The sequence below is a fragment of the Rothia sp. 27098_8_161 genome (assembly GCF_041432905.1).
GTDB lineage: Bacteria > Actinomycetota > Actinomycetes > Actinomycetales > Micrococcaceae > Rothia.
The window spans coordinates 115,344-170,492 of the sequence record NZ_JAPWAL010000005.1; the positions used below are offsets into that span (position 1 = coordinate 115,344).

41 protein-coding genes and 3 tRNA genes (1 of these 44 cut by a window edge) are annotated in these 55,149 nt (G+C 58.7%); 21 read left to right on the forward strand and 23 right to left on the reverse strand.

What is annotated here, in order from left to right:
* The 4 genes from O3648_RS03390 to O3648_RS03405 all read right to left on the reverse strand — a co-directional run.
* A protein-coding gene (locus O3648_RS03390) for a branched-chain amino acid aminotransferase (protein WP_279790114.1) crosses the window boundary here: on the reverse strand, positions 1-551 show its 5' portion. It extends 547 nt beyond the left edge of the window; only the first 551 of its 1,098 coding nucleotides appear in the window; it begins with the start codon at positions 549-551; its stop codon lies off the left edge, out of view.
* 360 nt (positions 552-911) lie between these two features.
* On the reverse strand, positions 912-1,967 hold the full coding sequence (locus tag O3648_RS03395) for a 3-isopropylmalate dehydrogenase (protein ID WP_279788868.1): 1,056 nt from the start codon (positions 1,965-1,967) through the stop codon (positions 912-914).
* Positions 1,968-2,196: 229 nt separating this feature from the next.
* On the reverse strand, positions 2,197-2,355 hold the full coding sequence (locus O3648_RS03400; protein WP_279754190.1) for a hypothetical protein: 159 nt from the start codon (positions 2,353-2,355) through the stop codon (positions 2,197-2,199).
* A gap of 73 nt (positions 2,356-2,428) precedes the next feature.
* Positions 2,429-2,575 carry a hypothetical protein gene (locus O3648_RS03405; protein ID WP_279740275.1) on the reverse strand — a complete coding sequence of 49 codons (147 nt, stop codon included), beginning with the start codon at positions 2,573-2,575 and terminating at the stop codon, positions 2,429-2,431.
* 7 nt (positions 2,576-2,582) lie between these two features.
* Between O3648_RS03405 and O3648_RS03410 the strand changes: the two genes are divergently transcribed.
* Positions 2,583-4,025, forward strand: a complete 1,443-nt coding sequence (locus O3648_RS03410; protein WP_371568438.1) for a histidine kinase — start codon at positions 2,583-2,585, stop codon at positions 4,023-4,025.
* Between the two features lie 64 nt (positions 4,026-4,089).
* On the forward strand, positions 4,090-4,944 hold the full coding sequence (locus O3648_RS03415; RefSeq protein WP_371568441.1) for a response regulator: 855 nt from the start codon (positions 4,090-4,092) through the stop codon (positions 4,942-4,944).
* A gap of 112 nt (positions 4,945-5,056) precedes the next feature.
* Here O3648_RS03415 and O3648_RS03420 read toward each other — a convergent pair whose 3' ends face one another.
* The 9 genes from O3648_RS03420 to O3648_RS03460 all read right to left on the reverse strand — a co-directional run bounded on the left by O3648_RS03420 (position 5,057) and on the right by O3648_RS03460 (position 15,631).
* Positions 5,057-5,416, reverse strand: coding sequence for a DUF86 domain-containing protein (locus O3648_RS03420; RefSeq protein WP_371568443.1), 360 nt, complete (start codon positions 5,414-5,416; stop codon positions 5,057-5,059).
* Positions 5,413-5,730 (reverse strand): nucleotidyltransferase domain-containing protein, encoded by a 318-nt coding sequence (locus O3648_RS03425; protein ID WP_279740281.1) that lies wholly within the window; start codon positions 5,728-5,730, stop codon positions 5,413-5,415. Before O3648_RS03425 ends, O3648_RS03420 begins: the two co-directional genes overlap by 4 nt.
* 157 nt (positions 5,731-5,887) lie before the next feature.
* Positions 5,888-8,644 (reverse strand): FtsX-like permease family protein, encoded by a 2,757-nt coding sequence (locus O3648_RS03430; protein WP_371568445.1) that lies wholly within the window; start codon positions 8,642-8,644, stop codon positions 5,888-5,890.
* 3 nt (positions 8,645-8,647) lie between these two features.
* Positions 8,648-9,415: an ABC transporter ATP-binding protein gene (locus O3648_RS03435; RefSeq protein ID WP_279740285.1), complete on the reverse strand. Its 768-nt coding sequence runs from the start codon at positions 9,413-9,415 to the stop codon at positions 8,648-8,650.
* Between the two features lie 388 nt (positions 9,416-9,803).
* Positions 9,804-11,348, reverse strand: coding sequence for a methionine--tRNA ligase (gene metG / locus O3648_RS03440; protein ID WP_371568447.1), 1,545 nt, complete (start codon positions 11,346-11,348; stop codon positions 9,804-9,806).
* Between the two features lie 383 nt (positions 11,349-11,731).
* Positions 11,732-11,804, reverse strand: a tRNA-Lys gene (locus O3648_RS03445).
* Between the two features lie 212 nt (positions 11,805-12,016).
* On the reverse strand, positions 12,017-13,045 hold the full coding sequence (gene ilvC / locus O3648_RS03450; RefSeq protein WP_005508646.1) for a ketol-acid reductoisomerase: 1,029 nt from the start codon (positions 13,043-13,045) through the stop codon (positions 12,017-12,019).
* Positions 13,046-13,328: 283 nt separating this feature from the next.
* The gene (gene ilvN / locus O3648_RS03455; protein ID WP_279740290.1) at positions 13,329-13,829 is read right to left on the reverse strand and encodes an acetolactate synthase small subunit; all 501 of its coding nucleotides are present in this window, start codon (positions 13,827-13,829) and stop codon (positions 13,329-13,331) included.
* Positions 13,829-15,631 (reverse strand): acetolactate synthase large subunit, encoded by a 1,803-nt coding sequence (locus O3648_RS03460; RefSeq protein ID WP_279790103.1) that lies wholly within the window; start codon positions 15,629-15,631, stop codon positions 13,829-13,831. Before O3648_RS03460 ends, ilvN begins: the two co-directional genes overlap by 1 nt.
* A gap of 463 nt (positions 15,632-16,094) precedes the next feature.
* Between O3648_RS03460 and O3648_RS03465 the strand changes: the two genes are divergently transcribed.
* On the forward strand, positions 16,095-16,634 hold the full coding sequence (locus tag O3648_RS03465) for a hypothetical protein (RefSeq protein WP_279740292.1): 540 nt from the start codon (positions 16,095-16,097) through the stop codon (positions 16,632-16,634).
* Positions 16,635-17,073: 439 nt separating this feature from the next.
* On the opposite strand, the gene O3648_RS03470 is transcribed toward O3648_RS03465, so the two are convergent.
* Positions 17,074-17,146: transfer RNA gene (locus O3648_RS03470), tRNA-Lys, on the reverse strand.
* A gap of 180 nt (positions 17,147-17,326) precedes the next feature.
* Between O3648_RS03470 and bcp the strand changes: the two genes are divergently transcribed.
* From bcp to O3648_RS03510, 8 genes are all read left to right on the forward strand, one after another.
* Entirely contained in the window at positions 17,327-17,803 is a 477-nt protein-coding gene (gene bcp / locus O3648_RS03475) for a thioredoxin-dependent thiol peroxidase (RefSeq protein WP_314077695.1), read from the forward strand.
* 184 nt (positions 17,804-17,987) lie between these two features.
* Positions 17,988-18,069: transfer RNA gene (locus tag O3648_RS03480), tRNA-Leu, on the forward strand.
* A gap of 152 nt (positions 18,070-18,221) precedes the next feature.
* Positions 18,222-20,369 (forward strand): ABC transporter substrate-binding protein, encoded by a 2,148-nt coding sequence (locus O3648_RS03485; protein ID WP_279754201.1) that lies wholly within the window; start codon positions 18,222-18,224, stop codon positions 20,367-20,369.
* 209 nt (positions 20,370-20,578) lie between these two features.
* Positions 20,579-22,060 (forward strand): malate:quinone oxidoreductase, encoded by a 1,482-nt coding sequence (locus O3648_RS03490; RefSeq protein WP_279754202.1) that lies wholly within the window; start codon positions 20,579-20,581, stop codon positions 22,058-22,060.
* A 250-nt stretch (positions 22,061-22,310) separates the two neighbouring features.
* Complete coding sequence (locus O3648_RS03495) at positions 22,311-23,594, forward strand: YihY/virulence factor BrkB family protein (protein WP_279740298.1); 1,284 nt, start codon at positions 22,311-22,313, stop codon at positions 23,592-23,594.
* 141 nt (positions 23,595-23,735) lie between these two features.
* The gene (locus O3648_RS03500; RefSeq protein WP_279754203.1) at positions 23,736-24,800 is read left to right on the forward strand and encodes an alpha/beta hydrolase; all 1,065 of its coding nucleotides are present in this window, start codon (positions 23,736-23,738) and stop codon (positions 24,798-24,800) included.
* Between the two features lie 189 nt (positions 24,801-24,989).
* Positions 24,990-26,081 carry an S-(hydroxymethyl)mycothiol dehydrogenase gene (locus O3648_RS03505; RefSeq protein WP_279740301.1) on the forward strand — a complete coding sequence of 364 codons (1,092 nt, stop codon included), beginning with the start codon at positions 24,990-24,992 and terminating at the stop codon, positions 26,079-26,081.
* 9 nt (positions 26,082-26,090) lie between these two features.
* Entirely contained in the window at positions 26,091-26,738 is a 648-nt protein-coding gene (locus O3648_RS03510; RefSeq protein ID WP_279754204.1) for an MBL fold metallo-hydrolase, read from the forward strand.
* A gap of 137 nt (positions 26,739-26,875) precedes the next feature.
* On the opposite strand, the gene O3648_RS03515 is transcribed toward O3648_RS03510, so the two are convergent.
* The 3 genes from O3648_RS03515 to O3648_RS03525 form a co-directional block, all read right to left on the reverse strand.
* Positions 26,876-28,465 (reverse strand): MFS transporter, encoded by a 1,590-nt coding sequence (locus tag O3648_RS03515; protein ID WP_371568455.1) that lies wholly within the window; start codon positions 28,463-28,465, stop codon positions 26,876-26,878.
* Positions 28,466-28,527: 62 nt separating this feature from the next.
* A complete protein-coding gene (locus O3648_RS03520; protein ID WP_279754206.1) occupies positions 28,528-31,809 on the reverse strand; it encodes an SMC family ATPase in 3,282 nt (1,093 codons plus the stop codon).
* Positions 31,806-33,011, reverse strand: coding sequence for an exonuclease SbcCD subunit D (locus O3648_RS03525; RefSeq protein ID WP_279740308.1), 1,206 nt, complete (start codon positions 33,009-33,011; stop codon positions 31,806-31,808). The genes O3648_RS03520 and O3648_RS03525 overlap by 4 nt, the downstream gene beginning before the upstream one ends.
* Positions 33,012-33,218: 207 nt before the next feature.
* Between O3648_RS03525 and O3648_RS03530 the strand changes: the two genes are divergently transcribed.
* Entirely contained in the window at positions 33,219-34,364 is a 1,146-nt protein-coding gene (locus O3648_RS03530) for an ADP-ribosylglycohydrolase family protein (protein WP_371568458.1), read from the forward strand.
* A 361-nt stretch (positions 34,365-34,725) separates the two neighbouring features.
* Here O3648_RS03530 and O3648_RS03535 read toward each other — a convergent pair whose 3' ends face one another.
* The 3 genes from O3648_RS03535 to O3648_RS03545 form a co-directional block, all read right to left on the reverse strand.
* Positions 34,726-36,072, reverse strand: a complete 1,347-nt coding sequence (locus O3648_RS03535) for an RNA polymerase sigma factor (protein WP_279740312.1) — start codon at positions 36,070-36,072, stop codon at positions 34,726-34,728.
* 392 nt (positions 36,073-36,464) lie between these two features.
* On the reverse strand, positions 36,465-38,330 hold the full coding sequence (locus tag O3648_RS03540) for a metal-dependent hydrolase (protein ID WP_279740314.1): 1,866 nt from the start codon (positions 38,328-38,330) through the stop codon (positions 36,465-36,467).
* A gap of 281 nt (positions 38,331-38,611) precedes the next feature.
* Positions 38,612-39,517, reverse strand: coding sequence for a PAC2 family protein (locus O3648_RS03545; RefSeq protein WP_279740316.1), 906 nt, complete (start codon positions 39,515-39,517; stop codon positions 38,612-38,614).
* 448 nt (positions 39,518-39,965) lie between these two features.
* Between O3648_RS03545 and O3648_RS03550 the strand changes: the two genes are divergently transcribed.
* From O3648_RS03550 to sucB, 3 genes are all read left to right on the forward strand, one after another.
* Positions 39,966-41,462 (forward strand): leucyl aminopeptidase, encoded by a 1,497-nt coding sequence (locus tag O3648_RS03550; protein ID WP_279788845.1) that lies wholly within the window; start codon positions 39,966-39,968, stop codon positions 41,460-41,462.
* A gap of 432 nt (positions 41,463-41,894) precedes the next feature.
* A complete protein-coding gene (gene lpdA, locus O3648_RS03555) occupies positions 41,895-43,280 on the forward strand; it encodes a dihydrolipoyl dehydrogenase (RefSeq protein ID WP_279740318.1) in 1,386 nt (461 codons plus the stop codon).
* A 191-nt stretch (positions 43,281-43,471) separates the two neighbouring features.
* A complete protein-coding gene (gene sucB, locus O3648_RS03560) occupies positions 43,472-45,124 on the forward strand; it encodes a 2-oxoglutarate dehydrogenase, E2 component, dihydrolipoamide succinyltransferase (RefSeq protein ID WP_279788843.1) in 1,653 nt (550 codons plus the stop codon).
* A gap of 177 nt (positions 45,125-45,301) precedes the next feature.
* Here sucB and O3648_RS03565 read toward each other — a convergent pair whose 3' ends face one another.
* Positions 45,302-46,963, reverse strand: a complete 1,662-nt coding sequence (locus O3648_RS03565) for a peptidase (protein ID WP_371568463.1) — start codon at positions 46,961-46,963, stop codon at positions 45,302-45,304.
* A gap of 142 nt (positions 46,964-47,105) precedes the next feature.
* On the opposite strand from O3648_RS03565, the gene lipB reads away from it, so the two are divergent.
* The 5 genes from lipB (at position 47,106) to budA (ending at position 53,107) form a co-directional block, all read left to right on the forward strand.
* Positions 47,106-47,861: a lipoyl(octanoyl) transferase LipB gene (lipB, locus tag O3648_RS03570; RefSeq protein WP_279740324.1), complete on the forward strand. Its 756-nt coding sequence runs from the start codon at positions 47,106-47,108 to the stop codon at positions 47,859-47,861.
* A 164-nt stretch (positions 47,862-48,025) separates the two neighbouring features.
* A complete protein-coding gene (gene lipA / locus O3648_RS03575; RefSeq protein WP_049354315.1) occupies positions 48,026-49,033 on the forward strand; it encodes a lipoyl synthase in 1,008 nt (335 codons plus the stop codon).
* A 208-nt stretch (positions 49,034-49,241) separates the two neighbouring features.
* Positions 49,242-49,958 (forward strand): DUF4191 domain-containing protein, encoded by a 717-nt coding sequence (locus tag O3648_RS03580; protein ID WP_279740327.1) that lies wholly within the window; start codon positions 49,242-49,244, stop codon positions 49,956-49,958.
* A gap of 314 nt (positions 49,959-50,272) precedes the next feature.
* Positions 50,273-51,697, forward strand: coding sequence for a type I glutamate--ammonia ligase (gene glnA, locus O3648_RS03585; RefSeq protein WP_371568467.1), 1,425 nt, complete (start codon positions 50,273-50,275; stop codon positions 51,695-51,697).
* Positions 51,698-52,357: 660 nt separating this feature from the next.
* Positions 52,358-53,107, forward strand: coding sequence for an acetolactate decarboxylase (gene budA / locus O3648_RS03590; protein WP_371568469.1), 750 nt, complete (start codon positions 52,358-52,360; stop codon positions 53,105-53,107).
* 92 nt (positions 53,108-53,199) lie between these two features.
* On the opposite strand, the gene O3648_RS03595 is transcribed toward budA, so the two are convergent.
* Positions 53,200-53,628: an HIT family protein gene (locus tag O3648_RS03595; protein WP_279740332.1), complete on the reverse strand. Its 429-nt coding sequence runs from the start codon at positions 53,626-53,628 to the stop codon at positions 53,200-53,202.
* A 54-nt stretch (positions 53,629-53,682) separates the two neighbouring features.
* The gene (locus O3648_RS03600) at positions 53,683-54,360 is read right to left on the reverse strand and encodes an MBL fold metallo-hydrolase (protein WP_371568471.1); all 678 of its coding nucleotides are present in this window, start codon (positions 54,358-54,360) and stop codon (positions 53,683-53,685) included.
* A gap of 157 nt (positions 54,361-54,517) precedes the next feature.
* Between O3648_RS03600 and O3648_RS03605 the strand changes: the two genes are divergently transcribed.
* Positions 54,518-54,982 carry a Fur family transcriptional regulator gene (locus O3648_RS03605; protein WP_371568474.1) on the forward strand — a complete coding sequence of 155 codons (465 nt, stop codon included), beginning with the start codon at positions 54,518-54,520 and terminating at the stop codon, positions 54,980-54,982.
* Positions 54,983-55,149 lie beyond the last annotated feature (167 nt).

Below are 55,149 nucleotides of genomic sequence, written 5' to 3' on the forward strand. Positions count from 1 at the left end.
TCTACGGGTTCGGGGGTGCCAAAGTAGTTACCTGCGGGCGAGCCGATGACGTGGTACTGCACGTGCTTTGCAGGGCGCACGCCGAGGTACGCTTCGGTTGCGATCATGAAGGGTCGGAAGTAGAAGGCTTCACCGTCGCCGGTGGGTACCCAGTTTTCGTCGACCTTCACGAGTTCACGCAGGGATTTGATGAACAGTTCTTCGGGCAGTTCGGGCAGGGAGAGGCGGCGTGCGGAGTTCGCGAAACGTGCCGCATTCTTCTCGGGACGGAAGGTCCATACGGAGCCGTCAGCGTGGCGGTAGCCCTTAATGCCTTCGAAGATTTCCTGACCGTAGTGGAAGACGGATGCTGCGGGGTCAAGGGCGAGCGGGCCGTAGGGATGAACTCGTGCGTCGTACCAGGTACCGCCGGTCTTGTAGTCGCCTTCCCAGTCGATGGTGACCATGTGGTCGCTGAAGTAGTCGCCGAAGCCGGGGTTTGCAAGGATTTCAGTGCGGCGTTCGGCGGTGGCTGGTGACTGGTTTGCTTCGTGGCTGAATTCGATGGCCATCGTTCTGCGTTCCTCTTCGTCTAGTTGCCTCTGTGGGCGTTCTTTGAGTGGCGGTTCTCGCGGCGGGGCGAGGGACCAGTGTGTGCCGCCGGGCGCGTTGTCGTACGGGGCAGATGGTGCATCTAGCGGTCTGTGCTAGTCGGATGCATCAAAGCTAGTGGTGGATGGTGTCCACCGCCGAGGTGCCGGGCGGGTGTGCCTGACCTGTTTTAGAGTACCGGAAAGATGCGTTTGCCGCATGTGCGCCTTTTCTCCCATTCAGGATATGAACAGGTGAAGCCCGGAAGGTATGTTCCTTCCGGGCTTCACGGGTGTTTCGCATTCAGCTGCTACGGCTGATAAGTTTTAGCCGCGTGGATTTTAACCGAGGCGTGCGAGCACGTCTGCACCGACCTGATCGGTTCCGCGCATGCTCGCGCCGTTTTCGCGCATATCTGCTTCGACAGCGTCCTCAATGCGGGCTGCGGCAGCATCGTGACCAAGGTGACGCAGCAGCATCGCGCCGGCGAGGATTGCGGCGGTGGGGTTTGCTTTGTTCTGGCGGGCGATATCCGGTGCGGAGCCGTGTACGGGCTCGAACATGGAGGGAAACTCGCCGACGGCGTTAATATTGCCGCTTGCCGCGTAGCCGATACCACCGGTCACTGCACCGGCGAGGTCAGTTATGATGTCGCCGAAGAGGTTATCGGTGACAATCACGTCGAATCGGGCAGGGTCGGTGACCATGAAGATGGTGGTGGCGTCAATATGCAGGTAGTCGGTCTCAACCTCGGGGAATTCAGCCGCGATTTCGGTGAAGTAGCGGTTGTAGAGGCGGCCTGCGTGGGTGAGCACGTTGGTCTTGTGCACGAGGGTGACCTTCTTGCGGCGGGTGGAAGCCAGCTCGAAGGCGTAGCGCACTAGGCGCTCCACACCGTGTGCGGTGTTAAGGGAGACTTCGGTGGCGATTTCGTGGGGGGTGCCGCCGCGGATAACGCCGCCGTTGCCGATGTAGGGCCCTTCAGTGCCTTCACGCACGACGACGAAGTCGATGTTTCCGGGGTTGTCAAGCGGAGAAACTGCACCGGGGTACAGGCGGGAGGGGCGCAGGTTGATGTAGTGGTCAAAGGCGAAGCGCAGCTTCAGGAGCATTTCGCGTTCGATGAGACCGGAGGGAATCTTGCCGCTGCGCGGGTCTGCACCGATGGCACCAAAGAGGATCGCGTCGTGCTGCTTGAGGGCGTCCATGGTGGAGTCGGGCAGAGTTTCACCAGTTTCCAGCCAGTGCTCAGCACCGAGCTTGTAGTGGGTGGGGGTCACGGTGATATTTTCGAGCTCGCAGGCGCGGGCGAGGATGCGCTGGGCTTCGGTAATGATTTCGGGGCCGATGCCGTCACCGGGGATAACGGCGAGGTCGATGCTACGTGCTTCAGTCATGCCTCTACCGTAATACGCGCCGCGGGTGGGCGGTAGAGTGTACGGGCGGGGTCTCAGACTCTGGGCTAATCCCTATCCCTGCCCGGCAACACCTCCTGAATTCTGGGGGTTCTGGATTTTGTGGCGTTCAGATCCCACCGGTTAAAACGATATTCCTCGACTGAATAATCAGCCGGGGAATATCGTTATGATTTCTCACTCAGTGTGAGAGCCCTAAGGGTCTATGCAATTACGCGGTGCGCTTGCAGAGGGAGACCTTGACGTAGCCGTTACCACGTGCGCCACGAGCGGTCGGAGCGTTGCCTGCGGACTCGATAGTACCGCCGGAAAACACCGGGAGCCACGTAGGAGCCACCAGCACCACCGAACTGTGCGAAGCCGGAGCCACCCTTATCGCCAGCGGTGGAGGAGCTGAAGGGCTCCTGCTTGTTCTGCTGGTAAAGCTCAGAACACCGTAGATGTTAGCCCTTGCTGTACAGCAGGGGCTGCTCGCCACCGACGCCGCCGTTGCCGTAGTCCATACCGCCGGTTGCGGGGCGAGTCTGCCAAATCGCTGTGCTATCAATGCAGGGCTCGGACGCCAGGTAAGCTACACCACCTCGATACACTGGAAATATGCCCCTCAAGTACACCGAATCCCAGCAGAACCCACAACACAGCACAGCAACAGCCGAACCCGGCTACGCCGTAACGCATACCCGCGGCATCTCAGAAAGCAACGACCTGCCCGCTGACGCAATCACTGCCTCCAGCCGCGTGCAAAGCTACCTCAGAGACAAACGTGGCTGGATGAACGTCATCGTCGTCGCACACATGCAGTTATTCTGCTGCGTGCTCTCCACTGCCTTCATCAACAGCTACGGCTGGATCCCGGTCATCTCCGCGGTCTGCAGCACCACCGCACTCTACTTCCGCTACCGCTTCCCCTACGGAAGCATCTACGTGGTCATCGCGGCGCTCTGCATCACCCTCCTGTCTCCCTTCCCCAACTCACTCGCCATCACCTGCTACCCGCCGGTCAGCCTCGCCGCATACCACACCGGCAGGCACTGGGCCCGCCGCGCCCGCTTCCGCTCCCTCATTCTCGGCTGGGTCGGCGCACTCGCCGTCACCGTACAGACCTTACTCTCACTCCTCTACCACTGGGACGACATACCCGCCCGCATCTTCATCTCCCTGATGCTCGGCGTACTCTGCGGATCTATCTTCACCGTCTTCTGGTTCCTCGGCGACTCCCGCCGCATGCGCGAACTGCGCAGCGAAGAATTCGAAGAACGCGCCCGCCGCCTCGAATACGAGCAGGAACAGGAACGCCGCCTCGCCGCACAGGACGAACGCACCCGCATTGCCCGCGAAATGCACGATATTGTGGCACACTCACTGTCCAGCATTATTTCTCAGGCGGATGGGGCACGCTACGCCGCCGCAAGCGCCCGCACCGCACGCGCACAGCAAACGCAACTGGAAGAGCAGGTTGAGCAGCCCGGTCAAGCTCAGCTGCAGAGCGCACCGGACATTGCGGAGCAGACCCTCGAACTCATCGCAGATACGGCACGCGACTCCCTCACCCAGATGCGTTCCCTACTCGGGCTACTGCGCACAGACGAGGCAACCTCCTACGTGCCCGTGCCCACCCTCAGCAATGTACCCGCCCTCGTGGAGCAGAGCCGCCGCGCCGGGCTACCCGTCACTTTCACCGGAATCACCGGCACCATGGCGCGCACCCTGCCGCAGGGTGCCGAGCTGGCGGCGTACCGAACCGTGCAGGAGGCGCTCACCAACGCGCTCAAGCACTCCCCCGGCGCGGCAACCGCCGTCACTATTCACTGGGGTGAGGACGGTCTGCACATGCGGGTGCAGAACGACCCGGTTTCTGCTGTTTCCTCTGTCTCGACCTCAGCCTCGAATCAGCACACCAGCAGCCCGGTACCCGGTAGCGGTAACGGTCTGCGCGGCATGAGCGAGCGCATCGCCCTCTACCACGGCACCCTCACCTACGGTCTGCAACCCGATGGCGGCTGGCTCGTTGAGGCAACGCTCCCCTACCGCAACCTCTAATACCTCTATACCCTGTTCGCTCCTCTTATTCCTCTACCCCACCACTGTGACTAGGATTGAAACTATGTACTCTTCCGTACCGCAGAACGCCCAGCCGATCCGCGTGATGCTCGTTGACGACCAGCGCCTGGTGCGCGGCGGTCTGAGCATGCTCGTCAACTCCCAGCCGGACCTGCAGGTCGTCATGGAAGCTGATGACGGCCTGGCAGCTATTGACGTTTTTGACCGTATGGTCTCTGAGGGGCAGGCACCGCAGGTCATCCTCATGGATGTGCGCATGCCGCACTGCGACGGGCTAGAGGCGGCGCGCCGCATTCTGGAGCGTGACACCCAGCGTGAAGTGTCCGAGGATGAGCGGGTGCGCATTATTATGCTCACGACTTTCGATATTGATGAGTACGTGTATTCGGCGGTGCGTGCCGGGGCGAGCGGTTTTTTGTTGAAGGATACTCCGCCGGAGCAGCTGCTGGAGGCGATTCGTACGGTGCACCGCGGCGATGCGGTGATTGCGCCGTCTGCGACTCGCCGTCTATTGGAGCAGATGATTCCGGTGCTGGATTCTCCCGATCCTGCCGCTCCTGTTACCGAGTCTGTTGTTCCTGCCGCCGAGTCTGTGCAGGCTACTCCCCCGGCTGCTGGTCCTGAGATTCCTAAGGCGACGTTTATTCCGGCTGATTCTACGAGCTTTGAGCCTGTTGCTGATTATCCGCATCGCGAGTTGATTGAACAGTTGTCACCGCGTGAGTTTGAGGTGCTGGGTCTGATTGCGCGCGGCTTATCGAATGCGGAGATTACGCGGGAGTTGGTACTTTCGGAAGCGACGGTGAAGACGCATGTGTCGCATGTGTTGGCGAAGCTGGGTGCGCGTGATCGTGTGCAGGCGGTCATTATGGCGTATGAGGCGGGTATTGCCCAGTAGCCGTTCCCTAATATATAGGAATACGGCAGGCTAGAGAGCACGGCAAGCTAGAGGACACAGCAAAGCCCCGGCGGGCGCCTCCTAATCGAGGCACCCTCCGGGGCTCTATTAGTTAGGTGATTTCTTGTATCGCGTCGATGATTCGTTCAAAGTCGCTCATCAGCTCAGGCAACTTATTCCGGGCGACGTCCCATGGGACAGCAAAATCAACACTCACATAGCTGTGAGAAATGATGTTACGAATAGCAATGAGGTACTGCCACTCAGCCCGTTCATACCGTTCATAATCTTCTGGGTATTTTGAACGAATTCTATTGAGGGTTTCGCCAATGACCTGAAAGCGCATGCAGAGCGCGTCCTGGACCACCCCGTTTGAGCCGTCTATCAGGTCTTCATATCGCTCGGGCGTAAAAGCGTAGATACGCTGAGCTGACTCAAGAATCAGAGAGAAGTCATCAAGCGAGCTTTTCATAGCGGCAGCTCCACCATGTCCGGTTCTGCTTCCGCATAGATGCCGGGGCGCAATTGGGTAGCCATATCAACGCTACGGCCGGTCAGTTGTTCAATGCGGTGCTGAGCATCCACCATCTGCATGAACTCATCAAAAGGGGCTACACCCGGCATCTGCACCAGAAAATCCAGGTCGCTGGTTTCGGTCAGCTCACCGCGGGCAGCGCTGCCGAAGAGTCGGGCACGGCGCACACCGGCATCACGGAGGATCTGAAGAACCTCCGCTTCATGGGGTAGCGTGTACCCGCGACGCAGATTGGGGTGGCTAGTGCTCATACACCCATCATACGCGCAAAGCCAGGCTACAGGTCTGCTCCAAGAGCCTGAGAGCACAGTAAAGCCCCGGCGGGCGCCTCCTAATCGAGGTACCCTCCGGGGCTTTACTATCTCACGCTGAGTATCCGGGTTTGCCGGGTACTGTGACTATGCCGGGTTAGCCGCGCATACCCTCAACCGGGGACATGCGAGCCGAACGAGCCGCAGGCAGCGCCGAAGCGAGCATCGCGGCGAGTACACCCACAATGAGGATGACCACGTACCAGATGTACGGCAGGTCAAGCACGAGCGGGGCGCTGGAGCTTACGGCAGCCATCACAATCTTCGCGGAGACCGCACCGATGACCGTACCGGCAATCATGCCGAGCACCACTGCGGCGAGCGTAATCAGAATCGCCTCAATGGAGATCATGCGGCGCAGCTGCTTGCGGGACAGACCCAGCGAGCGGAGCATCGCATTCTCACGGCGGCGTTCGTTGACCGACAGGGTCATCGTGTTCGCCACACCAATGATGGAGATAACCACTGCGAGCATGAGCATCACCAGGGTGAAGGTCAGCATGACGGTCAGCAGCTGGTCAAACGTCTGGCGTTCCTGCAAGCCACCGGTGAAGGAGCTGTCAGGGCTGGCACGGTTCAGTTCAGTCTGCAGGGTCACGTTCTCGCTACTGGTCAGCGGGGATACCGCACGCACCAGAATGACGGTGTCGTTACCGCGTGCCTGGCTGGTGACGGTCAGATGTGATGCCTTTGTCTGAGCTTCCTGGTCACCGCTCGCGATTGCTTCTTCCAGGCGCTTCTGAGCTTCCTCAGCGGCGGGGTTAGCAACTACCTGCGGGTTCTTGGCATCCTGTAGTTTAGCGGCGGTGGCAGGGTTGACAATCAGCAGGTTCTGTTTGGTTGCGGACTTGACGGGCTTGAGTTCCACTTCGCCGAGCGGGCCGCGCGCCTTCAGACGGCTGGACTCATTCAATCCAGCGGACTTCCAGAGCCCCTGCGGCACGAGCACGGTGTCGTCAGCAAGGTTCGAGTTTTCGTCGGGCAGGATTGCATTCAGATCGGAGGAGCTTAGCGCCACCAGATCGGAATTCTGGTTGGCGGTCTGGCCCTCGTACTCGACGGTGTAGTCAACCACACCGGCTGCGTAACCAACAGCGGATGCCTGAACGTTCTTAATACCCTTGACCTTGGAGGCGATATCCTCCGCCTTGGTCACCGTGGAGGCAGCCTCAGACTGGTCGTACGAGCTGTAGTTCGCCTGCGCAGAAATCGGGTACTGCTGATCCAGTGCCTTGACGAACGATGCGCTCAGAACCGTGTAGCCAGTCAGCACAATCGACACCACCAGGGTGCCCACCAGCACGGCGCGGCCGGTGGAGACGGTACGCTTGGGTGAACGCAGCGCGTTGGCGAGCGCAAGCTTACCGGTCTGGGTGCGGGTAACCGTGCCGAGGGCCCGTACCAGCGGAGGTAGTACCAGCGGGGTGATGAGGAAGACCGCAATACCGAGCAGCAGTGCGGCGAGCATGCCGAGGAAGATCGCGGAGTTACCGTCACGTTCGGTGCTGGTTGCCTTATCGAGTGCAGCCACAACAGCGACCACGCCGCCGATGGCGAAGAGGGCACCGATGATGGGGCCGATCTTGCCGGGCTTGCTGACTTCGCGGTTAGTGTGTTCGCTCATTGCGCTAATGGGCGAGATGCGCAGGGCGCTTCGTGCCGGGGAGAGTGACGCCAGAACCGTCACGATGGTGCAGAGGAGCACACTCACCAGAATCGGGGTGATCGAGTAGGAGATCATGATGGTGGTGAGGTTTGCACCAACAAGCGCGCCAACCGGGTAGGTCAGCAGCGCACCGATGAGGGAGAACACCACGCCCACGGTAATGGATTCGACGAGTAGCATCCGTACGAGAGAGCCGCCGCGGGCACCGAGGGTACGCAGCAGAGCCAGTTCACGAATGCGCTGGCCAACCAGCACCGCGAAGGTGTTGGAGATGACGAAGGAGGAAACCAACAGAGCCAGTGCCGCGAAGGCACCCAGGACCACGCTAATGGAGGTGAAAACCTCAGAGATGCTCTTCTGGAAGTCTTCCAGCAGCTTCTGACCGGTCATAACGCGCGGGTCGTTCTTAGTGTCGCCGCTGCTGAGGGAGTCCTGCAGGCTCTTGAGTTTGGCGTCGGTTACGCCGTCCTTGAACTTGAGGTAGATGAGGTTCGCGCCAGCCATGCTACGGTAGCCTGCCGCCGAGCTACTGTTTTCTGTCTCGGCTGCTTTCAGGGTGGCTTCGCCGAGGCTGGTGCCGCCAATGAAGACAGCCTGGTTGGTGGTGGAGCCTTCAAAACCGGGGTCGAACAGACCGACGACGGTGTATTCGGCGGTCTTGTCAGTACCGGGGGCGCTGACGGATTCTACAACGTCGGTGCTGGTGACCTTGCCGTTCAGCGAGAGGTTGTGCTTCTTCGCGAAGTAGGTAGAGACCATGATTTCGTGGTCGCTACTGGGGATTTTGCCCTGTACCTTGTACGGAAAGAGGCTCGAGTCGGCGGGCAGCTGGTTGTACTGCACGGGAGTTTTCTGGTCGCCGGTACCGATCGAACCCGTGACAGCGTACTGTACCCAGTAGCCGGAGAGCAGATCGCTCTTTTCTACTTTCTGAATCTGGTCACGAGTCAGGTAGATAGAGGTGCTGTCTTTACCGTCGCTGGTTGTGGCGGCGGAGGCGACGACCGCCTCGGCGCGGGAGAGCACGTCACCCACGGAGGAGTTAACGGTCGCCTGCAGCGAGTTGGTGAGCATCATAATGGCGGCGATGAAGAAGGATGAGATCGCGATGCCTATGCCCGTGAGGATGTATTTTCCTTTGGAAGCGCGCAGATTGGAGCGCGCCACCGTGTTCAATGTGGTTGCCACGGCTTATCGACCTTCCAGCTGTGCCATTGCGCCAAGGACGGCGTCGTAGGTGGGTTCGATCATTTCGCCGGCGACCATGCCGTCCTTGATGAAGACCACGCGGTCTGCGTAGGAGGCAGCATTTGCGTCGTGGGTAACCATGAGGATGGTCTGTGCGTGGTCGGTTGCGGCTGCACGCAGCAGACGCAGCACCTCGGCTCCGGAGTTGGAGTCGAGGTTACCGGTCGGTTCGTCGGCGAAGACCACTTCGGGGCGTGCGAGCAGGGCGCGCACGATGGCGACGCGCTGCTGCTGACCGCCGGAGAGCTGTTCGGGGCGGTGGTCGAGGCGGGTTTCCAGGCCGAGGGTCTTGACCAGGTAGTCGCGCCACTGCGGGTCCGGCTTCTTACCGGCGAGGCCCAGAGGCAGGTCAATGTTCTGGCCCGCGGTGAGGGTGGGCACCAGGTTGAACGCCTGGAAGATGAAACCGATGTGTTCGCGGCGGAACTCGGTGAGGGCGTTGTCCTTCAGGCCGAAGAGCTCGGTACCGCCAATACGGATGGAGGTCGCCGGGTTCGGGTCGGGGGTGTCCAGGGTTGCGATGGTCTGCATCAGCGTGGACTTACCGGAACCGGAAGGACCCATAATTGCGGTGAACTTACCCTGCTCAAAGTCAACGGAGACGTTGTTGAGGGCATGGACAGTGGCTTCACCGATGCCGTAAGTTTTGGAAAGGTTTCGTGCGGAGACGGCAGGCTGTGCCGTCTGTGCGTGATGAGTTGTCGTAGTCATGCTTAAATTATTTCACACAGCGTGGCGCTGACTAGTGGTTTTTTCTCATCCTCCAGGTTGATTTTGGTGGGTGGGCACCGGGTCTTTATCTATGGATTCAGAGTGCCCCACTAACTCCGCGGGCTGAGCTGAGCCTGTGCCGGGCTGGGCTGGATGCAGGCCTCATCCTTAAGGATGAGTGGCGGCTCAATCGGCGTTCTCACAGTGCATCCTTACCCCGCTTCCCTTACCCCTGCTTCTCTGCCTCGTACCCGTACCTATATATGCGAAAACCCCCGGCTCCTCCCCCGTCTGGGGTGGGGAAGCCGGAGGCTTTCATAGACTATCCGTTATAGCGCTATCATTGCAGCGCTATCTCAGGCGCTGTCCACTAGTGTTCAGGCAGTTGTTATGCCTTGGGCGCTTCGTAGCGGGGGAACACCGGTGTGGGTGCGGGCAGTTCCGTGCCGGGCACGAGCGCGGTACCGATGGCTGCGAACTGGCGTGCGTCGCCTTCGGGTACGCCGAGCAGGGTCAGCAGCTTGGCGGTTGCGTCGGGCATGACGGGCTGCAGCAGCAGGGCGACCTTGCGTACGACTTCGAGGGTTACGTACAGTACGGTGTTCATGCGGTCGAGTTCGCCGTTCTTGCGCAAGGTCCAGGGTTCCTGCTCTGCGAAGTAGGCGTTGGTGTCTGCGAGCACAGTCCAGATGCGTTCCAAAGCGCGGTGGAATGCCTGCTCGTCGAAGTCTGCACGGACCGGCTCGTAGAGGGCTGCCGCCTCGTCGAGGATCTTGCGGTCGGCTTCGGTGAATTCGCCGTGGGTGGGCACCGCTCCGCCGCAGTTCTTGGCGACCATGGACAGGGAACGCTGGGCGAGGTTGCCGAGGTTGTTTGCCAGGTCGGAGTTGATGCGGTTGATGATGGACTCTTCGGAGTAGGAGCCATCCTGGCCGAAGGATACCTCGCGCATGAGGAAGAAGCGTACGGCGTCCAGGCCGAATGCGTCGACGAGGTTTGCGGGGTCGACGACGTTGCCGACGGACTTGGACATCTTTTCGCCGTTCACGAGCAGGAAGCCGTGGCCGAAGACGCGCTTGGGTAGCTCCAGGCCGGCAGACCACAGGAATGCAGGCCAGTAGATGGAGTGGAATCGGGTGATGTCCTTACCGATGAGGTGCAGGTCGGCCGGCCAGTACTTGGTGAACAGTTCGTTGTCGGTATCGGGGTAGCCGAGGCCGGTGAGGTAGTTGGTGAGGGCGTCAACCCACACGTACATGACGTGCTTGTCGTTGCCGGGTACGGGTACGCCCCAGTCGAAGGTGGTGCGGGAGATGGACAGGTCGTTGAGGCCGCCCTTGACGAAGGAGATCAGCTCGTTACGGCGCGATTCGGGGTAGACGTAGCCTTCGTTAGCGTAGAGTTCAAGGAGCTTGTCACCGTACTTGGAGAGGCGGAAGAAGTAGGACTCTTCTTCGGTCCATTCGACTTCGGTGCCGGTGGTGATGGCGTAGCGCTGGCCGTCGCGCACTTCAGTTTCATCTTCTGCGTAGTAGGCTTCGTCGCGTACGGAGTACCAGCCGGCGTACTTGTCAAGGTAGATGTCGCCGTTTTCTTCCATGCGCTTCCAGATGGCCTGGGATGCGGTGTAGTGGTCGGGGTCGGTGGTGCGGATGAAGCGGTCATAGCTGATGTTCAGCGCATCGTTCATTGCTTTGAAGCGTGCGGAGTTCTCGTCGGCAAGTTCCTTAGCGGTCTTACCGAGCTTCTCTGCGGTGGTCTGCATCTTCTGGCCGTGCTCGTCGGTGCCGGTCATGAAGCGCACGTCGAAGCCGTCGAGGCGCTTGAAGCGGGCTAGCACGTCGGCTGCGATGGTTTCGTAGGCGTGGCCGATGTGCGGGTTGCCATTAGGGTAGGAGATGGCGGTGGTGATGTAGAACGGAGTTGCAGTCATAACTTTCAGTTTACCGCAGTCTTAGGCTAGGCTCTCACCCTGGTTATGTATAGTCTGAAATGCGACGGCCCAAACACCAAGCCGCCAAGCAACAGACCAAACCGTGACAACCCTCCCCACCCGGTTCGCTAGGCACGGGGTGCACACGAAACTACCGTGCACCCCAACAAACCGGCGGGATAACGCGCCCCTGCCGAACCTGCAGAAACCACCTGAGGAATCGGTGTCGTCCGTAGTGACATCAGGGTGTCCGAGCTCTGCGAGGACAGGTCCCCTTGTAGGAACGAGGGCGAACACCGATTCCTCAACCCATGAAGACTGCATTTCAAGGAGAACGCAAAAATCCCGCCGATTCCGAAGAATCAGCGGGATTTTCTTTGATGTGCGCCCCCTGGGACTCGAACCCAGAACCCATTGATTAAGAGTCAATTGCTCTGCCAATTGAGCTAGAGGCGCTTATTTATTTTTCAAGGTCTCCCTTGCAACGATTAAATACTATACGGCATTTTATGAATGCCTGCAACTCAATTAATAATGAACTGCATCACACATTTGCCAGGTGGTGCTTTTCAGCTTGAAATAGCAAAGAATCCGGCGCTCCACCCCTCCTCTGTGTGGGGCGAGAGGTGAAACGCCGGATTCTTAGAAAGCTATTGCTGAGCTACCGTTTAGCGAGCGACGGAACCTTCGGTGTAGTCGTCGTCAACGGAGTTCCAGGAGAACAGCTCGCGCAGCTTGCGGCCGGTTGCCTCGATGGGGTGTGCCTCGCCCTTTGCGCGCAGTTCCTTGAACTCGGGTGCGCCTGCAGCCTGGTCTTCCATGAAGCGCTTTGCAAAGTTGCCATTCTGGATGTCTGCTAGGACAGCCTTCATGTTTTCCTTGACCTCGGGGGAAATCACGCGGGGGCCGGAGACGTAGTCGCCGTACTCTGCGGTGTCGGAGATGGACCAACGCTGCTTAGCGATGCCACCCTCAATCATCAGGTCAACGATGAGCTTGAGCTCGTGCAGAACCTCGAAGTATGCGATTTCGGGCTGGTAGCCAGCTTCGGTGAGGACCTCGAAGCCGTACTGGACGAGCTGAGAGGTGGAGCCGCAGAGGACTGCCTGCTCGCCGAACAGGTCGGACTCGGTCTCTTCGGTGAAGGTGGTCTTGATGACGCCTGCGCGGGTTGCGCCGAGGCCCTTTGCGTAAGACAGCGCCAGTGCGAGTGCTTCGCCGGATGCATCCTTCTCAACTGCGACCAGGGCGGGAACGCCGCGGCCTGCTTCAAATTCTCGGCGGACGGTGTGGCCGGGACCCTTGGGAGCAACCATTGCCACGTCGACACCCTCAGGGGCGGTGATGTAGCCGAAGCGGATATTGAAGCCGTGTGCGAAGAACAGTGCGTTGCCGGGCTTCAGGTGGGGTTCGATGCTTTCTGCGTAGACCTTTGCCTGGACCTGGTCCGGGGTCAGAATCATAATGACGTCTGCTTCTGCTGCTGCTTCTGCAACGGTTGCGACTCGCAGGCCTTCTGCCTCAGCCTTGGCACGGGACTTGGAGCCCTCGGACAGACCGACGATGACCTTCACGCCGGAGTCACGCAGGTTCAGTGCGTGTGCGTGGCCCTGGGAGCCGTAGCCGATAACTGCTACAGTGCGACCCTGAATCAGGGAGAGGTCTGCGTCGTCGTTGTAGAAAATGGTTGCTGCCATTTCTTCTCCTCAGTAAGTTTGGTATGCGGCCCAGGCTGGGCTCAACATTGACTATTCTACTTGATAGCTTTTGGGGTGCAGGCTTACGAGAGTGCTTCTCAGATTTTGACTGAAAGTATTTGTACCCTGCTTTATCGGGGGGACCGGGGTTTTCGGTGCCGGATTTTCTGTACCGAGCTTTTCAGTACCTGGCACTCCCCGCCCGCACTGTGAATTGGTGTGTTTCGGTGGTGCGGGCGGGACTGCTACAAGGGTAGCGTGGGGAGCACTAGATGCACTCGTGCTAGATACGTTCGCTCATGGCGCGCGGGCCGCGTGCCAGGGCGATGGTGCCTGCGCGAACAATTTCGCGAACACCATAGGGTTCCAGAACGTCCAGCAGTGCGTTGAGCTTCTCCGCAGAACCGGTTGCCTCGATCACAACAGACTCGGGGGAAACGTCAATCACAGATGCACGGAACAGGTCTGCCGCCTGGACGATCTGCAGACGTGCCACTGCATCCGCCTTGACCTTAATCAGGATGTGACCGCGCTGGGTGGAGGATTCGGCGGGAAGCTCGACAACCTTCAGCACGTGAACGAGCTTGTTCAGCTGCTTGGTAATCTGCTCGATGGTATGGGCGTCACCCTCGGTCACGACGGTGATACGGGAAACACCGGGGTTTTCGGTGGGGCCCACAGCCAGGGAGAGGATGTTGAACAGACGGCGGGAGAACAGACCGGAGACGCGGGTGAGAACGCCCGGCTTATCTTCTACCAGAACGGACAGAGTGTGCAGAGCCATTAGTTCTCTCCCTCACGATCGAACTCGGGCGAAGTGTTCTTCGCAATCCAAATCTTGTCATTAGATACGCCTGCCGGGACCATGGGCCAGACAAGGGCGTGGGGGCTGACAGTGAAGTCAATGACGACAGGGCGGTCGTTGATTTCCAGGGCAGCCTTAATGGTGGCATCCACATCCTCGTCGCGCTCGCAACGGAAGGTTGCACAGCCATATGCTTCACCAAGCTTGACGAAGTCGGGGATACGTACGGTGCCGTGACCGTCCTTCAGGTCTGTGTTGGAATAGCGCTCGTTGTAGAACAGAGTCTGCCACTGACGCACCATACCGAGGGAGGAGTTGTTGATGATGGCAACCTTCACGGGAATGTTGTTATGTGCGCAAGTGACCAGTTCCTGGTTGGTCATCTGGAAGCAACCGTCACCGTCAATAATCCACACGGTGGATTCGGGGTGCGCAACCTTAGCACCCATACCTGCAGGAACGCCGTAGCCCATGGTGCCCAGACCAGCGGAGCTAATGAAGTGGCGGGGGTTCTCCTGCTGAATGTAGTGTGCACCCCACATCTGGTGCTGACCAACGCCGGTGACGTAGTATGCGTCAGGACCGGTCAGAGCGCTAATACGCTCGAGGACGTATTCGGGCGAGCCGAGACCGTCGGTGGGCTTCTCGTAGCCGAGCGGGTAATCCTTGCGGATAACATTCAGCTCGTTCCACCACTCGGTGAGATTCGGCAGCTGGTCTGCGAATTCGGTGGAGAGCAGGTCGGTCAGCTCAGGCAGGACATACTTGAGGTCGCCGACAATCGGAACATCCGCGAAGCGAATCTTCGAAATTTCTGCCGGGTCAACGTCAATGTGGATGACCTTAGCCTCGGGAGCGAAGGAGTCAAGCTTACCGGTAACGCGGTCATCGAAGCGTGCACCGAGGGTAATCAGCAGGTCAGACTTCTGCATTGCTGCGACGGCGGGGACGGTACCGTGCATACCGGGCATACCGAGATTCTGGGGGTCCGAGTCGGGGAACACGCCAATAGCGTTCAGGGTAGTGACGACGGGTGCACCGATGAGCTTAGCCAGCTTGTGGAACTCTTCGGAAGCACCTGCACGGACCAGGCCACCGCCAACGTAGAAGACGGGGTGCTTGGACTCGGTAATGTACTTTGCGGCTTCGTGGATCTGCTTGGAGTGGCCGCGAGTGACGGGGGTGTAGCCGCGCAATTCGAGGTCCTCAGGAATACCGCGGTATTCCATCATGCCAACCTGTGCATCCTTGGTGACGTCCACGAGCACGGGGCCGGGGCGGCCGGTAGATGCGATATGGAATGCTGCTGCGAGCGCACGGGGGATGTCTTGCGGGTCGGTAATCATGAAGGAATGCTTGGAGATGGGCATTGCCATGCCGACAATGTCAGCTTCCTGGAATGCGTCGGAGCCAAGCAACGCGGTGGACACCTGGCCGGTGATTGCGACCAGCGGGATGGAGTCCATGTTTGCGTCGGCGATTGCGGTCAGCAGGTTGGTTGCACCGGGGCCGGAGGTTGCGATGCACACGCCGGTCTTGCCGCTGGACACCGCGTAGCCCTGAGCTGCGTGGCCTGCACCCTGCTCATGGCGGACCAGGATGTGGCGAACCTTCTTAGAGTCATACAGTGGGTCATAGGTCGGCAGAATAGCTCCACCAGGCAGGCCGAATACGTCAGTCACACCCAAATCTTCGAGGGTGCGGACGATTGCCTGAGAACCGGTCATGCGTTCTGCGGGAGCGTTTACCGCGTCATCAGAAGTGGAAAATCCCATGGTCATGGAAATGCCTCGTGTCTTAATGGTTCTTCGTTATATTCAATGTTCTGCAGGAGGATTGTGTGGTCCTCACGCATCCTATGCCCGGGGGTACCAAGCTATAAAAAATGCCCCTCGCTGTTGGTGGTAGCGGTAGGGGCGCTCAGTCGCAGTGAATAGACCCTGCCACTCGCCCTAGGAGACGAATACAAGGTTGATAATTCGCTGGTGCATTGCTGTCTTCACCCTTCCATGATGAAGCCCTGGGCGGGGGTGAGTCAAATCTCTATGGGGTATCGTGGCGGTTTCTGCACGGAAACCCCCAAGTCAACCTTCTTCTTTCATGATGTGGACACTTTGCGTGTGTACGTGGATTTTAGCGCAGGTTTTTGAACAGGTGAGAAAAACTCGCTTTTTTGGATGTCATGGCGCGTAATATGTGCGAATACTCGTGACCTTCTTCCTTTGCCCCGGTAGACTGATTTCTATGACCGAACCGATTATCACGGTCGCTGATGAGCTGACCGAAGCAAGTAAGTACGCAGAGGTTATCGACCCCCGTAACTCTATTGAGAGTAGCGAGTTTTTGACGGGCGAGGAACTCATTCGGGTTCTGCACCCGGTTTTTGACGAGCAGATTATTAACTACGGTGCATACAATTTGGTGTATGCATCTGGCCGCGCGGTGTACCGTAATCCTGATTTGGCGTTGCATCAGCATCCTGATCAGGAGCATTTTATTGTGGGGTATCAGGATGCGCCTGATGAGGTGATTATTGCTCCGGTGAATTTGCCGGCGTTGACGCCTGCGGGTACTGCTACGACGATTGATAATACGAATGCGCTGCATGCGTATCGTGTGGGTGACGATGCGGTGACAATCGAGTCGGTGAATGGTAGCTCATTCTTCTTGTCTTTTGAGGATAATGCAGAGCTTTCGACTCGCTTTGGCACTGGACTTTTGGAGCAGGGTCGCGATGTTGAGGATTTCCGTGAGTTTGTGACGCGGATTTGGCCGGTCCTGTAGTCAAGACTTTTCGTATGGAAAGCCCACCGCACCCCTCTGGGTTTGCGGCGGGCTTTCCTATACCCAAACGCCAAGCCGCCAGGCAGCACACTAAACCACGACAGTCTTCCCTCGCCCCGCATGCAAAAACTCCCAACCGCCACGCAACACGCCAAACCGCGACAGCCCTCCCCCTCCCAAGTTCGCTAGGCACGGGGCGCACATGGTGAACCGCCGCATACCTGCCGCAACCCCCGCGGGACCGAGCGTACCTCAAATACCGATACACGCGGAGGTGCATATATCCTCTGTCGCGACATCAGGGTGTCCGAGCTCTGCGAGGACAGGTCCCCTGCAGGAGCAAAGAGGATAATATGCACCTCAAGCCATGAAGACTGTATTTCAAGGGAAACGCAAAAATCCCGCTGATTCCGAAGAATCAGCGGGATTTTCTTTGATGTGCGCCCCCTGGGACTCGAACCCAGAACCCATTGATTAAGAGTCAATTGCTCTGCCAATTGAGCTAGAGGCGCTTATTTATTTTTCAAGGTCTCCCTTGCAACAGAAAAATACTATACGCGAGTTTTCATGGTTCACGCAAGTTGATTTACAGTGAGGCTGGACACATTGTTTGAGTGAGGTGTGTGAGACACTAGTGTGTACACTGTGTGGGGCGCGTCCGCACCCCTCCCCTGTTGTTTTGAGGAGTTATTATGAGTGATCGTCTTGAGCCGGGTGCTCCGGCGCCTGCTTTTTCGTTGGTTGATTCGGCTGGTATTACTCATAGTCTAGGTGACTATGCGGGCAGTAAGGTGATTTTGTATTTTTATCCGAAGGCGTCGACTCCGGGTTGTACTAAGGAGGCGTGCGATTTCCGCGATAATTTGGCATCGTTGAAGTCGTTGGGTTACGTAGTGTTGGGTGTTTCTCCGGATTCGCCGGCGGCTATTGCACGTTTTGTGGAAAAGGAATCGTTGACGTTCCCACTGCTATCTGATGCTGATCATGCGGTTGCCGAGGCGTATGGCGCGTGGGGTGAGAAGAAGAATTACGGCAGGGTGTACGAGGGTCTGATTCGTTCGACGTTTGTGATTGATGAGCGGGGTATTGTTTCTGTGGCTCAGTACAATGTGCGTGCGACAGGTCATGTGGCGAAGCTGCGTCGTGATTTGGGTATTGACCCGAAGTAGGGGCATGTTTCCTAGAGCTTGCATATCGCCATTCTGATGCTTCTTAAGGGGGCTGCTATTCGGCATATTTTCGGGCTTTTCCCTATGGGGGCTTCTTTTACGGCTTGGAGAACCTTGGTTCCTGGTGTACACTAATTTTTTGTTGCCTCAGACGCATACATCTTCGGATGTGGGGTGACGCTACGCGCGAGTGGTGAAATTGGCAGACACGCAGGATTTAGGTTCCTGTGCCTTATGGCGTGGGGGTTCAAGTCCCCCCTCGCGCACAAACACATTTTACGTTGGGTCCGCCGTCACGGTTTTCGTGGCGGCGGGTTTTCTTGTATGTGCCTTGCCGGGGTGAGTGTGTCTCGCCCGGTTGGGTGTTGAACCGTTATCCTGAGAGGTAAGCATCCGCGACGGAAGAGAGGACGCTCCCGTGCAGCATCAGCCTTATGCATCATCAGCTGTTGGCAATTCTGGCGCACTGCTTCGAGCCACTGTCGGCTCGAGCGGCTTGAGTCGACGCGCCGTTTTGCGTTTTGGCGCGCTTTTTAGTGCTGGTTTAGCACTTTCTGCGTGTTCTGGTCAGTCTTCTACTGGTTCGTCTGCTAGTTCATTGGCGAGTGCGTCGCCTGCTGATGTTCGTCGTATGTTCCGTTTTGCACAGGGTGCGGCGCCATTGGGTTTGGATCCGGCATTGTTTCCTGTGGCGAGTACGTATCAGGTGACGGCGCAGGTTTTGCAGACGTTATTGGTGGCGAATCATTACACGGGCGATCCTGAGGTTCAGGATTCTTTGTGTGCTGAGTGGACGGTTTCTGATGACCGTTTGGTGCATACGTTTGTGCTGCGTGAGGCGCATTTTAGTAGTGGCGTTGCATTGACTGCGGATGCTGTAGTGCAGAATTTCCAGAGATGGCAGGCGTTAGCTACGGGGCAGGATACTTCTGCTCATGCGGTGCCTGCTCAGCCTTTATTTGCATGGGGTTTTGGTGTGCCAAAGCCAGGTTCTATTGATTCTTCGGCAGTGGAGCCTGCGCCTGTTCAGGCGTCTCCGTCGGGTGCGACTACTCCGTCTGCTTCTGCTAGCGCGTCTGTTTCTCCAAGTGCTTCCGCGGCTGATTCTCCGCACGCTACTCCATCGGTTCCTGAGCCTGCACTGCCGGATGATAAGAAGAGCGCACAGAAGGCGAATGCCGCTCAGTCGCCTGCGGTGCAGCCGTTTTTGCCGTTGGTTTCGTCGGTGGTAGCGAAGGGCAACTCTGTGGTGGTAACCCTGTCGCGTCCTTCGTTGGCGTTCCCGCGTATTTTGACGCAGCAGGCATTCGGCATTATTGATCCTTCGCTTTTTGGTGCTGATCAGAAGCTGACGGGCAACCCGGTGGGTACGGGTGCGTTCCGTGTGGAGTCATTCGAGGCTGGCATGGTGCGCCTGCTGAAGAACACCCATTTTGACGGTCCGGTACCTGAGCTGGATGAGATTCAGATTTCGACCCTCACTTCGTCGGATAAGCGTTATTTTGCGCTGATGGAGGGTCATATTGATGCGTGTGATCAGGTGAATTCTTCTGATCTGGGTCAGTTGGCGCGTGATGGTTATCAGACTCCTGGTCGTGACCCGTTCTCGCTGGTGTATTTGGGGTTGAATACGGCGCATCCGGTGTTGAAGAACATTTCGGTGCGGCGCGCTATTTCGCATGCGGTGGATCGTGGTGCGTTACATCAGTATTATCCGCAGGGCACCTCGGATGCGCAGACGCTGATTTCGCCGTCATTCCGTATTAAGGCTAATGACGCGAAGGATTACACGGACCGCAATCAGAATATGGCGCGCTCACTATTAGCGGCTGCTGGTTATGACAATCAGATGATTGAGTGCTACTACCCTGCCGATGTTTCTCTGCCGTGGATGGATACTCCGCAGAAGGTGTATTCGGAGATGGTGGGTTCGCTGATTGAGGTGGGTCTGAATATTAAACCGGTGCCGTTGCCGTGGGCTGAGTATTTGGAGAAGAGCCGTGATGTTTCTTCTGAGCGCGGTATTACGTTGGCTGGTTTCTACGGCATGTACCGTGACCCGTATGCGTTCTTTGGTCCGGTGTTGGCGCAGTTGATTGCGGAGCATCAGGTGCGTTCGTTGATTACGAATGCGCCGACGGATATGACGACAGGTTTGACGAAGAAGAATTCTGATTTTCCGTCGTCACATGGTGCGGATTCGAATGTGCAGATTTCTGCGACTCCGAACCCGCAGCCGAGTTATTCGCCGGATCCGTTGTCTCCGGAGGAGGTTTCTGCTTCACCGAGCCTTTCGGCGACTCCTTCACCGTCGCCTACTGCTGCAGCGGTGGCGCCGTCGCCTCGTTTTACTGAGGTAATGGAGGCGATTCGTACTGCGGATTCTGCTGTTTCGGTGGATTCGCAGCGTGAGTTGTATGCGAAGGTTGTGTCTCAGTTGGGTCAGTTTATGCCGGCTGTTCCGTTGTTGAATGTGACGTCTAAAGTGGCTGTGAGCCGTGAGGTTCAGGGTTATCAGACGGAGCAGAATGCGATTGAGCTGTTTGGAAAACTGCGTAAGTTGTAGACAGTTCAGGTTTGAGTGTTGCATTGTGCGCGTGTTTGGCATGCCTTGAAGGGTCTATGCCCCCAAAGAAACTAGTGTGTGAACTGTAACACCCTCCTGTTATTTGCTGATTCTAGCTATGCCTCCCCCGCTAAAAGGAGTAGGCTAGATGATGTACCCCACAGTCATTGTGCCCAAGGACGGGCACCCTCACCCTAAGGGAGAATTCAGTGGTAGCACGTACTGAACGAACCGACGTCGTCCTGGTCGGCGGCGGCATCATGAGCGCCACCCTCGGTGTGTTCCTCAAGGAACTCGAACCGACCTGGAATATTATCCTGCTCGAACGCCTCGACAAGGTTGCTCAGGAATCCTCCAACCCCTGGAATAACGCAGGTACCGGCCACTCGGCACTGTGCGAGCTCAACTACGCTCCCGCTGGTCCTGACGGTACTGTCTCCGCTGCCAAGGCGCTAAACATTAACGAACAGTTCCAGATTTCTCGTCAGTTCTGGGCATCCCTGGTGGAGAAGAATATCCTGACAGACACCAGCTTCATCAACCCGGTCCCCCATATGTCCCTGGTCTTCGGTGAGGACCACTCCAAGTACCTCGCAGCACGCTACGACTCTTTCCGCAAGGAGAAACTCTTTGAGCGTATGCAGTTCTCCACCGACCGCGAGAAGATTGCTGAGTGGGCTCCGCTGACTGTCAAGGGTCGTAAGGAGAACGAGCCGATGGCAGCAACCTGGTCCCCCGAGGGTACTGACGTGAACTTCGGTTTCCTCACCGAGCAGCTGGTCGCTTACCTGCAGACCAAGGGTGTTGAGGTTCGCTATGGATATCAGGTCACCAACCTGAACCGTGAATCGAACGGCTCCTGGCAGGTTGAAGCGATTAACCGCATCAACAAGAATGAGCCCCTGAGCATCAACGCAAAGTTTGTCTTCCTCGGAGCCGGTGGTGGCGCCCTGAACCTGTTGCAGAAGTCCGGCATTGAAGAGGGTAAGGGCTACGGCGGCTTCCCCGTTTCCGGCCTATTCCTGCGCAACACCCACGAGGCGACCGCAAACCAGCACAACGCTAAGGTGTACGGTCAGGCTTCGGTGGGTGCACCTCCCATGTCTGTGCCTCACCTGGACACCCGCTACGTGGACGGCAAGCGTGCCTTGCTCTTCGGACCCTACGCCGGTTTCAAGACGAACTTCTTGAAGCAGGGTTCCGTACTGGATCTGCCGAAGTCCCTACGCCTGCACAACCTGTACCCCATGACCCGTGCAGGTTTGGATAACGTCTCCTTGGTCAAGTACCTGCTCACCGAGCTGTTGCAGAACAAGAACGCTCGCCTGGAGACCCTGCACCAGTACTACCCCGAGGCTATCGGCGACGAGTGGGAGCTCATCGAGGCGGGTCAGCGCGTCCAGATTATGAAGAAGGACCCGAAGAAGGGCGGCATCCTGCAGTTCGGTACCGAGGTTGTTTCTGCAGCGGACGGCTCCATTGCGGCTTTGCTGGGCGCTTCCCCCGGTGCTTCTACTGTGGCTTCGATTATGCTGAACCTGCTGGCGAAGTGCTTCCCCTCCAAGATTGCTGGTTGGGAGCCCCACCTGAAGGAGCTCATCCCCGGTTACGGTGTGAAGCTCAACGATAACCCTGACCTGGCTGATGAGCTGATGGCTCACACCGCTAAAGTTCTGGGTATTCACAACTAGTTTTCAGCTAGTCGCAAACAGCACCTGACGAGTCTTTTTGGAGTTTTTTCGGGGCGATAACCCTCTCTATCTGACTCACAGGCCAACTATCTGCATTCCCCGAAATATACGGGAGGGTCAGAAAAACCTATAATGTCACCGTAGGGGCGGGAAGGACAGCTCATTGTTCTCCTCGTCCCTTCTGTGCGCCCCACACGCTGAAGCTACTAGGCGCACCACTGTGTACACCCCACTCATTCAAGGAGCCCTATTGTCTGCACACACTGGCTCTTCCACTGATACCTCCTCAACCAAGGTATCCGCCGGAGCTCGACGCGGACTCTTCTCCCGTAAGAAGAAGCCCGCAGCCCCCAAGTACGCAAGCGTGAAACTGCGTGACTTCCCTAAGGGCAGCGTCCTCTACATCCTGCGCCGTGCTATCTTCACATTCGGTGCAAACGGCGCAAGCGACATGGCGGCAGCGCTCACTTACTTCACCGTGCTGTCCATCTTCCCTGCCCTGCTGGCGATTGTCTCCCTCCTGGGCGTATTCGGTCACGGTGAGGAAAGCGCCGCAGTCATCCTCGCATTCCTCAAGGACAACGCGCCCGCCCAGATGTACGCCATTATGGAAGACCCCATCAAACAGCTTACCGGCGACCAAGGCGCAGGCCTGGTGCTGTTGACCGGTATCCTCAGTGCGCTCTGGTCAGCCTCCGGGTACACCGGCTCATTCGGCCGAGCTCTCAACACGGTCTACAACGTACGTGAAGGCCGCCCCGGCTGGATTCTCAAGCCGCTGAATGTCTTCGTCACCACCGTGCTTATCATCCTCGTGGTACTCATGATCCTCATGATACTGCTGGGCGTAACCGTCCTCGATTTGATTGGTCAGTACCTACCCGAAACCGTCAATATGGAGCTCATCAAGCTCATCTGGCTCAACGGCCGCTGGGTGCTCATCCTGTTCATGGCAATCGCCCTGATCACTCTGCTCTACGCCGCCACCCCGAACGTACGCCACTTCAACCAGTGGAAGCTCTCCCCCGGTGCGGCGCTGGCGCTCTTCGGTATGAGCCTGGGCGGTTTCGGCTTCACCCTCTACACCAATAACTTCAGCAAGTACAACGCCACCTACGGCCTCATCGGTGGTGTGATTGTGATGCTACTGTTCATCTGGATTATGAACAATATGCTCCTCTTTGGAGCGCACTTGGACGCAGAAATCATGCTCATGCGTCAGGTCCTCGCCGGTGAAGACGATCAGGGGCGCCTGAAGGTTCAGCCGCGCAGCACCTCCGCGTCCCGTACGCTGGAAGAACAGCGCGAACGCCTCATGTACGCCGGACACGAACTGCAACAGCAGGCGGCAGGCCAGGGCATGCTCCCCAAGCCGAAGGGCCCCTCCATTGTGGCTCGCGTGAAGAAGGCAGTGGGCACCAGCACCACCAAGATTCGCACGTTCTTTGCCGGCGGTAAGAAGCAGCCCAAGCATGCGGAGGCAGACACCACGGCGGAAGCTACCGAATATAAGGCGAAGACTGACTCTCAGTAGCAGGCGCTCTTCGACCTCGGGCACCGATAAGTCCACCGGTGCGGCACAGAAGAACTAAGCGGCAGCTCAGCTAAGCGCATATCACCTCAATCTTTCAAGGGCGTGGGACAGAAACCCTGCGCTGGTCACTAAGATAGACATATGACCAGTGCAGATTTCTCTCCCGCGCCCTTTGCTGTACCCAACGCCTCTGCCTCCAATGTTGATGCACCCAATGCCGCCGCGCCCGCCATTGTTCTCCCCGACCTCGAGTACACCCTCTACCAGCCGCAGCAGCTTAAAAGCCGTATCCCCACCCTCATGATTCACGGCTTCGCCACCCGCGGCGAACAGCTCTACGGCGGCACCAGCTGGATCCGCCAATATCTGCGCGCCGGATACCCCGTACTGATCGTTGGCCTGCCCTACCACTCAGACGAATACCTCAAAGACCCCGAGTCCATGCAGGCCATCGACTGCAAGCTCCCCAACCACACGGGCGTGCGCAGCCACACAATTCCGTTCAATTCGGTGCTTTCTGTCGATGCTGCAGGTCAGCCGCTGCCCCCCATGCACCTGTTCACCAACCTGCTCGCCCAGTTGCTGCAAACAGTCGCCACCGAGAACGACCTCGGCGTTGAACTGGAGCCCCGCGCACACGTTATCGGTTTCTCCTTCGGTGCCCGCGTTGGCTGGGAACTCGCCCTCACCCACCCGGAAGCGGTCGCATCACTCACTCTGGGCGGTCTGCCTCTGCACGACCACCTCATCACCCTGCGCGCCATGCTCGAAGCGCACGAGGGTACCAGCGTCACGGCGGATAGTGAAACCCCGGCGGCAGACTCCACTGATGAGGCGATCGCCTCCTTCACCTCGATTATTGACGGGTCCCCCATTCAGCCCGACGCGCTGCTGAAGTTCGTTCGGATTCCCTTCGGCCCGTTCTTCGACGTGCCCGCCCTGCGTGCTGGTTCCCCGGACTTGCCGGCGGGCCACCCCGGCGCACATCCGCGTGTACCCGTTGCGGTCGTACTCGGTGACGCGGATACCATCGCCGCCGACGGTGCGGAACTCTACGATATGGTGCGCGAGGATGACCCGCTCAACCGTTTTATTCCCCTACCCGGCCGGGACCACGTGAACGCACTGACCTCGGGTGCGTTCCGACGCGGTGCGCTCGCCTTTGCTGCTGATGTGGAGGCGGCAGAGGTAGAAACGGCAGAGTAAGCAGCCGCAGGCTACGGTGTCCGGGCTCCGGGCGGAGTATCCAACAACGTCATAAAACGTCAAATTCGCATGGGGGCTTCACTATCAGCTTTATCGCGCACCAGGTACGCCAATGCTCGTAGAATGGGAACGTATCAAAAAACCTTTATCTGCGGTTGGGCTTCAACCGCACCTCAGCAAAGGAGCACCATGCACAAGGTTAAGGCTGTTGTAGCCCTCTCCCAGGACGCACCCGTCACCGTCACCACTATCAACGTACCTGACCCGGGCAAGGGCGAAGCACTCGTCAAGGTCCTCACCTGTGGTGTCTGCCAGACCGATCACCACTACGTCACCGGCGGCGTCGGCCAGGACTTCCCCTACCTGCTCGGCCACGAATCTGCAGGTATCGTCGAGGCTGTCGGCGATGACGTCACCGACATCGCCCCCGGCGACCTGGTCATCCTCAACTGGCGTGCAGTCTGCGGTGAATGCCGCGCATGCCGCAAGGGTCAGCCGCAGTACTGCTTCGCAACCCACAACGCAACCCAGAAGATGACCCTCGAGGACGGTACCGAGCTCACCCCCGCACTGGGTATCGGCTCCTTCGCGGAAAAGACCCTCGTCGCAGCAGGTCAGTGCACCAAGATCACCGCTGACATCAGCCCTGAACAGTACGCAGCAATCGGTCTGCTCGGCTGCGGCGTCACCGCAGGTCTGGGCGCTGTGCTGAACACCGGTGAACTCAAGCGCGGCGAGTCCGTCGCAGTCATCGGCTGCGGCGGCGTCGGCACCGCAGCAATCGCAGGCGCACAGCTCGGTGGCGCAACCACCATCATCGCCGTCGACATCGACGAAGATAAGCTGGCACGCGCACGCAAGCACGGCGCAACCCACACCGTGAACTCCTCCAAGGTCGATCCCGTCGAGGCTGTCAAGGAACTCACCGGCGGCTTCGGTGCAGACCTCGTCATTGACGCTGTCGGCATCGCCCCCACCTTTAAGCAGGCATTCGAAGCACGCGACCTCGCTGGCCGCGTCGTCCTCGTCGGTGTGCCCGCCCCCGGCACCACCTGGGACATCCCTCTGGATGAGATCTTCGGCCGCGGCGGCTCCATCAAGAGCGCGTGGTACGGCGACACCCTGCCCTCCCGCGACTTCCCCGAATTCGTGGACCAGTACCTGCTCGGCCGCCTCGACCTGGACGGCTTCGTCTCCGAGCGTATCCGCCTCGAAGACGTCAACGAAGCATTCGAAACCATGAAGACCGGCCGCGTGCTGCGCTCGGTCGTGGAACTCTAGGAGCGTAGTGTGAGCGAACGTATTGAACGAGTCGTCACCTCCGGTACCTTCTCGCTAGACGGCGGCTGCTGGGACGTCGACAACAACGTCTGGATTATCGGCAATGACTCCTCGGTGATCATCATTGACCCCGCTCACGACGTCGACAAGATTTCCCGTACCGTCGCAGGCCGCACCGTAGAGAAGATTCTGCTGACCCACGCCCACGACGACCACATCCGCAGCGCAAAGGAAGCGGCAGAACGCTTCGGCGCACCCGTCTACCTAAACCCCGCGGACCGTGTGCTCTGGGAAATGGTGTATCCCTCCTGGGACTTCGACCACGAACTGGCCGACGGCGATGTAGTACGCATCGGCGATACCGAGCTGAAGGTCCTCACCACCCCCGGCCACTCCCCCGGCTCCGTGTGCTTCTACGCCCCCACCCTCGGCTGGGAGAACAGCGAAGGCGTCGTCTTCTCCGGCGACACCCTCTTCAACGGCGGCCCCGGCGCAACCGGACGCTCCTACAGCGACTTCGACACCATCATCGAGTCGATTTCGACCCGTCTGCTGACCCTGCCCGAGTCCACTGCGGTCCTCACCGGCCACGGCGACAGCACCGGCATCGGACTGGAGGCACCCGAGCTTCCGGCATGGATTAAGCGCGGTCACTAAACCGGTAGCCTCACGCTGAGGTTCTCGCGCGGAGACTCTCATGCTGAGGCTCCTCACCACAAACCGAATACAGTACGCACAAGGCGGATGCCCCACCACCTGCAGAAGGTGGCGGGGCATCCGCCTTTACACATGCTCTAATTGCGTTCCAGCTGATTCCAAGGAGCCAGCTGCTCCTCACGCTCCTTACGCCACAAATAGCCAAACAAATGGCCCAAGGCAAAATACAGAGTCGCAATAATCACCGGAACCATAAACGCATTACGGTAATACGGAGCATCGCCCATATAGCCGCCCCACATGCTACCCAACGCCATACCAATGCCCAGCATCGAACGGGTAAAGAAGCTCGCCTGAGCATCCGAAATATGCTTGATCGAACGGTTCAACGACAGCTCCTGACCGGCAAAAGCCACACCCAGCGCCACACCGCAGAACACCAAAGCATAGAAAATCGTGGACGTATCATCACTCACCGGCAAATACAGGGCACCCATAATCAGCAGAACGCCGCTCACCAACCAACCATGCCACGGGTTCATCGAACGGGCGCCCAAAGCCACGGGCAAAGACACGAGCGCCATCGCGCCGGTACCGGTCGCAACCATCGCCATAAACAGGTTCATCGAACCATGAATCAGCGAGAAGCCCAGCAGACCCGAACCGACCGCACCCATATTCGCGCCCAGCAGCACCAGACCCAGGATCAGCACCACCGTCTGCTTATTCGGGCGGACCAGGTTCTTTGGCGAAGACATGCGAATACGCGAAATATCCGGCATCCACCTCGGCGCAGCCAGAACCACAGTGAACAGCAGCGCATCCAGAATCATAGTGATCCAGAAGCCCGCATACTCATGATTCGGGGTGATATATGCATCGCCCAGCCACACCAGCAGAGCAGCCAGCGGGTGCATCGACAGGGTCGCCGTCGTACCCCAAGAAGTAGCTGTCGACAAGCGAACATCAGTGTACTTATAGTTGCGGCGGTACAGCGACTCCAACGCAAACGGCGTCCACGGCGGAGTCGTAAAACCCATCGCCACGCAAGAGAGCGCAGTGTACATCGTACTCACGTTATTCGGGTCAACCGTCAAACGCCAACCAATGACCAACATATTCAGCACCGCAGCAATATTCAGCACCGACGTAATCGCCAGCAACGCCCTCAAACCCAGGGCACGCACCAGCATCGGGCCGAGCATAACCTGGACCGAATACGCACTAGCAAACGCCGCCACCGCATAGCCTCCATCATACACACTACCCAGGTGGCTCGCCAACAGAATATACAGCGCAAACGCCGAAGAAGCCGCCGGAATGTGCAACAGAATCGTCAACACATTACGGGGAAAACCCTCATCACGGAGCACACCGCGCAGATGGTAACGCTGCTCCTTACCGTCACGCAGGAACAACGCCCAATGCTGACGCAAAATATCCGGCAACGAGGCGTTCGTATTAACCTCATCCGTAGCCGCCACCGGTCGCGGCGGCAACTCCTGCAATACGTGGTCGTTACTGCGCACCACATCCGTCAGGGACGTACCCGGAACCGTAGGAATACCCGTACCCGAAGCACGCAACTTATCCGGCAAATCGGAGGCGGGTGTCACCTTCATGGTGCGCGGAGGAACCTCCGGCGCAGATGCCTTAGCGCGCGCATCAGCCGAAGGTTCCACACGATACGTTGAGCTCGGGTCCCTACCCTGAGATGTCGAGGTCATCATCTCTTTCACGAATAAACCGCCGGACATGCTACAACAGCAACCCGGAAGCGAATTTATGCCTAATAGGAGTTTACCCTCACCGACGAGCCGTTCTGACCCTTTTCAACCACAATCTGGGCGGGAATACGGTTCTTCATCTCCTCCACATGCGAAATCAGGCCAATAGTGCGTCCACTATCACGCAGGGACTCGATCGTGCCCATCACCAGGTCCAAGGTTTCAGCATCCAGCGTTCCAAAACCCTCATCAATGAAGAGGGTATCCAACTCGATACCGCCATTATTTGCTTGAACAACCTCAGCCAACCCCAATGCCAACGACAGCGACGCCAAGAACGACTCACCACCGGACAGCGAGGACGCCTCACGCGGCTCGCCCGTCCAAGTGTCAGTAATCTCAAGGTTCAGGCCCCCACCGGAACGGCTACCCTTCGCACGGTGATCACTAAACACCATACCGTAGCGGCCCTCACTCATACGATCCAGATGCAGCGACGCCGACTGCAGAATACGCTCAAACTCAGCACCCAGCACATAGCTGACCAGGTCAACCTGATGCTCATAACCGCCCAGAGTGTCACCGCGGGCAGCCGCCGCCAGATTAGCCAGCATCTGCGCACGGTCATAACGCTGCGCCGTTTGCGCACGGAACGCCGCATACTCGCCACGCAGCACCTGCAAAGAACGCATCACGCTCTCCCGTTCACCCTCACGAAGAGTCAAACGGTGCGCCGCCGCACGCAACTGCTGAACCTGCTCACGCACATCCTGCAAATCATCCGGAGCCTGCTCACCAGCGGCAACACGCGCCACCACCGCAACAATCGCCTCACGACCAAAGCCCTCAAGGAGGCGGGCATGCTCCAACTCATACGTGGCAACAGCCTGCTCCAGCGCATCAACACGCTCGGGAGTACGCACCGCTGCCTGCACCAGCTCAGCGCTCTCAAACGAAGACTCAGCCAGCAGACGCTCAGCCTGCGCCGCAGTCAAATCATGACGCTCACGGTCCTGGCCCAACAGCAACACCGCACGAGCAAGACGCTGATGCACCGCACGGTAGCTTTCCACAGCCTCAACACGCTGCGCAAAACCCACCGCCGCACGAGCAGGCAGCAACTCAACCGCAGCTGCCTCACAGCGCGCCACAGCGTCACGGTGACGAGTCTGAGCCTCAACCGCCGCACCCTCGATGGTGCGTAGCGCCTCCTGAGCCTTCTGCTGCTCGGCCCGCACCCGCTCTACCCTCACCAGCACGCCGTCACGCGCGGTCACACGTGACTGAGCCTGCGCGAGGCGGGTCTGTGCCTGCTGCAGCTGGGTGGCAGTCTGCTCAATATCGCACTCGCCCTGAGCAACCAGGGTCTCGTACTGGGTGCGGGCGGCGGCAAGCGCCTCGGAGGCTTCCTGGTGTGTCCTGCTCGCCCGGTTCTTAGCCAGTTCGTGGGTGCGCGCCTGCTTGTGGGCCTTGTCTTCACGTTCCTTGGCGGCATCCAGGTCGGCGCGCTCAACCAGCTGCTCGCCCTCGGCAATCTGCGCTGGGGCAGGGTGCTCCACCGAGCCGCAGACCGCGCAGGGTTCACCGTCCTTGAGCTCGCGCGCTAGCAGCGAGGATGCCTGGGCAAGGCGCAGCACCTGCAGGTTCTTGAACTCCTCCGTCACGGCGAGCGCCTGCTGAGCCGAAGCCTGCCACTTTTCCAGTGCCTTCTGCTCAGCGGCGGCGGTGCGGTTGATCTGTTTCTGGGCCGCGGCGACCGCGGCAGAGGCGGCATCCAGCTTTTGCTGCATCTGCTGAGCGGCGTCATGCTTTTGCTGCGTCTCGGTGACCAGGTGCGCAGCGAGGGTGTGTTCCTGGTCGGCGGTGCTGTATCCCGCGAGTTCTTCGGCGAGCTGCCCGGCTTGGGCGGTGAGGTCACTCAGTGTCTTTTCGGCACGCGACTTGTCCTGTTCGAGGGAGTTAGCTTGCTTCAGCAGGGCGGCTGCGGCGGCTTCCTCCTCGGTAAGCTGCGCGTCCTTCTGCTGCAGGGCGCGCAGGGTGTCGAGGAGCGCCTCGAGCTTGGGTTCCTGTTCGGCGGGCTCAAGGGAAGGGAGTGCAGCGAAGATCGTCTCCTCGGGGAAGTTTATCTCCGGCGAAATGTCATGGTCGCGCAGTGCCGCAAGCAGGGCGTTGCCGTTCTCCTCCAGCACGGCAGCACAGGTTGTCTGCTCCTGCTGGCGGGCGGCGAGCGCCTGAGATTCGGCATGGACCTGCGCGTACTGTGTGTACAGGGGTGCGGCGGCACGTGCCTGCGCCAGCTCTTCACGCTGCGCCTTGTACTCGTCAGCGCGTTCGGTCAGGCGGATGCGGCGCTCGCAGAGCTGCTCGTATTCACGCCAGTCGGCCCGTAGCTGGGCGCGTTCGACGAGCAGGCGGGTGTTCCGGTCGGCTTCGTCGGTGAGGCGCTGCTGTTCCTGCTTTTCGCGCGCGGAGGTTTCTCGGGCGCGTTCTACCCCGCCGGCGACCCATGCGTCGAGGGTTTCGGCGGTGATGTTCTCAGCGGTGAGCTGTTCGGTAGTCTCCACCTCCGCTGAGCCTTCGGTAGCGGCACCCTCCTCTGCAGCATCTTCAGCGTCCGGATCCGCAGCATCCAGTAGCGCCTGCAGGGCAAGCATTTCTACACGCGCACGTTCAAGGTAGCCGCGCTGGGTATTTTCGTCCTGGGCGACTTCCTGCTGGGCGGTTTTCGCTTCTTCCGTGAGCTCGGCGAAGAGCTGCTCGTAGTGTTCGACGGGGAACATCTTTTTGAGCAGTTCTTTGCGTTCTTTGGGCTTGGACTTGAGGAATTGCGCGAACTGACCCTGCGGGAGGAGCACAACTTTGAGAAATTGTTCTTTGGTCAGGTGGGTGCGTTCGGCGATGGTGCGGTTGACTTCGGCGACGCTGCTAGAGATGGGGGTCCAGGCTTTTTCGTCAGCGGGGTCGGCGCCGGGTGCGAGTTCGGCAAGGGTTGCTTTGGCGCTTTCTTCACGCATCTGGCCTTTGCGGGCGCCTCGGGTGATGGGCTTGTTGTAGGCGGGGGTGCGGTCGATGCGCAGGCGCTTGCCGTGGAGGGTGACGTCGAGTAGCACGCGCGGTTTGGCGCCGCTGTGTGCCGCGTAGGTGGAGTGCAGCTTGGCGGATTCGCGGTCGCTGCTGGTTTCGCCGTAGAGGGCGTAGCAGATGGCGTCGAGGATGGTGGTTTTACCGGCACCGGTGGGGCCATTGAGTAGGAATACACCGGCGTTGTTGAGGGTGTCGAAGTTGATTTCTTGGCGATTGGGGTATGCCATGAAGGCTTCGAATTCGAGGCTGTGCAGGATCATGCGTTGTCCTTGTGGCTTGTGATGTGGTCGTTGAGGGTGGTGATGACGTCGCGTTCTTCGTTGGTGAGGGAGCGGTTGCGTACGTATTGGTGGAATTGGTCGAAGACGTCCACGGGGTTGTCGTCGCGGGTGGGTGGTGCGGCGGCGGGTTTGTCGGCGGCGGGTTGTGTGCTGCGGTAGCTGAAGTGGGAGATAGTTTCGTAGCGGCTGCGTAGGCGGTCGACGGCACCGACGGGTAGGGTGTCGTCGGTGAGTTCGATGCGGCAGTAGTAGCCCTGCTCGTAGTCGGTGTGTTCTGGGCTATTGAGTAGCTGTTCCATGGTGCCGCGCAGGGTTTTCATGTGTACGCGGGTTGCCCATTCGTGACTGCTGATTGTGGGTTCTTCACCGGGGTTGAGTTCGATGAGGTAGGCGCCGTTGCGGTTGTGTTCTTCGCTGAATGAGAAGCCGAGCGGGGAGCCGCTGTAGCGGATGGTATGGGTGACGGGGTAGCGCTTATGGATGTGGCCGAGGGCTACGTAGTCGAAGCCGTCGAAGAGGGAGGCGGGTACCCAGTCGATGCCACCGACGCTGATGTCACGTTCGGAGTCACTGCGGGGTGTGGTGTCTGCGCTGCCGGTGGTGTCGCTGACGGTTGCGTGGCTCATGACGATGATGCGGTCGGCGCCTTCACCGCGGGCGTGACGTTCTGCGGCGTCGGTGCGGATGGCGTCGGTGACGGCACCGAGGACGGCGTGATGGGTGGGGTCTACGCCGAGGGCGGTGGCATGGAGGCGCGGCGCGAGGTAGGGGATGGCGTAGACGTGTACGCGCAAGGTGCCGTCAGTGAGTTCGACGGGGCGGGTGGCGTCTTCGAGGGTGGTGCGCAGGTGCACGCCGGAGGCTTCAAAGAAGGCGGCGCCGTAGCTAAGCCGGCGGAAGGAGTCGTGGTTGCCGGAGCTGAGGATGACTTGCACGCCGGCGCGCATGAGGCGGGTGAGTGCTTGGTCGAGCAGAGTGGTGCTTTCGGCGGTGGGGATAGTGCTGTCATAGACATCGCCGCTGATGAGGAGAGTATCAACGCCTGCGGCGTGCACGTAGTTGAGCAGTTCGTCGATGAACTGCTGGTGTTCGCGGGTAAGGGGGCTGCGGTGGAAGGTGCGGCCGAGGTGCCAGTCGGAGGTGTGCAGAATCTTCATGGTTTCAGTATCGCACTGCATCATGTTTTGCGCCTCACAGTTCGTCATTCAGGGGTCAGAGCCCCACAACGGCGCTGGTACTCAATCCACGGCGTAGGTGCTCATGCGGAGCGGGGGCTCCGTCCGCAAGACATCCCGCGCCGCAGAGGGGACACTCCCCCGCGAGCGTAAGCACGAAACCGCCCGATACATCCCCCAGTGCATCCTAGCTACCCGTGGGATAATCACCCTATGAGTTTTTCTTCTGTTGAGTTCACACATGCACCTGAGGTTTCGGCTAAATTTGGGGGCAGAGTGCGTGGTTTGTTGTATGCGTCTGCGTTGGGTGATGCGTTGGGGTACCCGTTGGAGTTGTTGTCGGCGGAGCAGGTTGCGGAGCACGACCCTAAGCCGTGGGATTCGGCGTTTGGTGAGTTACTGGTCAGTGATGATACACAGCTGACCTGTTTCACTCTGGACGCTTTGACAGAGGTTTTGGAGTGGAATAATGAGGGTGCGGCGGCGGATGAGTTAGCGTGTCTGTGGTTGGCATATTTGCGGTGGTTCCGCGGTATTGGTGGGGCTCTGCCGGAGTCTGCACCGTTTTCGTTGGATCGTGAAATCGATGGTTCGTCGGAGCTGACGGCTCATCGTGGTCCGGGTGCGGCGACGTTGCGGGCGTTGGGTTCGGGTAAGATGCAGTTGGTATCAAAGTCGTTGAATCCTGATGCTTTGGGTAGTGGCGCATTGGTACGTTCGGCGGCGTTGGGTGTGTTGCCGGTAGCGCAGGAGCGTACGGTGGTTTTGTTGGCGGTGCGTGCGGCAGCATTGACACATGGGCATCCGGAGGCGTTGGCTTCGGCGGCGGCGTATGCGTTGCTGGTTCGTGACCTGTTGGCGTCTCCGTCTGGCACATTTGGTGCGTTATTGGAGGCGGCGCGCCGTGTGGTTTCGTGGTGTGGTTCAGTGGCGGCGGATGATTCGATTCCGGGTGATGCTTCGCGTACGGCGGCGGCGTTGAGTCGTGCCATCGAGCTGCTGGAGGGCGGTACGGTACCGGTTCCGGAGGCTGTGGCGGAGTATTTTGGTACGGGGTGGACAGCGCCTGAGCTGTTGGGGGTGGCGTTCTGGTGCTCGGCGGATGCCGCGAAGAGTCTACCAGCTGATGCTGACGATGCGACGGTGCGTGGTGCCCTGTTTGACGGGTTGTGCCGTGCGGTGTCGGTGGATTCCGATTCTGATTCGGTGGGTGCGATGACGGCGGCGTTGTGGGCGGCGGCTGGTTTCCCGGTGGGGGGCGATGAGGCTGATGCTTGGTCGGAGGCGCTGGGTCGTGTGCGTGGTTTGGATCAGGTGGAGGCGGTGGCAGAACGCTATCTGCACCAGCTGGGACTGTAGCGGCGCTAAACCTCAACGGCGTAGCGGACATGCGTAGCGGGGGCTCCGTCCTCAAGGCGGCTGGCCCATTCACTTATTGGGGCGCCGCAGAGGGGGCGCTCCCCCGCGAGCATGGTCCGCGTGCCGGCTGTACCGAACGATGCCGCGAGCATCGTCCGCAAGCCGTCGCTCCAACCGCATATAAGTAACAGAAAAGGCTCTCCGGTATCTCGGAGAGCCTTTTCTGTATGTGCAACTAAACCTTACGGCGTAGCCGGTCACGCAGAGCGGGGGCTCCGTCCTCAAGGCGCTCAGCGCCGCAGAGGGGGCACTCCCCCGCGAGCGGGAACCGGCTAGGTCCGCTCAAGCTAGGTGATATGTCCTAGTCCAGGTAGTCGCGCAGTACCTGCGAACGCGACGGGTGACGGAGCTTAGACATGGTCTTGGACTCAATCTGACGGATTCGTTCGCGAGTCACGCCGTAGACCTTGCCGATTTCGTCGAGGGTCTTGGGCTGGCCGTCGGTCATGCCGAAGCGCATTGCGACCACGCCGGCTTCACGCTCAGAGAGGGTGTCGAGCACGGAGTGGAGCTGTTCCTGCAACAGAGTGAAGGACACTGCGTCTGCGGGTACGACTGCTTCGGAGTCTTCGATGAGGTCGCCGAATTCGGAGTCGCCGTCTTCACCGAGGGGGGTATGCAGGGAGATGGGTTCGCGGCCGTACTTCTGGACTTCGATGACCTTTTCGGGGGTCATGTCGAGTTCCTTGCCGAGTTCTTCGGGGGTGGGTTCGCGGCCGAGGTCCTGGAGCATCTGGCGCTGCACGCGGGCGAGCTTGTTGATGACCTCTACCATGTGCACGGGGATGCGGATGGTGCGAGCCTGGTCTGCCATTGCGCGGGTGATGGCCTGACGGATCCACCAGGTTGCGTAGGTGGAGAACTTGAAGCCCTTGGAGTAGTCGAACTTTTCGACAGCGCGGATGAGGCCGAGGTTGCCTTCCTGGATGAGGTCGAGGAAGAGCATGCCGCGGCCGGTGTAGCGCTTGGCGAGGGAGACAACGAGTCGCAGGTTGGCTTCTAGCAGGTGGTTTTTGGCTCGCTTACCGTCGTGGATGACCCAGCGCAGGGCTTTTTGGAGGTCTTTGTCCATGTCGGGGTTTTCGGCGAGCTTGTGTTCGGCGTAGAGGCCTGCTTCGATGCGCATGGCGAGGTCGACTTCCTGCTGTGCGTTGAGCAGGGAGACTTTGCCGATTTGCTTGAGGTAGTCCTTGACGGGGTCGGCGGTTGCGCCGGGGGTGACGACGCGCTGTGCGGGTGCGTCGTCTTCGTCGTTTGCGGTGAGGACGAAGCCCGAGCCCTTGGCTGCTACTGCTTCTGCGGCCTTCTTTTCTTCTATTTTGGCTGCGGTTTCTTCGTCTTCTTCGTCGATTTCGTCTTCGCCGTCGGTGGTTTCGAGTTCTTCGTCGAGTCCGAGGTCGAATTCGTCATCGTCGCTCTTTTTGCGGCGGCCACCGGTCTTTCGCTTGGTTGCGGTTTTGGTGGTAGTTTTGCGGGTGCGCTTGGGCTTGTCTGCCTCGGTTTCGGCGGTTGCACCGGTGGTGTCTTCGGTTGCCGCTGCGGCTTTGGTGGTTGCCTTCTTGGTGCGGGTGGTCTTGGTGGTGGTTTTTGCGACAGTTTCTTCGGTTGCGTCGCCGGTCGCGGTCTTCTTGCTGGTTGCAGGTGCCACTAGAACCCTTTCTGGCTTGTGGTGGGGTGCTTTGTCTGCAAAACACCTAAGACCCTGTCAAGTCTGCGCTGGCGTCCTCGGTCAGGGTGTTTGCTGCGTTTGTCCGGTTTAACGCTGTGGGGGCGGGTTTTATTCCGCGTGCGTTGGGCGGTTTGCAGGGTTCCGTTGCTCGTTGTGTAGAGCGGTTTGAGGGCGCGTTGTAGCGCATTGACTGTACGGGGTCAATATATAAGTATTGCAGATTTTTGGTGGCTTTCAACTTGACGCGCTGTTTGGGTGGCTTGTGGACCTGGTTTTGGGTGGGTGCGGTTGTGGGAGGGAGGAATCAATAGGAGGGGCGTGCCCGGTGGCGCGCCCCTCCCCTGTTTGCACCTCGCTTTTAGGTACCGGTTTTAGGGTTTTCGGGGTTTGAGGGCACTGATAGGTTCGCGTCGTGTTCCGGGTTCGCCGCAGATGGTGTGTTTGATCCAGTCTGGTAGGTTTCCTGCGTTGAGGTGTACATCGAGGATATTGAGGTCCTTTCCGAATGTGTGGCGGCAAGCTTCATGGCGGAGTAGGCGGGCGTAGGTGCTGTAGCCCTTGTACCAGTTGGTCCAGGCTTGAGTGTTGCGTAGTGCGGCGTATTCTCCGTCGGTGCTGTGGGGTGTGAGCAGGCTGGTTAGTAGTTCGAGTGCGTTGAGGCGTGCCCAGTAGGGGCTGTCTAGTTTTCCTTTGAGGGCATTGAGGTAGTGGGTGTAGGCGGCGTGGTGTTTGGTGAGGTATTCGCTGGTGGTGCAGCTTTCGTCGATTCGTTGTTGGAGGTTTTCGAGTTTGTTGTGGTCGTTGGGGTGTTCGTCGAGGCGCGGGAGCACGTCGCGGCTGATGGCGTTGAGTTTGGCGGCGCTGGCGTGGTCGGCGGGGGTGAGGTTTTCGAGTGCCCAGTCGTTGAGGTTGGTGTGCTTGATGCTGCGGTTCTGCTGAATGGTGCCGCTCTGTTGGATAGTACGGTGGGTGCGGCGGATCCAGTCTTGCCATTGCACGCATTTTTCGGGCACGGCGCGTACGTATGCCTGTTCGATGCCGGGGGCGGTGCTGAGTGCATGGGTGAAGCTGGCGGGTATATAGGTTTTGCGGGTGATGCGGGTGCCGTAGTGGGGTGGTTCGAGCGGCGCGGGGTTGGGGCTAGTGCTGGGGTATTCGCCGCCGAAGGCGTGGTAGGTGTATTGGGCGGAGTAGTGCAGGTAGGCGAGCGCTTTTTGGGCATGGTTCAGCCTGTAGCTGGCGAGGTAGGTGAGCATTTCGGCGGTGATGGGGTTGAGAGTTACCGGTGCGATGGAGGCGCGTAGGTGCCCGGCGACTTCGGCGGGGATGAGTTCACGGAGTGTATCACCGATGGTGGGCACGTCACTGGTGGTGGGGTTGCCGGTGTTATCGACCGGGTGGGTGGCGAGCAGATGCGCGGCGGCGTTGATGGCGGCGTCCCAGTAGCACAGGTCGATTTGGGCTTGGCGGTAGATGGTGCGGATGCTCTGGCGGGCTTCGTCATGGCGGGTGGTGTGGGTCTGGTCCCAGAGTTCTACGGCGTTTTCCCAGTCGTGGCGGGTTTCAGGGTTGGTTGTGGGGTCGGTATCCCAAGGGCTGTGGGCGTAGTTGTGTTGGGCGGTGTCTGCGATGGTGTCGCCGTGGCGGGTGAGCCAGGTGTAGTAGTTGCTGTGGCGGATTTCTTCGATGGGCGCGAGGAGGGTGAGCGCTTGCTGTTCGGGGTTAAGCGCCCAGATACTGGCGCCGCCTGCGTAGATGACGTCTTCGCAGCGTAGTTCGCTGACGATGCGAGGGTCGTGGAGCAGGTGGAGCCATGCATTGATGGGGGTTTGTGTGTCGACGTCCTGTTGGATTTCTTCAATGGCGGCCAGTTGTGCGGTCTTGGAGTGCAGTTGCCGTTGGCGTACAGTGTTGTCGCCGTCGATAATGATGGCGTAGAAGCGGGTGAGGGTTTCGCCGTTGTGACAGGTGGGGAGTTTGGTGAAGGTTTCGTGCAGGAAGTCGGCGCGTTCACTGTGGGGGCAGGGTTCGTCGGGTAGGTTGACGCGCAGGCTGGGGCCGAGGGTGTTGTCGGTTGCGGTGAGGATGATGAGTGAGCGGTCGGGCCAGTAGCCGTGCTGGTGGAGGGCGCAGCTGAGCACGTCGTATTCGTTGCGGATGGGCGGGGGCGTGTCGTAGCTGCCGTGGAGGTGGTTGTTGTTAGGGGTATTGCCGCTGGAGATGTTGTTTGCGTTCATGCTTTCACGGTGGCATGGTTTACGTGGGTGCGCAGATCATACAAATAATTCTGTGGATACTTCGGTTCATGTGTCCGAAGGTTCCACAGATTTATTCGTATTGTTCGTTTGTGCACCGAGGTTTGTCCACAGCGGTGCGGGGTGCCGCGTCATAATCTGTCACACACTATCTGACGGGCGGTATTCGAAGGGCCAGATGGTAGCCCTGAGCCAGGTTCGTGGCGGGTACCCCTCCACTCCCCTATGACTCGCGCCCCCGCAGTCTCCTCTACTGGACGCACCTATTGTTCGTCGAGGAACCGTTCGAAGAGCGCACCAATCTCATCGCGGCTGGGCACGTTGTGCGCATCGCGTCGCGAGAGGGGAACCGCAATGTCGGAGGTGCGGAAGTTCTCGTCGTAGTTCTCTTCCATGGTCGTAATCATCCGACCGATTTCGGGGTTCTGCTTGACCTGATCGTTGATCTGACTATGTACGTGGCGTGCGGCTTCGCGCAGGTTCTCGGTGGGTAGGGAGAGGTGCGCTGCCATACCCACGTGTTCGAGGGCAGTTAGGGTGCCCTGCGGCAGGTCCGCCTCCGAAATGTACTGGGGAATGTTCACTCCGAAGCCGACGGTGTCGATTCCGTTTTCAGTGAAGAGCACTTCCAGCAGGTTGGTGACGGTTGCGTGTACGTCCGCGCTGGGCTTCCACGGGGAGATGCCGCGAATCAGGTCCTTGCGGGAGCCGTGCGCGGTAATCGGGAAGGGGCGGGTGTGCGGCACCGGCATGGGGAATGCGGAAACCAGCACGACCAGGGAGGGCTTGACCCGCTGGGCGATGGTCAGCACCGCCTTTTCGAAGCGCTGCCACTGCAGATCCGGTTCGGCGCCGGTGAGCAACAGGAACGGCTTGTCGAGGCTATCTTCTGCGGCGTAGAGCTTCAGCTGCGGGTATTGCGGCTTTTCGAAGTGGTCTTTTTCGTAGCGGATGTAGGGGCGGCGGGCACGGTAGTTGTGCAACTGATCGCTGTCGAACTCGACGATTTCAATATTTTTGAGTTCGCTGAGCAGCACCTGTCCGAGCTGGCCTGCCGTGGAGCCTGCGTCTTGCGGGCTGGAAAGGGCGATGATGAGGGTTAGCCCGTGCATCCTGGGGTCGTCCAATATTTTGGTGTTGGCTAAGTAGAGATCTTCGGGGTTGAGCATTACGCCTCCTCACTTCTGTCTAGTTCGCACCGTGTTCGGGGTGGGGTTAGTGTTTCTGCCGGCACCCGAGGTATTGGGGCGAAGGGGCGTCTTCTGTTATCTGACGCTTTCCGTAGTCTTTCATTTTATGCCACTACCGCCCTGTCTCGACAGTGTGCGGACTTTTCTCGCAGTAGGTGAACTTGTTTGGTGTCTCGTCGACGTTCTTAAAGCGCCGCAGCTCCGCTTCTTGTGCATTTTTCTGTTCTGCCAGCTGTTCAGGGTGAGAGCTGAACCTCACACCCTCCTACATATCCGTGTAGAGTAGAAGCAGTAGTCCGCGCGGCTTTGCGCGGCGGTATTCATCCTCACTCGTCGCGGGCCTACAGTTGAGTTTTTCGGGCGCGAGGATTCGGGCGCGAGGATGTGCCCCCCATTATTTTGAGAAGACATACGCAAAGGAGTAACGATGTCTCTGTCTCTGTCTATTCACAGCACTGACCTTGAGGCGCTTGAAGCAGACGTTCTGGTTCTGGGCGTTCTGAAGGGTTCGGACGGCCCGTACCTGGCGCCGAGCTCCCTGTCTGAGGACTCTTTTGAGGGTATTAACGAGCTGTTGGAGGCGCTGGGCGCTTCGGGTGCCCCCGATCAGCTGCTGCGTCTGCCCGCCCTTGAGGACACCGGGGCCGGCATTGTGGCGCTGGCGGGCCTGGGCTCTGATGCTGCTGAGGGTCAGGAGCGCCTGGATGCTCTGCGTTATGCTGCCGGTTCTGCGGCTCGTCAGCTGGTTGGTTCTGCTGAGGAGATTGCTTTTGATTTCGGTGTTTCTTCGGTAGAGGAAATTGAGGCTATTGCTCACGGCGCTGTGCTGGGTAACTTCGTTGAGGAGGGTCTGCGCGGCAAGACTAAGGATTCGGTCAAGGAAGAGCTCGATTCCATTCTGATTGTTTCGTCTATTGATCAGGATGAGGCTGAAGAGGCTCTGGTGCACGGCCTGGTTCTGGGCGAGACCGCTAAGGACGCTCGCCGACTGGTGAACCTGCCTCCGTCGCACCTGTACCCGGAGACTTTCGCTGAGTTCGCTGCTGAGGTTGCTGAGGATTACTTGAACATTGAGATTGAGCTTTTCCACCACGACCGCCTGGCCGAGGAGGGCTTTGGCGGCATTTCCGGTGTTGGTCAGGGTTCACCGCGCAAGCCGGTTCTTGCCGTTGTAAAGTACACCCCGGAGAACCCGAAGGCTCACGTTGCTCTGGTTGGTAAGGGCATCACCTTCGATACCGGTGGTAACTCGCTGAAGCCTGCCGCTTCGATGATGACCATGAAGTGCGATATGGCTGGTGCCGCATCGGTTCTGAGCGCTGTGGTTGCTTCCGCGGAGCTGGATATTCCGGTTGCTGTGACCGGTTACCTGTGCTTGGCTGAGAATATGCCCGGCGGTCATGCACTGCGCCCGGAGGACATTATCACCATGCGTGATGGTCGCACCGTTGAGGTGCTGAACACTGACGCTGAGGGTCGCCTGGTCATGGCTGATGGTATCGCTCTGGCTTCTGAGTCGAACCCGGACGTCATCCTGGACATCGCTACCCTGACCGGTGCCGCTATGGCTGCTCTGGGTCTGCGCACTGCTGCTCTGCTCGGTGACGAGGAGATTCGTGGCCGCGTGATTGCAGCCGGCGCTGCTGCGGGTGAGTCTTACTGGCCGATGCCGCTAGAGTCCTATCTGCGAAAGAGCCTGGAGTCCCCCGTTGCCGACCTGAAGAACATTGGTTCCCGCTACGGTGGCGCGCTGACTGCGGGCCTGTTCCTGAAGGAGTTTGTGGGCGAGGGCATCCCCTGGGCTCATCTGGATATTGCAGGCCCCGCGTTCAATGAGGAGTCCCCGTACGGCTTCACTCCGAAGGAAGGCACCGGTTTCGGTACCGCTACCCTGGTGAACTTCATCGAGTCGTACGCTAAGTAGTCTGCTTGGCTAGGCGTGGCTCCTAGCTGGCGCATCCTAACTGGTGCTCCTTATCTGGTGCACGGCCGCACAGCATAGAGCAGATCTGAGGAGGGCTTTCCTGTATTTCTATCGGGGAGCCCTCCTCTTTGTTTTGTCTTGTTCTTGACTGCGTTATATGTTCCGACTGTGGTGGTGCTGTCATCTGACTGTTTTATGACCCGCCCTTTTCTTGCGTGGTGAAAAATTTGCGGTGTTTAGGCGATTAATCGGCTAAAACCGCCCTGAGTGAACTTAAACGACCCTCAACGGGGGTATTGTTGTATTAAGTGTTTTTCTGCGTGCGCGGAGAGGCGCGCAAGTTTTTCGAGCTCGCGGGCCTTTCGCGCATGCTGAGGAACCTACCAGTAAATTGGTAAAGAACTCATTGCAGGGGTTTCAGCCCCAACAACTATGCAAGGGAGCAATATCGTGGCTCAAGAATTCGACATCCTCATCCTCGGCGGCGGTTCCGCTGGCTACTCGGCAGCTATTCGCGCACGCCAGCTAGGCTTCACCGTCGGTCTGATCGAGAAGGAAAAGGTCGGCGGCACCTGCCTGCACACCGGCTGTATCCCCACCAAGGCGTACCTGCACGCTGCTGAACTGGCTGAAGAGGCACGCGAGGCGTCCAAGGTTGGCGTTAACGCTGTACTGCAGTCCATCGAGATGGGCAAGGTTCGCGATTACAAGGACGGCATCGTCTCCGGTAAGTTCAAGGGTCTTGCGGGCCTGCTGAAGATGAAGGGCGTAGAGGTTATCCCCGGCGAGGGTAAGCTGACCGCTCAGGACACCATCACCGTCGGTGGTGTTGAGTACAAGGGTAAGAACATTATCCTGGCATCCGGCTCGGTCTCCAAGACCTTTGGTCTGCCCATTGAGGGTCGCGTTCTGACCTCCACTGAGGCGCTGGAGATGGACTACCTGCCCAAGAGCGCTATCGTGCTCGGTGGCGGCGTGATTGGTTGCGAGTTCGCATCCATGTGGAACGCTATGGGTGTTGACGTCACCATCATCGAGGGCCTGCCGAACCTGGTTCCCAACGAGGATCCGGCCATCATCAAGGTTCTGGAGCGTGCGTTCAAGAAGCGCGGCATCAAGTTCAACACCGGCACCCTCTTCGAGAAGGTTGAGCAGGACGCTAACGGTGCTAAGGTCACCCTGGCTGACGGCAAGGTCTTCGAGGCAGAGATTGTTCTGGTCGCTGTTGGTCGTGGCCCGAACACTGCAAACATGGGCTACGAGGAGCAGGGCATCCCCATGGATCGCGGCTTCGTCTTGGCTAACGAGCGCCTGCACACCGGTGTTGGCAACATCTACGCTGTTGGCGACATCGTCCCCGGCGTTCAGCTGGCTCACCGCGGTTACCAGCAGGGTATCTTCGTTGCAGAAGAGATCGCTGGCCTGAACCCCACCATCGTTGAAGATGTCAACATCCCCAAGGTCACCTTCTGTGACCCGGAGATCGCTTCCGTTGGTTACTCCGAGCCCAAGGCTAAGGAGAAGTTCGGCGCTGAGAACGTTGAGACCGCTGAGTACAACCTGGCTGGTAACGGTAAGTCCGCTATCCTCGGTGCTACCGGCATCGTGAAGGTTGTCCGCCAGAAGGACGGCCCCATCGTTGGTGTTCACGCTATTGGTAAGCGCATGGGTGAGCAGATTGGTGAGGCTCAGATGTGGGTTGCTTGGGAAGCATTCCCCGAGGACGTCGCTAAGTTCATCCACGCACACCCGACTCAGAACGAGTCCCTGGGTGAGGCAGCAATGGTCCTGAACGGCACCCCGCTGCACAGCGCATAAATTTTGCTGACTGGCGTTAGCGCGTCAGCTTAGTATTGACGACCGTTGGTCGTTAGCGGTTGCGGGCGTATCCGCTGAACAACGCCCCCTATCCGGATGCGCGTCGACGTGCTTCGATGCATACGGCGCGCATCCGGGTCGCCGCTCACATTTTTCTAGTTCAAGCATTCACAAGGAGAACGGGAAAGATTATGTCCCACACCGTAGTACTGCCCGCACTGGGCGAGTCCGTGACCGAGGGTACCGTTACCCGCTGGCTCGTAGAGGTCGGCGACACCATTGAGGTTGACGCACCCCTGGTTGAGGTTTCCACTGACAAGGTTGATACCGAGGTTCCCTCCCCCGTAGCAGGCATTGTTGAACAGATTCTCGTCCCCGAGGATGAGGACGTCGAGGTTGGCGCTGCTCTGGCTATCATTGGCGACGGTTCCGGCGCTGCTGCACCGGCTGCTCCCGCAGCTGCTGCTCCCGCTCCGGCTGCTGAGGCTCCCGCAGCACCCGCTGCTGCACCGGCTGCTCCCGCAGCTGCTGCTGCAGGCACCGAGGTTCTGCTGCCCGCACTGGGCGAGTCCGTCACCGAGGGCACCGTTACCCGCTGGCTGAAGGAAGTTGGCGAGCAGGTTGAGGTTGACGAGCCCCTGGTTGAGGTTTCCACCGACAAGGTTGACACCGAGGTTCCCTCCCCCGTAGCAGGTACCCTGCTCGAGATTCGCATCCCCGAGGATGAGGACGCAGAGGTTGGCCAGGTTCTGGCTATCATCGGCGACGCTTCCGCTGCTGCTGCACCGGCTGCTCCCGCTGCACCCGCTCCGGTTGCTGAGGCTCCCGCAGCACCCGCTGCTGCTCCGGCCGCTCCTGCTGCTCCCGCTGCACCTGCCGCTCCGGCAGCTGCTGAGGGCGAAGCATACGTGACCCCGCTGGTCCGTAAGCTCGCTAAGGACAACGGCATCGATCTGTCCACCGTCAAGGGCACCGGTGTTGGTGGCCGCATCCGCAAGCAGGATGTTCAGGCTGCTATCGCTGCTAAGGGTTCCGCTGCTCCCGCCGCTGCTGCACCCGCTGCAGCTGCTGCTCCGGCTGCTGGTTCCGCAAAGGCACCGCACACCTTCGAGGTTTCCCCCAAGCGTGGCACCGTCGAGAAGACCGCACGTATCCGCCAGGTTATTGCAAAGCGTATGCGTGAGTCCCTGGACGTCTCCACTCAGCTGACCCAGGTCACCGAGGTTGACGTGACCCGCGTTGTTCAGCTGCGTGCAAAGGCTAAGGACGGCTTCGCTGCTCGTGAGGGCGCTAAGCTGACCTTCCTGCCCTTCTTCGTCCAGGCAACTGCTGAGGCTCTGCAGCAGCACCCCGCTCTGAACGCTTCCATGACTGAGGACTACAAGCAGATCACTTACCACGGCTCCGAGAACATCGCTATTGCTGTGGACACCCCCAAGGGTCTGCTGGTTCCGGTCATCAAGAATGCTTCTGACCTGGGCATTGCTGGCCTGGCAAAGGCTATTGGCGACCTGGGTGGCCGCGCACGTACCGGTGACATCTCCCCCGAGGAGCTGTCGGGTTCGACCTTCACCATCACCAACATTGGTTCCTTCGGTGCACTGTTCGACACCCCGATCATCAACCAGCCGAACGTTGCAATCCTCGGTACCGGTTCCATCGTGAAGCGCCCCATGGTTGTTAAGGATGTTGACGGTAACGACGTTATCGCTATCCGCTCCATGTGCTACCTGTCCCTCACCTACGACCACCGTGTGGTCGACGGTGCAGACGCAGGTCGCTTCCTCCACACCCTCAAGACCCGCCTGGAGGAGGCAAACTTCGAGTCTGAGCTCGGTCTCTAAGACCTGCAAAGACTCAAGGAAGTTTCCTTGTGGGGGTACCCTGATGGGTAGCCAAGCGTAACTTTCCGGGATTTGCCGGACAGCGAGCAAAAGGCGGCGGCTCCATCCATTTCGGTGGGTGGGGCCGCCGCTTTTGTTGTGTCCGCGGTTCTCGCAGTGTCAGTTACGCGGTGTCAGCTATGCTTGGATGGGTTCGGCACGGGCTATCTCCCAACCTTTCTCCCCGCGGTGCAGGTCGAAGATGACTTTCTGGCGAGTGACGCCGTTTTCTTCGCTGAGCTTACGGGCTTCTTGCTCAGTTTTATTGGCGCGGTAGCCGGATGCGGAGACCACCGCTATCACGCGGATATTCTCACTATCGCGGCAGAGTTCTTCGGCTGTATCTAGGGTGAGTTCTGCGCCGCCTCGCATGCGCCGTTCGTGGTTCCGCTGATCGATGAGGGCTCGTAGGATTTGTTCGCCCTTCGTTGTCTTGTCCTGTGCACTCTGATTCTGTGTTGCCATGCCGCCGGGTGCTTGCTCCCCCGCTGCGTTCATGGTTTGAGAGGATACGGGCTGTGCCGTTGCCGGGGCGTTCTGACCGTAGAGGGTGAACCCAAGAGGCAGCATAATAGCCCCCAGCGCGAGCACAGCGATGCCCAGCCACGCAGCCAGTCCCAATCGCTCGGTGGGGCGGGTGAACGCACCACGTAGCATCATCGGGCGGGATGCATCCGTCGCATTTGCTTTCTTTGGGGCGGGTGTAGTCTTTACAGGGTTCTTTGTAAGGCTAGCCCCGGAGCTCGTTGCAGAGCTCAATGGTTTAGAACCTGCGACAGCTGCGAGCCCCAGCTTCTTCACGCGAAGCAAAGGTTCCGACAGGTAGCGTTGCGCCTTCTGAGCCTTTGAGAGCTTTTGCACCGGCGCAGGCTCCACAGCTGCGGGAATTAGGGCGCGGGCTCTTTCTGAACAGCTCAGGTACACGTTGAGTGGACGAGGCGGCACCTCCTCCGCGAGGGCGACCACGGAGCTGAGCCCTGCGAGCGCCGCCTCCTGGTCGGGTGCGTCAAGCAGGTATTCGAGGGCTCTACCGAGGCGCTCAATCCACTCGCTGCTGGGTGCTCCTTCGGGTGCGGTGCCGGTGGCTCCCATCCGCAGTGACACCATGCGCAGTGAGAGGGGTATGCGGGCAGCGGAGGGTTCCGGTGTGTGTCCGCATGCGGCTTGCCAGAGCAGGGCTGCTGCGGTGCGGGCGTAGTTGCCCCGAGCGGCGGTGAGCTGTTCCATATCTTGAGGAGCCGCTGCACGATAGGCCGCATCAGGAAGCAGAAGTTTGGGCACTCCGGAGGCGCTCAGAGCAATATATTCGGCGCTGAGTTCGGCGCGCCCCTCCCCTACCTTTTTGAGGGTGCCGAGCGCCTGGTGCAGGGTTCGCGCCAGGGTCATGATCTCGGCGGGTGTCAGTGTGCGAGCGCGCAGGAGCTTGTCGAGGGTGCCCGCGTCGAGGGGTTCGTACCAGAGGCACAGTCGATCGGTGCTATCGGCGCGGTCACCAGTAACGGCGTGGAGCTTGGCGAGTCCGGGCGCATTACGTAGGGCGGCGGCTACCTGTGGGGTCTGGGCGTGCCCTTGAGCAGATGCATCCGTGTTTTCCTCGAATCCATACCCGTTGAGTGCCGGCCGTAGAGCGGGAGCGGACAGGGCTGGCTGAGGAATGGTGCGCAGGGTGTAGCGTCCGGAGTGCGCAGAGATTACGGAGGGCGCACTCTCGGTAGCTTCACCCCGGTACTCGACAATCTGCAGAGTGGGTAGAGCCGGGTTGGCGATGCTTTCCAGAACGTGTGCTTCTTTGCTTATCATACCATTATGTTATCAAAACATATCAAATAATATCTTTAATCAAGCTAAAATACTTCAAGCACTCCATAGAATCTTATAGGTGGATTCAGGTATTTATCTACCTCTTCAACCCTCCTGCCCCTAAGCACACCCTCATGTAACATTGCGAGGTGTTCGCTCATCACGTGATTCAGGGCGCCCTAATTTTCTTCCCTCCACTAGCAGTACTAAGGTAGAAAGTATGTCTGTGACGATTGAACGCGTGGGCTTCGCCCCGAACTATGTGAACTATGTTGAGTGCCTTGACGAGCAGTACCGCATCCACGATGAGGTGGCTAACCGCACCCGCCAGAATACGATTCTTCTACTTGAGCACGAGGCAGTGATTACCGCCGGTAAACGCACGGAAGACCACGAGTATCCCGCAGACAAGTCCACCCCCGTCGTCAAGATTGACCGCGGCGGCAAGCTGACCTGGCACGGCCCCGGCCAGCTGACCGGCTACCCGATTCTGCGTCTGCCCGAGCCCATTGACGTGGTGGCGTATGTGCGTATCATCGAGGAAATCATCATTAACGTCCTGGCTGGTCTGGGCATTAAGGGTGAGCGCGTTGAGGGCCGTAGCGGCGTGTGGATTCTGGGCGACGGCATCACCCAGGACAAGAAGATTGCGGCACTGGGCATGCGCGTTTCGCGTAACACCACCATGCACGGCTTCGCAATTAACTGCTGCAATGACACTGCACCTTTCCAGCAGTTCATTCCCTGCGGTATTAGCGATGCTGGTGTTACCACCATTTCGGAGCAGCTGGGCCGCACTGTCACCCCCGCCGATATTTTGGTGCCGCTGGAGGCGGAGCTTCTGAAGTATCAGAACCGCTTGGCGGAGTCCTTCGAACCCGTGGCGGCGCAGGACTAAACACAGGGTTAGACGCAGCCAATAAGCATCGAACGGGCCATACACGTAACGCGTCCGGCTTTGTTCGTCATATACGACAATCAGTTTCACCTATGCCCAAGCGGGCGTAAAATAAAAGGTGGCCCACCTGCACAGAGGGCACACCGAGACCAAGGAGAAGACTTTTGAGCACCGCACCTGAAGGACGCAAGCTACTGCGTGTGGAAGCCCGCAACGCTGAGGTTCCCATTGAGAAGAAGCCTCACTGGATTAAGACCAAGGCTATTGTTGGCCCCGAATACAACGAGATGCGCGAGCTGGCTCGCGGTCAGGGTCTGCACACCGTGTGTGAAGAGGCTGGTTGCCCCAATATTTACGAATGCTGGGAAGACCGTGAGGCAACCTACCTGATTGGTGGCTCCGAGTGCACCCGTCGTTGCGACTTCTGCAATATTGCGACCGGCAAGCCCGTCGCTGTTGACTACGCTGAGCCGTTCAAGGTTGCTAAGAACGTGAAGGTCATGGGTCTGCGTTACGCAACCGTGACCGGTGTTGCTCGTGACGACCTAGAAGACGGCGGCGCGTGGCTGTACGCAGAGACCACCCGCCAGATTCACAAGATGTGCCCGAACACCGGCGTTGAGATGCTCGTCCCTGACTTCAAGGGTGTTCCCGAGCATGTTCAGAAGGTGATTGACGCTAAGCCTGAGGTATTCGCGCACAACCTGGAGACCGTCCCCCGCATCTTCCGTCAGATTCGCCCAGCGTTCCGTTACGAGCGTTCCCTGGATGTTATTACTCAGGCGAAGGAAGGCGGCATGGTCACCAAGTCCAACCTAATTCTGGGTATGGGCGAGACCGACGACGAGATTTACGAGGCGCTGTGCGATCTGCACGATGCTGGCTGTGACATCATTACCCTCACCCAGTACCTGCGCCCCGGTCCGCTCTTCCACCCGATTGAGCGTTGGGTGAAGCCACAGCAGTTCGTGGACTTCGCGAACATGGCTGAGGAGATTGGTTTTGCTGGCGTTATGGCGGGCCCGATGGTTCGTTCTTCGTACCGTGCAGGTCGCCTGTGGGCTCGTGCAATGCGTAAGAACGGCTACCCGATCCCCGAGAACCTTGCCCACATTGAGAGTGAGGGCGCAGCCCTGCAGGAAGCCTCCTCCCTGGTGGCTGCAGGCTACTAAGCCTTTTCAGAATCTTTCTGAGAGCGTTGAGGCTCCTCGAACCCGATGTTCGTTCGGTGTTCAAGGAGCCTCCCTTTATGCCCCGTACCTTGTGTGGGTACGGTAAACTAGAAAAATTGCAGGCTACACTGCATCGTTACGTCACTATGGTTCCGTGAGCGTTTGAGGCGCTTCTCGGGGCCGCGGAAGAACCAGCCGAGGAAGAATCGTGGCAGATAAGCGCGAAGAGAAGAAAAAGAAGAAGGAACGCACTCCGGGCACTTTCGCCCAGATGAAGCAGGTCTACCAGATGACCAAGAAATCCGACCCGAATATCGGTTGGATTCTGACTCTGTCGGCTTTGGGTACCCTTTTGGTTTTCCTCCTCATCGGTATTGCCCTGAATAACTGGATTACTTTCCTGATTCTGGGTCTGGGCGTTGCCGCTATCGTGGCGATGCTTCTGCTGGGTCGGCGCGCGCAGACTGCAGCTTTTGCTCAGATTGAGAACCAGCCCGGTCGTAGTGGTGCGGCGATGAACTCGGTGCGCCGCGGCTGGATTGTTGAGGAGCAGCCCGTTGCTGCGAACCGCAACCAGGATCTAGTGTTCCGTGCGCTGGGCCGTCCCGGTATTGTGCTGGTGACCGAGGGTCCTCACAGCCGTGTGAGTTCCCTGGTTAACACCGAGAAAAAGCACCTGAACCGTGTAGCTCCCGGCGTTCCGGTTCACGTGATTGAGACTGGTCACGAAGAAGGTCAGGTTGAGCTCAAGGACGTTGTGAAGACTATGAACAAGCTTCCGAAGGCGCTGACTCAGCAGGAGATGCAGGTTATTTCGGGTCGTCTGAGCACTCTGAACACGATGCGTAACCCGATGAATGGACTGCCTAAGGGCGTTGACCCGATGCGTGCTCGTCCTGACCGTCGTGCAATGCGCGGCCGCTAATTGAGGATTTTATGTAAGTGTGAAGGCTCTGGTTTTTCCTTTCGGGGAAACTCCGGAGCCTTTTACCATGTCCAGTGATTGTTCTCGCAATCAGGGTGTCTATCTGGTGCCTTGCACTGTGGGTTTGCCTTTGACGCAACAGCTTTCCAAGATTTGTAACATTACCGAAACACGATAGTCACGCATACGCAAAAAATAACCACTATCCTGGATATGTCACAGGGTTTTGCCCGCGACCAACACTAACATCAAAGATTGACGCGTTACTCGGGAGATACCCTCCCCTACGTTCAATCGCACAAGGAGCAGTCCTCATGTTTACCAGCCCCCAGGAAGTTCTCGACTTTATCAAGAACGAAGAAGTAGTCTTCGTTGATATCCGATTCACCGACATGCCCGGCGTGCAGCAGCATTTCAACTTGCCCGCTAAGGCAATTGATGACGATTTCTTCATCAACGGCCAGCTTTTTGATGGCTCCTCTATCCGCGGCTTCCAGGGCATTGCAGAGTCTGACATGCAGCTGATCCCCGATGTTCAGTCTGCGTACGTTGACCCCTTCCGCATTGAGAAGACCCTGGTCATCATCTGCTCCATCGTGAACCCCCGCACCGGCGAGCCCTACCACCGTGACCCCCGCGGCGTTGCTGAGCGCGCTGAGGCTTACCTGCAGTCCACCGGCATTGCAGATACCGCGTTCTTCGCATCCGAGGCTGAATTCTTTGTCTTCGAGGATGTCCGCTACCAGGTTGAGCCGAATTCTGTGTTCTACAAGATTGATTCCGACGAGGCTCCCTGGAACACCGGCCGCAAGGAAGAGGGCGGCAACCTGGGCAACAAGACCCCCGTCAAGGGCGGCTACTTCCCCGTCTCCCCTGTCGACAAGCAGGCTGACCTGCGTGACGCAATGTGCGTAGCAATGGACGAGGTTGGTCTTGAGGTTGAGCGTAGCCACCACGAGGTGGGCGCAGCCGGCCAGGCAGAAATCAATTACAAGTTCGATACCCTCACCAAGGCAGCTGACGATTTGCTGAAGTTCAAGTACGTCATCAAGGGCACCGCAGACGCATGGGGCAAGTCCGTAACCTTCATGCCTAAGCCCGTCTTCGGCGACAATGGCTCCGGTATGCACTGCCATCAGTCGCTGTGGCAGGACGGTGAGCCTCTCTTCTACGATGAGCGCGGCTACGCTAACCTCTCTGACACTGCACGCTGGTACATTGGCGGTCTGATTGAGCACTCCTCCGCTGTGCTGGCATTCACTAACCCGACCGTGAACTCGTACAAGCGTCTGGTTCCCGGCTACGAGGCTCCCATCAACATGGTGTACTCGCAGGGTAACCGTTCTGCCGGTATCCGCATCCCGATTACCGGTACCAACCCGAAGGCTAAGCGTCTGGAGTTCCGTGCACCGGACCCCTCCGCTAACCCCTACTTCGCGTTCGCTGCTCAGCTGATGGCTGGTCTGGACGGTATCCGTAACCGCATTGAGCCGCCGGCACCGATCGATAAGGACCTGTACGAGCTGCCCGCTGAAGAGGCTAAGGACATCAAGAAGGCTCCGGCTAACCTGGAGGAGGCACTGTCTGCTCTGGAGGCTGACCACGACTTCCTGCTCGAGGGCGGTGTCTTCACCGAGGACCTGATTCAGGCGTGGATTGACTACAAGCGTAAGAACGAGCTGGAGCCGCTCTCGCTGATTCCGCACCCGCTTGAGTACCAGCTGTACTACGGCGTCTAATTCCAGGCTTCTAGATTTGAGCTCTGAGCCCGGCCCCGCATAGGGCTACGTTCCGAATAGTATGCAATGGCCTATATGTTCCCTTGGGGGAGCATATAGGCCATTGTTGTGTGTTCTGATGGGTATCTGCAGGGATTCTGTGGAGTGCAGGCTCACCGAACCATTTTGGTGACGGTTCGTGTCTAATATTTATCTTCCTCGATGAGCTTCGTGTGTCTTAGTTGCGCTTGGAGTCGCTCTAAGGGCTAAGCTGTTGATGCTGGCGGTCCCTCCCTTTTTTGTTCTGCAACCGGAGGAAACATCAGTCTTTTTATGCCGTCAGCTCCCACCTAATAAATATTGGCAGAGGTGGGCAGGACAGAGGTCGGTATCGAGCATGTGGAGATGCTGTTGAAGCTCTAAAATCTCATAGCGGACGCAAAGAGCATGAGAGCATACTATAAGATACTATCTTTGCAGGTCCCGGAATTTTTCGCAGACAGGCGTACAATGAAAGTGCAAGCGTCCGGCCGGTGGCACCTCCGAATTCCGCGAGAAGCGACATCACATGGCCGTGTTCTCTCGACTAGGTATCCGGGTTTTTCATACACCGAAGCTAGTATCGCCGATGACCGACCGACCCGTCTGACGCTACTTCCAATGTCAACAAGGAGAATTCTCATGGCTTACCAGCCGACCATCCTAAACGGTGAAACTGTCTTCCGTAACGAAGTTTTTCAGACCGGTCTTATGTCCCAGCTGCTGGACGGTATTTATGACGGTGAGATGACCATCGGTGAACTCCTGAGCCACGGCAGCTTCGGTGTAGGTACCTTCAACGGTCTCGACGGAGAAATGGTCGTCCTCGACGGCGTCTGCTACCAGGTGCGTCACGATGGTTCCGTATCTATGCCGGATCTGACTCAGCAGACCCCCTACGCCGTGGTCACTAATTTTGTGCCCATGATTAAGCGTGAGCTACCGCAGAACCTGCTCCGTAAGTCTGCCTCGCAGATTCTGGATGACTTCACCGTCTCCAAGAACTACATGTACGCCATCAAGATTTACGGCGAGTTCGAATGGGTCCGCACCCGCACCGTGAAGAAGCAGGAAAAGCCCTACCCGAAGATGGTAGCCGCAACCGAAAATGAAGACATCGTCCAGTTTGACAACGTGACCGGTACGATTGTTGGTTTCCGTACACCCATCTACGAGCAGGGTATTTCGGTGCCGGGCTGCCACGCTCACTTCATCGACGACGAGCGCACCCGCGGCGGCCACGTGGTCGACTTCAAGCTGCGCTCCGCAAAGGTCGAGATTTGCCCCGGTACCGGTCTGCAGCTGCACCTGCCGCTGACCTCTGAGTTCTCCTCCGCTAATCTCTCCCCTGAGGATTTGGCAGAGCAGATTTCTAAGGCTGAAAAGCACTAAGCTCCCCCCCCCGGATATAGCAACGAAGGGGCTGCCCTCTACAAATCTGTAGAGGACAGCCCCTTCGTGTTTATACGCACTGTAAACGGCGCTTACGCCTCGGGCACAAACTCACCGTAACCGCGCTCGCGCAGGGCGGCACGCACCTTCTCGGCGGCCGCATCCAGCTCTTCAGTGGTTGCGTCCTTCTTTGCATTAGCCGGATCGTAATCAGCCATGCCGTCAGCTGGGAACAGGTGGATGTGGGTATGCGGCACGTCGAAGCCCGCAATCATCAGAGCCACACGGTCCTTATCAAACGCCTGATCCAGGGCACCAGAAATCTTGTGCGCTACAGCAAACAGGTGCGCTGCCAGTTCAGCCGGCAGATCGGGCCAACGGTCAATCTCAGCGCGGGGAACGAGCAGTAGGTGACCTTCCGACAGAGGCATGATATCCATGAACGCCACGCACTGGTCATCCTTCCAGACGAAACGACCCGGGATTTCGCCATCAATAATCTTAGTAAAAATCGTGCTCACGATACTCTCCTTCATGCGCCGTCATCAGCGCGTTTGAATCTCAAAATTCAGACTCTATGCCTGAACCTCAATACTCTCACCGGGGTTTAGATGCTTCAGCTCAGTACCGTACTTCGCACCGAAATTCGCCACCAGGCCCTCAATAATGCCGGTACCGTTCTGGTTAATCATGCCGTTGTGAATCGGAACCACACGCTGCGCGCCGGTCGCAATCACAAAATCGATGACTTCCTGAACCTTCGACCAGGGGGCATGAATCGGCACCAGGACGGTATTTGCACGCACCCGGTGAGGAACCACCAGTGAATCACCTGGGTGGTACACGGCACCGTTAATCAGGTAACCAACATTGGCGATCATCTGAATCAGCGGGTGAATCAGGGCGTGCTGACCGCCGTAGGTCTTCACCTCAAAACCGGGGATGCTGAACTCAGAATCAGAGGAAACAACGGTAACCTCGGCAGCAGGCACAGCCTCCTTAATAACCTGGGCGACAGCCTCGGGAGCCCAAATCTTCAACGGGTTCTGCGATTCGGCGCGCTGAGCAATCAGCGGCAGCACCGACGGTTCATCAAAATGGTCCGGATGCGCGTGGGTCACGAACAGGTAATCCGCGCCTTCCAGCACGGTGACATGTTCGCCTTCAACAGCAAAGTTACCGGGGTCAAGAACGAGGGTGTGCCCCTCATTCTCAAGGCGGATACATGAGTGGGTGTACTTCGTCATTTTCATAGTTTTAGTCTACCGTTAACCCTCATTCATGCCTGTTGGTGACTTCACCTTTTGGAATAAAGCGCAAATCACCCACCTTTTGAACGCCTCTAGTGTAAAGTCGTAAGACAAGATCGACCACACAATGGGGCGGAGGTCCGCCCCGAAAGGTTCAGCAATGGACACTCATATTCCCGTACGGAGAATTACGAAGCCCGCCGAAGCCCGAAATACCCGCCAGCGTCGCATCATCAAAGCGACCATGGAAGAGCTCGGCGATTTCATCTCAGCACAGGATCTGCACCTGATGCTCGCGAACCGCAAGGAACAGGTCTCTCTCGCAACCACCTACCGTGTACTGCAGTCGCTAGCTAACGCCGGCGAGATCGACTCGGTCAAGGGCATTGAAGGTGAGACCCTGTACCGCCACTGCCAGGTGAAAGATCACCACCACCACCTGCTCTGCCGCCGATGCGGCACCGCCATTGAGCTGGAAGCACCCGCCCTCGAGGACTGGGCGCTGGCGATGGGCAAGCAATACGGCTTCTCGGAGCTGGAGCATGTGGTAGAAGTGACCGGCTACTGCCCGGACTGCACTTTAGCACGTCGCCAGGAAGAATCGCAGGGCGGCGCTGCACGCTAATGTTGCAGGCTAAGCCGCAACCTCTAAGCCCCTCATTCTGAGGAGCTATCCCCATCCAGGGAAAACCTTCTCAACGAAGGAAACGGCGCCTTCAAAGATCTTTGACGCCGCGACAGCACGACACACAGGGCATCTGTACAAGACAACACCACACATACTAAGCCCCC

What these genes read in the sequence shown, in the direction of transcription:
- O3648_RS03600 (WP_371568471.1), bottom strand. Translation starts at nt 54,360, where the DNA reads ATGAAAATGACGAAGTACACCCACTCATGTATCCGCCTTGAGAATGAG.
- ilvC (WP_005508646.1), bottom strand. Translation starts at nt 13,045, where the DNA reads ATGGCAGCAACCATTTTCTACAACGACGACGCAGACCTCTCCCTGATT.
- O3648_RS03565 (WP_371568463.1), bottom strand. Translation starts at nt 46,963, where the DNA reads ATGATAAGCAAAGAAGCACACGTTCTGGAAAGCATCGCCAACCCGGCT.
- O3648_RS03505 (WP_279740301.1), top strand. Translation starts at nt 24,990, where the DNA reads ATGCACAAGGTTAAGGCTGTTGTAGCCCTCTCCCAGGACGCACCCGTC.
- O3648_RS03525 (WP_279740308.1), bottom strand. Translation starts at nt 33,011, where the DNA reads ATGATGCAGTGCGATACTGAAACCATGAAGATTCTGCACACCTCCGAC.
- O3648_RS03605 (WP_371568474.1), top strand. Translation starts at nt 54,518, where the DNA reads ATGGACACTCATATTCCCGTACGGAGAATTACGAAGCCCGCCGAAGCC.
- O3648_RS03435 (WP_279740285.1), bottom strand. Translation starts at nt 9,415, where the DNA reads ATGACTACGACAACTCATCACGCACAGACGGCACAGCCTGCCGTCTCC.
- O3648_RS03520 (WP_279754206.1), bottom strand. Translation starts at nt 31,809, where the DNA reads ATGATCCTGCACAGCCTCGAATTCGAAGCCTTCATGGCATACCCCAAT.
- budA (WP_371568469.1), top strand. Translation starts at nt 52,358, where the DNA reads ATGGCTTACCAGCCGACCATCCTAAACGGTGAAACTGTCTTCCGTAAC.
- sucB (WP_279788843.1), top strand. Translation starts at nt 43,472, where the DNA reads ATGTCCCACACCGTAGTACTGCCCGCACTGGGCGAGTCCGTGACCGAG.
- O3648_RS03465 (WP_279740292.1), top strand. Translation starts at nt 16,095, where the DNA reads ATGACCGAACCGATTATCACGGTCGCTGATGAGCTGACCGAAGCAAGT.
- O3648_RS03540 (WP_279740314.1), bottom strand. Translation starts at nt 38,330, where the DNA reads ATGAACGCAAACAACATCTCCAGCGGCAATACCCCTAACAACAACCAC.
- ilvN (WP_279740290.1), bottom strand. Translation starts at nt 13,829, where the DNA reads ATGGCTCTGCACACTCTGTCCGTTCTGGTAGAAGATAAGCCGGGCGTT.
- glnA (WP_371568467.1), top strand. Translation starts at nt 50,273, where the DNA reads ATGTTTACCAGCCCCCAGGAAGTTCTCGACTTTATCAAGAACGAAGAA.
- O3648_RS03395 (WP_279788868.1), bottom strand. Translation starts at nt 1,967, where the DNA reads ATGACTGAAGCACGTAGCATCGACCTCGCCGTTATCCCCGGTGACGGC.
- metG (WP_371568447.1), bottom strand. Translation starts at nt 11,348, where the DNA reads ATGACTGCAACTCCGTTCTACATCACCACCGCCATCTCCTACCCTAAT.
- bcp (WP_314077695.1), top strand. Translation starts at nt 17,327, where the DNA reads ATGAGTGATCGTCTTGAGCCGGGTGCTCCGGCGCCTGCTTTTTCGTTG.
- O3648_RS03515 (WP_371568455.1), bottom strand. Translation starts at nt 28,465, where the DNA reads ATGACCTCGACATCTCAGGGTAGGGACCCGAGCTCAACGTATCGTGTG.
- O3648_RS03420 (WP_371568443.1), bottom strand. Translation starts at nt 5,416, where the DNA reads ATGAAAAGCTCGCTTGATGACTTCTCTCTGATTCTTGAGTCAGCTCAG.
- O3648_RS03425 (WP_279740281.1), bottom strand. Translation starts at nt 5,730, where the DNA reads ATGAGCACTAGCCACCCCAATCTGCGTCGCGGGTACACGCTACCCCAT.
- O3648_RS03460 (WP_279790103.1), bottom strand. Translation starts at nt 15,631, where the DNA reads ATGACCATGGGATTTTCCACTTCTGATGACGCGGTAAACGCTCCCGCA.
- O3648_RS03410 (WP_371568438.1), top strand. Translation starts at nt 2,583, where the DNA reads ATGCCCCTCAAGTACACCGAATCCCAGCAGAACCCACAACACAGCACA.
- O3648_RS03500 (WP_279754203.1), top strand. Translation starts at nt 23,736, where the DNA reads ATGACCAGTGCAGATTTCTCTCCCGCGCCCTTTGCTGTACCCAACGCC.
- O3648_RS03530 (WP_371568458.1), top strand. Translation starts at nt 33,219, where the DNA reads ATGAGTTTTTCTTCTGTTGAGTTCACACATGCACCTGAGGTTTCGGCT.
- lpdA (WP_279740318.1), top strand. Translation starts at nt 41,895, where the DNA reads ATGCAAGGGAGCAATATCGTGGCTCAAGAATTCGACATCCTCATCCTC.
- O3648_RS03415 (WP_371568441.1), top strand. Translation starts at nt 4,090, where the DNA reads ATGTACTCTTCCGTACCGCAGAACGCCCAGCCGATCCGCGTGATGCTC.
- O3648_RS03550 (WP_279788845.1), top strand. Translation starts at nt 39,966, where the DNA reads ATGTCTCTGTCTCTGTCTATTCACAGCACTGACCTTGAGGCGCTTGAA.
- O3648_RS03545 (WP_279740316.1), bottom strand. Translation starts at nt 39,517, where the DNA reads ATGCTCAACCCCGAAGATCTCTACTTAGCCAACACCAAAATATTGGAC.